We start from the raw sequence: 57521 nt of genomic DNA, 5'->3' as shown, positions 1-57521 counted from the left end.
TTGCCGAAGACCAGCGCGAGCAAGGCGTGGTACGTGTCCGGGTAGAAGTAGTTGGCCTGGTTCGGCAAATTGGCGATAGTGCCCACAGTGGACGGCCGGGCGTCGCCGTGCTCGGCGATCCAGCGGACCAGGTTGCCGTGGAACGGCGCATCCCAGCCCTGGTTGACGCTGGTGATCCCGTTGGTGCCACGCAAGAAAGTGACCGCGCCCACGCCCAGCGCGACGACGACGCCCGCCGCCATGACGAGGTGGTCGCGCAGCGGCAGCTTCTCCAGGTCCTCGCCGGTCCAGTCCGGGTGCTTGCGCGCGCGCAGCCGCTGCACCGCGAACGCCAGCCCGAAGCCGACGACGCCGAGCACCAGCGTCCACAGCACGACGTTGAGCAGCGACCAGCGGATGCCGAGGCCGCCCAGCACCGGGACGCCGAGCGCGACGATCCCGAACGTCAGCAGCGGCGCGGCCGCGGCGAGCGTCCACCCGCGCAACCGGATGGCCGCTCCGAAGACGAGCCCGGGCACCCAGAATGCGAGCAGCACCAGAAGAACGTTCATCGAATTCGAATCCAAACCTGATCGGCTTTCGCCATCCGAGGCGCACCGGGAACCGGCGGCTCGGAACTCACACTACTGCGACGCTAAGAACACGCTTCACCCGTGTCGGAGGTTCCTTCCGCGGACGAATTAGCGAGTACGAATACCAGCACGAGGGCGAGCCCGGCCATCGGCGCGGCGGCGAGCGAAACGACCGCGCGCAGCACGGTGTCGCCCGGAACGGCGAGCAGCAGCACCGAGGCGGTGACCGCGACCACTGCCCAGGTGAGCAACACCCGGTTGGCCTGGGCGCGCGCCACCAGCACGGCGGTGAGCAACTGCATCGGCACCAGCAGCACCGAGGACCACACCAGCCCGGCGACCGCCCAGCCGTCCACGTGGTACTTGGGGCCGTTGACGAACTGCACCGCCCACGGGCCGATCAGCATGCCGACCAGCGCTCCGAGCGCGGCCAGCGCGAGCGCGGCGAAGGTGCCCAGCAGCAGCACCCGGCGCAACCGGTGCCTGCCGTCGGCGGTGGCGGAAAGCCGCACCACGAACGGCACGGCGAGCGACTGCACCGGCGCGACCAGCGTCAGCGGCAGCCGGGCGATGACCAGCGCGGCGAACACCGCGCCGAGCCGCTCCCGGTCGCCGCCGGGGGCGAGCAGGCCGACCAGCGCGGGGTATCCGGTGATGACAGTCGCGGTGAGAGCCGCTCCGAGCAGCAGCATGAGCATCCGGCGGCTGGTGACCCCCCAGCCGTCGCCGTCCGCGCGGACGTCCAGCAGCCGCCACGCCTGGCGGATGAACAGCAGCCAGGCGAACGATCCGGCCGCGACCGCCAGCGCCAGCGGCACCAGCCGGTAGGCGGTGGCGATCACCAGCAAGCCCAGCACCAGCGCGCGGACCGCGGGTTCGGCGACGATCAGCCCGGCGAAGTGCTTGACCTGGTGCTGGCCGATCAGCAGACCGCGGACGCCGAACTGGCAGGCGAACGCGACCCCGCCGGCCACCACCACCAGCGCGAGTTCCCAGCTGCCGTGGAACAGCCGTTCGTTGACCGGCGGAATGAGCAGCGCCAGCCCGAACGCCGCGGCGGCCGCCGCCGAGACGGCCACCGCGCGCAGCGCGCCGCGACCGGCTACGCCGCCGGTCAGCGCGGCCGTCGCGGACTGCCGGGAGAGCTCCTGCTCCAGCGGGGACAACGCACTGCCGAGGCCCATCAGGAGGCCCCAGAAGGTGAGGAAGGTCGCGTACTGGTCCGGGGGCAGCAGCCGCGCGCAGGCGACAGTGAGGACGTAGCCGAGAATGATCGCCGCGATCAGCGAACCGCCGAGCTTGCCCGCGGTGCGATGGGTGTCCCGGACGACGCCGTTGGCCGCCGCGCCGGTGTCCGCGACGCTCATCGGCGCCGCAGCCGGGCACGCAGGGCGAGATACAGGCCGCGGAACACGCCCGAGCCGAACCCGGCCGCGAACACCGGCAGCAAGGTGCCGACCGCACGCGCCTCGGCGGTGCTGGCCCCGCACTTCTTGACCACCGCGGCGGCCGCCGCCGACCCGGCGATCCCGAGCGCGGCAGCCGTTTTCGGCTTTTTCACCGCCAGCCCGGCTCCAGCCGCGCCGAGGCCGAGCGCGCCGAACAGCGCGGTGCGCGCCGGACCCGGCGAACCGAGGTAGGAATCCACGTACGTGGTGCCGCGGAAGAACGACTGCGCCCAGAACTTCTTGAGCGAATCGCGGCCGTGGTAAGTCCCGGCGAACTGCGGGGCCAGGTGAATGCGCGCGCGTTCGGCGATCCAGCGCAGCATGCGGGTGTCGTCGCTGGCCAGCCGGACGTCGTCGAACAGCGATTCGAACGCGGCGACGGAACCCTCGAGCAGATCGCGGCGCGCGCAGAAAAATCCGGTGCCCTTCGGGTACAGGTCGAATTCCTCGATGCCGAACGACGTCAGCTTCGGATTCGCGAAGTACTTGCGCCACGAGAATGCGACCAGCCCGGCCATGAAACCGGCGTACGGATTGTGCTCGGACGCGACGTTGATGTGGCCGTTCCAGGCCGCGCGTTCGGGGTGGCCGGTCAGCTGATCGCGCAGAAAAGCGAGGCTGCCGACGTCCACGAGCACGCGGCTGTCCAGCAGCAGCAGCCATTCGCCGGACGCCTTCGCCATCCCGGCCCGGCGGGCCTCGAACCGGCCGCTGTTGGCCTGAGTCAGCACGGTGATGCCGTGCTCGTCACGCAATTGGGTGAGCCGGGCGGGCGTGCCGTCGGTGCTTCCGTCGTCCACGACGAGGATTTCCACCGGCCACCGAGCCGCCTCGGCCGAGGCGATCAGCGCGCCGACGCTGCGATCGATCCAGTCCTGTTCGTTGTAGACCGGAATCACGACGCTGAGCGACGGGAGGGGCGGATTCGCACTCACCTCGGCGAGGCTACCCTGTACCGGGCGCGGCGGAGTGCGCAGCATCCTGGCCCGCGGCGTTGACCTGCTGTTTACCCGGCTGTGGCCGGCCAGGAGATTGGGTAATCCACGGTGATTTCCTTCATTGTCGGCACCACCGCGGAACTGATCAAGATCGCGCCGGTGTACCACCGGATCGCCGAGCGCGGCGTGACCCCGAAGCTCTGGTTCACCGCACAGCACGTGGACGAGGTCGCCGACGTCCTGTCCGATCTGCGGCTCCCGGAACCGGATCTGTGGTTCGTGCCGCGTGCGCAGGCGCGCAACCTCGAATCCCCGGCGCAGGTGCCGGGCTGGGCAGCGCAGGTTATGCGCACCGCGTGGAGCCGCCGCGCCGAACTGCGCGCCCAGCTGACCGCGGACGGCCGCCCCCCGCTGGTGCTGGTGCACGGCGACACGTTCACCACGCCGTACGGGGCGTTGATCGGCAAGAAGGTTTTGCAGGCCCGCGTCGGGCACATCGAGGCGGGTACGCGATCGGGCAGCATTCTGTCGCCGCTGCCGGAGGAATTGAACCGCAAAATCGCCGGGAAGCTCGTGGACATCCACTTCTCGCCGAGCGAGCGCGAGGTGCACAACCTGCGCCACGCCCGCGGCGTCGTGGTGAACACCGAAGCGAACACGGCGATCGACTCCATGCGCCAGGTCGTCGACCAGCCGCTGGACGTGCCGGGCCTGCCGGAGAAGTTCGGCCTGGCGACCCTGCACCGGTTCGAACTGGTGTCGCGCGCGGACAAATACCGCGAGGTGCTGGAAATCCTGCGCGAGCAGAGCCGCGAGATGCCGATCCTGTACATGGCCGGCGCGCCGGAGCGGGAGAAGATCCGGGCGCTGGGCCTGGACAATCTGTTCGACGACAAGTTCATCGCGCAGCCGAAGATGCGGTACTTGAAGTTCCTGCCGCTGGTCGCGCGAGCCGAGTACGTGGTTACCGACTCCGGCGGCCTGCAGGAGGAATGCGGGTACCTGGGCCTGCCGTGCGCGGTCCACCGGGCGCGCACCGAACGGCACGTGGGGATTGGCGAGAACGTCATCCTGACCGAAATGCGCGGGGACCGGCTGCGGGAATTCCTGGCCACCTACCAGAACCGGCGCGGGGAGTCCTGGATGGACAAGTACCACCCGTCGGACATCGTGGTGAACTCGTTGGCACAGCTGGGTTACTGCTGACTCAGCCACCGATCCCAACCTGCTCCAAACGCGGGATCGCGTCGGCGTCTGACGGAGCTGTGTGCACGGCCCCCGGGCCGGGTACGCAGCTCCGTCAGACGCCGACTTAAAGGCGATCCGCACGCGACGACGAAGTCGGCGCCAAATTACAGCGCGCGTCGTCCAGAAAGCGCGCGACCCAGGGTCAGCTCGTCCGCGAACTCCAAATCCCCGCCCATCGGCAACCCCGACGCCAGCCGGGTCACCGACAGCCCGGGGAAATCGCGCAGCATCCGCACCAGGTACGTCGCCGTCGCCTCGCCCTCGGTGTTCGGGTCCGTCGCGATGATGATCTCCCGGACGTCCGCCTCGCCGATGCGTTTCAGCAGCTCTCGCATCCGCAGCTGTTCCGGGCCGATGCCGGACAGCGGGTCCAGCGCGCCGCCCAGGACGTGGTAGCGGCCCTTGAACTCGCGGGTCCGTTCGACCGCCAGTACGTCCTTCGGTTCCTCGACCACGCAGATCACCGTGAGGTCGCGGCGTTCGTCGCGGCAGATCCGGCACGTCTCCTGCTCCGAGACGTTGCCGCAGATCTCGCAGAACTGCACGCCTTCCTTGACCTTGCCCAGCACGTCCTGCAGCCGCGCGATGTCCGCGGGGTCGGCGGCGAGCAGGTGGAACGCGATGCGCTGGGCACTCTTCGGACCGACGCCGGGCAAGCGGCCCAGTTCGTCGATCAGGTCTTGGACGACACCTTCGTACAATTCTCAGCCGCCGAAGCCGAGGCTGCCGAGGTCCGGCATGCCGCCGCCGAGGCCGCCCGCCAGCGGGCCCAGCTTCTGCTCGGTGAGCTTCTGCGCGCTCGCCGACGCGTCGCGCACCGCGGCGACCACCAGGTCGGCGAGGGTTTCGACGTCGTCCGGGTCGACCACCTTCGGGTCGATGACGAGGCTTTTCAGCTGGCTGTCGCCGGACACCGTCGCGGTGACCAGCCCGCCGCCCGCGGTGCCGGTGACCTCGGTGCTGGCGAGTTCCTCCTGGGCCTCCACCAGCTTCTGCTGCATCTGCTGGGCCTGCTGCATGATCTGCGACAGGTCGAAGCCGCCGCCGCCGGGTTGCACCATGATCGCACTCGGTCCTTCCGCGTTTGGGTGTTCTCCACCAGCCTAGCCGCGTACCCGGCGCGTCCGTCCTGGCGGCACGCGTGTGCTGTGGCACCGTGGTCGCGTGCGTGCGAAGACACTCCCGCTGCTGACCGGCCTGATGCTGCTCACAGCGTGTTCCGGCGGCGGCGAGACGCCTCGCCCACCGGCCGCCGCGCCGACGTCCTCGGCGGCCTCGAGCTCGGCTCCGACGCCATCCAGCCCGGCACCGCCGCCGTCCTCGTCTTCGGGCCCGCCTTCGACCTCGGCGGTGCCGCCGGTCAGGTCGGGCAAGGTCGTGGTCCTCGATCCCGGCCACAACGGCGGCAACGCCGCGCACCCCGGCGAGATCAACCGGAAGGTGCCCGCCGGGCGCGGGCAGACGAAGCCGTGCAACACGACCGGCACGTCGACCAACGCCGGGTACCCCGAGCACGCGTTCACCTTCGCGGTCGCGCAGGAGGTCGGGAACGCGTTGGCGGCCAAGGGAATCAAGGTCGTCTACACCCGGCAGAACGATTCCGGCGTCGGCCCGTGCGTCGACGAGCGCGCGCAGATCGGCAACGCCGCGAACGCCGACGCCGTGGTCTCGATCCACGCCGACGGCTCCACCTCGCCGTCCGCGCACGGCTTCCACGTCGCGTACTCGGCACCGCCGTTGAACGCCGCGCAGGGCGAACCGTCGCTGAAACTGGCCCGCACGATGCGCGACGGAATCCGCGACGACGGCTTCGCCACCTCCACTTACATCGGCTCGGCGGGTCTTTCGCCGCGGGATGATCTGGGCGGGCTCAACCTGTCGACCCGGCCAGCCGTGCTCGTCGAATGCGGCAACATGCGCAACGCCGACGAGGCCAGCCAGATGTCGTCCGCGGCGGGCCGGGCGCACTACGCGCAGGCGATCGCGAAGGCGATCGAGGCGTACCTGGCCGGCTCCTGACGCAGGGAGCCGAAAGGGCTACTGAGCGGACAGAACACCGGACACCGTCTTTTCCCTTGATCGGTCCCGACTTACCGTCGCTGGGAACCTGTCGAGGAGGCGCCGGTGGCAACTTCACTCCGAGGACGACTGGTACGGCTGATCGCCGTGACAGCCATGGCGGGCACTCTCGTGTCAACGGGAGTCGCCGAAGCCGCTCCCCAGGCGGTGACTGCCGGTAAAGCGCGATTCGAAGTCCTGTCGCCGACGCTCATCCGGACCGAGTACGCGGGCGACACCGACTTCGTCGACGCTGGCACATTCAACGCGGTCGGTCGCGGCAGCTTCCCTAAAACCCCTTACACCGCAACTAAACGCGACGGCTGGCTGACCATCCGGACCAGCGCCGTCCAGCTGCGCTACAAGCTTGACTCAGGCGCGTTTTCCGACGACAACCTCACCGTCCAGCTGCGCACCGGCGGACAAGACGTCACCGCGCGGCCGTGGGCGGGCAAGCTGACCCCAGCCTGCACCTTCGGCACGCTCTGTGAGGCCGAGCAACTGCAGCTCAACGGGCCAGGCACGGCCACCGACCACCGCGGCTACACCGGCGACGGTTTCGCGGCGGGCTTCACCAACCCCGGCGACAGCCTGGCCTTCCGGGTCACCGCACCCGGCGATCACCAGCTGGATCTTCGCTACGCCAACGGAACCGGCGGCGACGGACAGCACACGACCCGCACCCTCAGCGTCCTCGTAGACGGCACCGACGCACACACCGTCACCCTGCCAGCCACGGCTGACTGGGACACCTGGGCCATCGCGACCGTGCCGATCACCCTGTCCGCGGGACAGCATCAGGTAACCATCAAGCGGGGCACCACCGACTCGGGCAACGTCAACATCGACAGCCTCGCCGTGGTCAACGCCGGTGCTGAGTATCCACAGCCCGTGCCACCCGGGCCGACGCCGTGTTCCTTCGGAGTCCTCTGCGAAGCCGAGCAAGGCGCACTTTCCGGCGGGGCACGTCCGGCCAGCGACCACGACGGTCACTCCGGCAAGGCCTTCCTCGCGGGCATGGAACGACCCGGCGCGACGGACGCGCTGACGATCACCGGCGTCCCCACCGACGGCACCTACGACCTGCAGCTGCGCTACGCCGACGCGACCGCTGTTTCCGGCCAGACCCAGCCAACCTCGTTGACGCTCCAAGCCGGTGACACCTCCGCCAACCTGACCCTGCCGCCGACTAGCAGCTGGAATTCGTGGCTTACCAACGCCATTCCGGTGAAACTCAAGGCTGGCACCAACACCGTCACGCTCTCCTGCCCAGACGCGAACTGCCACGTCAACCTCGATACCGTCGCTGTCACCGCCGCGCATTCGGTATTGCTCGCCCCGCACGCGCCGCTCGGCGGTTACCGACGTGGCCTCGACGGCGTGGACGGCAGCGCGGTCTCCGCGCCCGGAATCCTTTACCAGGACGGCTGGTCGCTTCTCGACGACACCGCATCGGCGCTGTACGACCCGCGCACCAAGGTCGTCACCCAGCGACCCAGCAGCGAGAGTTACCAGGACGGCTACGTCTTCGCCTACGGCCAGGACTACGGCCGTGCGCTGCAGGAATTGGCCCAGCTGACCGGACCGTCGCTGCTGCTTCCCCGCTGGGCGTACGGCGTCTGGTATTCCGAGTACTACGACCGCACGGCCGCCGACTTCCAGCAGACGATCGTGCCCAAGTTCCGTTCCCAGGGCGTGCCGCTCGACATGCTCGTCGTCGACACAGACTTCAAATCGCCGGACCGGTGGAACGGCTGGGAAATCGACCCATCCCGCTTCCCGGACCCGAAGGCGTTCTTCAAATGGGCGCACGACCAAGGCCTGCACACGTCGTTGAACATCCACCCGAGCATCCGCGTCGACGACCCGCAATTCCCCGCCGCGCAAGCGACCGCGAAGGGCAAACTGCAACCCAGTTGCGGAAAAGACTGCTACGTCTTCGACTTCGGCGACCCGGATCAGTTGCGCGCCTACTTCGACCTGCACCGGCCGATGGAACAGCAAGGCAACGACGTCTGGTGGCTCGATTGGTGTTGTGACAGCTCGAAATCCAGCCTCGCCGGCGTCACTCCGGACGCGTGGATCAACCAGCAGTACGCACAACGCGGCGGCTTCGCGTTCTCCCGCGCGTACGGCTCGCTGCAAGCCGGTGGATACAGCTCGCCGACAGCGGTGCCGACCGGACCGTGGGCGGACAAGCGCACCACACTGCATTTCACCGGAGACACCATTTCCGATTGGGCCACACTGGCTTTCGAGGTCGGCTACACCCCCGGCGAATCCGCGGCGACCGGCTTGGCTTCGGTGAGCCACGACATCGGCGGCCACACCGGAGGGTTGCAGCAACCCGGCACCGAACCGGGGAGCACGAAACTGCCCGACGATCTGTACGCACGCTGGGTGCAACTGGGCACGTTCCAGCCGATCGACCGGCTGCACTCCAACCACAGCGACCGGCTGCCCTGGCAGTACGGGGCGGCCGCGGACGCGTCAGCGACGAAATTCCTTAACCTGCGCGAGAATCTCGTGCCGTACACGTACACACTCGCGCAGCAGGCAACGGCGACGGGAATGCCGATCGTGCGGCCGCTGTACCTGCAGTATCCGGACCAGCAGGAGGCGTACGCCCAGGCTGGCGATGAATACCTGTACGGCCCGGACGTCCTCGTGGCTCCGGCGACCAGCCCGGGTGCCACGGCGACCACGAGCGTCTGGTTCCCGCCGGGCAACGACTGGACGGATTACTTCACCGGCAAGACCTACCGAGGCGGCACCACCGCGCAGATCACCACGGGCTGGGACGCGATGCCGGTGTTCGTGCGGTCGGGCGGGATCATGGTTACCCGCAGCGGAAACGTGGCCGGTGACGCGCACGATCCGCTGACCGCCGCGACCGTCACGGTGGCTGGCGGCCACAACGGCGCGTTCACCCTCTACGAGGGGCCGTCCACGACTTCCTTGCGCTACACCGAAAATCCCCACGCGGCGACGCTCGCGATCGGTGCCTCGCAGCGCGCGTGGACGGTCCGATTCACCAACGCTGCCAAGCCGTCCGCGGTGTACGTGGACGGTCGGCGCAGTGGAAGCTGGACCTGGGACGCCGCGACCCGGACCGTGACCGTGCGAACGCCACCGACGCCGCATCCACTCAACGTCGTGAGTGTTCGTGCCGGTTAGAACCGGCATAGACACTCACGACGCCTGCTCAGCGGTAGCGGGTCCGCCGCAAACTTCGGTTCCGCGCCCGCTGTTGAGCCTTGTGTCTCGTGAGTGCTTACGCCGGTTCTAACCGGCGTAAGCACTCACGAGGCGGTCAGTCCAGCGGACGCGCGCCGAGGTGGTCCGACAGCAGTTTGCGCGCGATCTGCTCCGGGTCCTCCTCCGCGGGCGGCGGTGGAGGCGGCGGGACCGGGCTGGAGTCCTCGGAGTAGATGTCGTCATCCTCGTCCGTGGGCTCCGGCGGGAGCGGGATGTCCGGTTCGCTCGTGGTGACGCGCGGGCGGCTCGGTGCTTCCGCCGCGGGCTTCGGCGGGGCCGGAGGTGCTGCCGACGGGGCCTGCGCGGCCGCGGACGGACGCGTGAACGACCGCTCCGGAGCCGGGGCCGCCGGTTGCTGCCGGGGAGCCTGCCGCGCCGGGGCGGCGGCCGGGGCCGCGCCGTGCACGCAGCGGACCTGCCATTCGCCGCCGAGCACCTCGCTCAGCCCGGCCGCGATCTTGCTCGCGTTGCCCTGGTCGCTCAGCCGCCGGGCGAGCGGTTCGGACTTGTGCGTCAGAGTCACCGCCGAGCCGTCGACTTCGGCGACCGTCGCCTGCGTGAGCATGGCTTCGAGCGCGCGCCCGCCGGTGAACTTCCGCAGTGACGCCAGCAGTTGCGGCCACTTCTCGCGCACCTTGGCCGCGTCGATCCCGCCCGCGGCCGGGGCTTCCTCCGCGGCCGGAGCAGCGGGCGCTTCCGGAGCGGGAGCAGGCGCGGCAGCAGCGGGAGCAGGCGCGGCGGCAGCAGGCTCCGCCGGTTCCGCGGGAGCCGGACGGCTGACCTCCGGCCGTGCCGGACGCGCCGGTTCCTCCGCCACCGGACGAGCCGGTGCGGCGGGAGTTTCCTGAGCCGGACGCTGCGAAGGCCGCTGGAACGATCGCACCGGAGCCTCCGCCGTACCAGCGGAAGCAACCGGGGCAGGCGCGGCTCCGCCAGAAGCAGGAGCGGCGACCGGAGCGGGCGCGCCAGCCGGACGCCGCTCCAGCCGTTCGATCCGGGCCAGCAAGGCTTTTTCCGCCTCGGTGACCGACGGCAGCAGCATCCGCGCGCAAAGCAGTTCGAGCACGAGCCGCGGCGACGTCGCGCCGCGCATCTCGAGAAGTCCACTGTGGACAATGTCGGCGTAGCGGGACAGCGTGGCCGGGCCGAGCTTCTCGGCCTGCTCGGTCATCCGCTTGAGCTCGTCGTCCGGCGCGGCGACCAGACCGCGTTCGCCCGCTTCCGGAACGGCGCGCATCAGCAGCAGGTCGCGCAGCCGGTCGAGCAGATCGGTGGCGAAGCGGCGCGGGTCGTGTCCGGCGTCGGCGAGTTTCTCGACGGTACCGAACACCTCGGCCGGGTCGTCGTTCGCGAGCCCGTCGACCACCGCGTCGATCAGCGCGGTGTCCGTGACGCCCAGCAGCGACACCGCCCGCGGATACGTGACGCCCTCCGGACCGGCCCCGGCGAGCAGCTGGTCCAGCACCGACTGGGTATCGCGAGCCGAACCGCCGCCCGCGCGGATCACCAGCGGGTACACCGCCGGTTCGACCGTCGCGCCCTCGGCGGCGACGTTGCGTTCCAGCAGTTCCCGCATCGAGCTCGGCGGGATCAGCCGGAACGGATAGTGGTGCGTCCGCGAGCGGATGGTGGTGAGCACCTTGTCCGGCTCGGTGGTGGCGAAGATGAAGATGAGGTGCTCTGGCGGTTCTTCGACGATTTTCAGCAGGGCGTTGAAGCCCTGCGTGGTGACCATGTGCGCCTCGTCGATGATGAACACGCGGTAGCGCGATTCGGCGGGTGCGAAGAACGCCTTGTCCCGCAGTTCGCGGGCGTCGTCCACGCCGCCGTGGCTGGCCGCGTCGAGTTCGGTGACGTCGACGCTGCCGGGGCCTTCCGGCGCGAGCGCGCGGCACGAGTTGCATTCGCCGCACGGATCCGGGGTCGGGCCTTGGGCGCAGTTGAGCGAGCGCGCCATGATCCGCGCGCTCGACGTTTTGCCGCAGCCGCGCGGCCCGGAGAACAGGTACGCGTGGTTGATGCGCCCGGCGGCCAGCGCCGTGCGCAGCGGTTCGGTCACATGCTCCTGGCCGACGACCTCGGCGAAGGTCGCCGGACGGTACTTCCGGTACAGCGCGAGAGCCACGTGCCCGAGACTACAGTGAGCACGGTGAGCCCCTCCCGTTCCGGTCGCGGCCGTGCGCCGAGCGGCCCTCAGCCGGGCACTTACCCGGTGCGGTTCGGGACCGCCGAACTGCTGCGCGACGCCGATCGGCCGAACGCGTGGATGCTTTCGGTGGGCGGGGTGGCGCAGTCCTACGTCGATCTGGACGATCCGACGAACCTGGAGTTCGACTACGTGCGCCGGCTCGGCGACCTGGTCGACTTCCTGCCGCCCGGTCCGCTCGACGCGCTGCATGTCGGCGGTGCGGGCTGTTCCCTGCCGCGGTACGTCGCCGCGACGCGACCAGGTTCGCGGCAGCTGGTGTTCGACGCCGACGAGCCGCTGATCAACCTGGTCCGCGAACAGCTTGACCTGCGCAGCGTCCCGAAGCTGCGCGTGCGGATCGAGGACGGCCGCGCGGGCGTGCGCAGCAGGCACGACGCGTCGGCGGACTTGATCGTGATCGACGCCTTTGAACGCGCGACGCTGGCCGGTGGTTTGGCGACCGTCGAGTTCGTCACGGACGTGGCCCGCGTGCTGCGGCCGGGCGCGACGATGCTGGCGAATATCTCCGACGGCCCTGGCCTGCCGTTCGCCCGCCGGTTCCTGGCGACGCTGGCGGAGGTGTTTCCGCACGTCGTCCTGCTGGCCGAGCCCAGCGTGCTGCGCGGGCGACGGTTCGGCAATCTCGTGCTGGCCGCCTCGCGGCTCGAACTGCCGACGACTGAGCTGACCCGGCGTGCGGCCTCGTCGCCGTATCCGGCGCGGGTAGTGCATGGCGCTGAGCTGCGGCAGCTTCGAGGGAAGGCCGCACCGGTCTTTGACGCGGAGCCGCTGCCCTCGCCGACGCCGCCGGACGACGTGCTGGGGCTGTTCTAACCGCATAAAAAAAGCGGGTTCCCCCCGTACCCGCCAGAGCCCGCTTATCCTTGCTGCCTTCCGGCCCTGGGGAAGTTCACAGGGTGGACGCCACGGGGGGTCCCCGCAGACGACTATAGCGGACTCGGTTGCCGCTCCTTCGACCCCCGCACCGCCCCGGCTTCGACGAGGTCGAGCACCTCCCGCACCGAAGCCGGGTCGCGGGCGTCGAAGGGATGCACCGGGACGCCGTCGCGCACGGTCAGCGCCCAGCGCACGTCGTGCAGCGGCCGGGTGAGCAGGCCGTCGAAGCAGTTCACCCCGACCACGAACGGCAGCCGCAGCCCTTCGACCGCGTCGAGCACCGGGTAGGCGTTCGCGATCCGCCGCGGATCGACCACGACGAGCGCGGCGTCCGCGCCCCGTACGAGGTCGGGCCAGCGGAACCAGAACCGGGGCTGTCCCGGCGCGCCGAACAGGTAGCGGCGCCGCTCGCCCTCGCCGAGCCTGCCGAAGTCGAGCGCCGCGGTGGTGTCGCCAGCGTCGGTGCGCACCGGCGCGATCTCCGACACGGCGTGCACCGCCGTCGTTTTCCCGGCTCCGGCCGGGCCAAGCACGAGGATTTTCACGGGTCAGGCGAACGCGGTGTTCTTCAACTCCTCGACGAGCGCGGGGGTCAGGACTTCGGACGCGCGGTTGGCGAACATCGCCATCTCGTAGGCGATCGTGCCGAGGCTGGCCTGTTTGTTGGCCAGCACGCCGAGCGAGCAGCCGATGCTGATGGTGCAGACCACCAGGTAGCCGCGCTCCAGTTCGACCACGACCTTGTCCGGATCGCCGAGCGGATGGCTTTCGGACACGCTCTGGGCCAGCGCGAGCATCGCCGAGCAGGTCGCCGCGAGCCGGTCGGCGTCCGCGCGGTCGAGGTCCTGCGACGCGGCGATCAGCAGCCCGTCCGCGGACACCGCGAGCGCGGCGATCGCGCCCGCGGTGTGCAGCGCGAAGCGGTTGACCAGCCAGTTGAAGTTCTGCGCGGCGGCGGGAACGGTCATGATCCTCCTTGATCGGCCTGCTGAGCGGTGACTTGCTGTGCTTTGGCGACACCGTCGGAAAACGAGTCGAAGGTGGCCCGCTCGGCGGCCGGATCGCGCAATTCGCGGCGCGGCAACGGGGTGCGGACGAGCTGCGGCAGTTTGAGCCCGGGAGCCAGCTGAGCGCCGGGGACGCGGCGGAAGACTCCGTCGCGGGATTCCGGTGGCACGACGGTGAACTGGTGCGTCGGCGACGGGTCCGCGGTGTCCTGAGCACTCGGAGCGTCCGGAGCATCCACTGTGGACTCTTCGGGCTCGTCGGGGATTTCGAGCGTTCCGGTGAGGGAGGCGAATTCCGGTTCCGCCTCTGGCCACTTCGGAGCCTCGGCCTCGTCCGATCGCGGTTCGTCGGCCTCGGGTTCCGGCGGATCGGTGAACCACTGGAACCCGGCCGGGGTCGGCGCGGACAACGCGGCGATCGCGGGCGCGGGCAGCAGCACGGGCCGCGGATCCGGCACCTGGCCCGGTTCGAAAAGCCCCGGCCCCCGCCGGAAATCCACGTCGCGGGTGAACAACGCCTGCGGCACCGAAACCTTCGCCGTCACGCCACCGTCCGGAGTGGACTCCAGCTCGACGCGCAGCGAATGCCGCTGCGCGAGCCGCCCGACCACGGCCAGGCCGAGCTGCTGCCCGAACGACGCGTCGACCGGTTCGGCGAGCCGGTGGTTTTCCTGCGCCAGCCGCTCCGCGGACAGCCCGACGCCGTGATCGGCGATGCTCACCAGCAGATCGCCGGACGGCTGGAACTCGGTCGAAATCTCGACCAGGGACTCCGGCGGCGAGAACGCGGCGGCATTCTCCAGCAGTTCGGCGAACAACAGCACCAGATCGATCCCCAGCGACGGCGCGAGCAGCGCCTCCGCCGGTTCGCCGAGCCGGATCCGGGATTCGTCGTCGATTTCCGCCGCGGCCGAACGCAAAGCGGTGGCCAGTTCGATCGGACCGCCGACCCGGGTTTCGTCGCGATTACCCGTCACCACCAGCAAATCGTCGGCAGTGCGGCGCAACCGGAGCGCGGCGTGCTGCACGCGATTCAGCCCGGCGAGCAACACCGGATCGTCGGTGCCGCGAGTCATTTCCTCGACCACCGTGCGCTGGCCAGACATCAGGTTCTGCGTGCGCTTGGCCGCTCCGACCAGCAGCTGAACCGCGGCGCGGCGCGCATTCGCCTGCCCGGTGACCGCTTCCGCCGCGGCGGCGCGGAGCCGGTTGAACGCCTCGGCCAGCTCAGCCAGTTCACCACCGGTTTCCGCCGTGAGCGCGGGCAGCGACGACTGCGGCGGACCCGATCCCGGTTCGGCGGCCTGAACCAGTTCAGCGGCGGCGAGGTCGGCGGTCGAGCGTGCCTGTCCGCTCAACCGCCGCAACGGCCGGACGACGGAGCGCGCGGCCAGCACGGACAACGCGGCAACCAGTCCGAAAAGGACAATCGCGGCACCGCCGAGGAAAACCGCCGTCCGGGTCGCGCTGGACGCTTGCGCGGAGGCGGCGTCGGCGATCGCCCCGGTGATCCGGGTTTCCACCGCGCCGAGCTCATCGGCGAGCTGAGTACCGGCAGTGACCACATCGGACACGAATTGCCGGTCTTGGCGCGGCGCGGCGGCGAGCCGGTCGAACTGCTGGGCCATCGACCCCGTTTCGACCGCGGCGACCTGTGCCGCGTCCGCTTTCCCGGCCAGCCGGGCGAACTGTTCTCCGTAGACGGCAGCCCGCTGATCTGCGCGATCGGCACCGGTGGACGCGATCAGCGCGGTCGCCCGGGCCGCTCGCTGCTCGTCCGCGCGCAGCAGGGCGTCGAGTGCCCGAGCGCCGGAACTGTCCGAAGTGGCCAGTCCCAGCGCGTCGATCACTCCAACGGACATGGAATCGTATCCAGAAGCGACATCGGCTACGGAAACCTGACGATTGAGCGCGTTCTGCCGCAGTTTCGCTAGGGCTCCACCTTGGTTGACCAGGCTGTCCGCGACGCCGTGCGCGGCACTGTCCACCACCTGTTGCTGCTGGACGAGCGCCGTGTTGGTGGCCGAGGGGTCGGCGACGAAAGCCGCCGTGAGCAGGCTTTCCCGCTGCAACTGCCCGACCAGGCCGCCCGCCCGCTGCGCCCGCGCCACGGTGTCCGAAGTGGCCGCTGCTCTCGACGCGGCGGTGACCTGCGTGACCACGAGCGGAACCGCCGTCGCGAGGACCAGGACCAGCGGGGCCACGATCAGCACGGTCACTCGCGCCCGCACAGTGCGGATCCCGAGGCGGTCGAGCAGCCGCGCAGCGGAGTCCTGCGACTGGGCCGAGCCGTCGCGCATCCACGTCACCTTTCCGTTCCCGAGGAGTCCCGACGAGACCGAGGCGTGAAGTGCACCGAACGGGGACACCCGCAGGACGCTACTACTCTCGGTAGTACTCGTCGCGGTACGCACATGGTCGGACACCCCACGTCTGCGCAGAGCTTAGCGAGGCCGCGGTGAGCTAGACAATGCCCTCTTGCCCCGTGTCGCGCCCTGTCACGCTGGGGTTTTCCCGGCAAGCGGCACGCGCGGGCGGGCCGGCGAGGGGAGAATGACCGATATGCGCATCGCACCCTCCGCAGCCGACGTCGCCGCGGCCCATCTCCGCCTCCGACCACACGTCCGGTGGACACCTCTGTTACGCACCGAAATCGACGGCCGTCCGCTCGTGCTCAAGCTGGAGCAGCTCCAGCGGTCCGGTTCGTTCAAACTCCGCGGCGCGGTAAACGCCCTGCTCACCGGGCCTAAGCCGAAGCGGGTGGTCACGGCGTCCGGCGGCAATCACGGCCTCGGCGTCGCGACCGCCGCGCAGATGGTGGGCGTTCCCGCTGTCGTCTACGTCCCGGAAACCGTGCCCGAAGCGAAGGCCGCCGGCATCGAAGCGGCTGGCGCGAAGCTCATCCGGCACGGCACGACGTACGGCGAAGCCGCGACGGCCGCGCTGGCCGCCACCGACGAACCCGGCACCCGCTACCTGCACGCGTACGACGACGCCGACGTGATCGCCGGGCAAGGAACCGCCACCGCGGAAATCGTCGCCGACGCACCAGACGTCGATGCCATTGCCGTCGCCGTGGGCGGCGGTGGGCTGGCGTCCGGCACGACGCTGGCCGCGGACGGCCGTCAGGTGTTCGCGGTGGAACCGGAGCACTGCCAAGCCCTGCACGCCGCCCTCGAAGCGGGCGAGCCAGTGGACGTCACCGTCGACTCGGTCGCCGCCTCAGCGCTCGGCGCGACCCGCGTCGGCGAGCTGGCGTTTGGCATCCTCAGCTCGCCGAACGTCACGTCCGTGCTGGTTTCCGACGCCGAACTCCTCGCCGCGCGCGACTTGCTGTGGCGGGACTTCCGGCTCGTCGTCGAGCCAGGAGCCGCTGCGCCGCTGGCCGCGTGGCTGGCCGGGCGGGTTCCGGCCGAGCTGCCGTGTTTTGTCTTGTGCGGAGCCAATACCTCAGTCACTTTTGCGTGAGGTCGTACACCGTCGCGCCACCGACCGTGCTGGGGCGGAAGTGCTGCTGGACCCAGGCAGTGATCTCCCCCGACGTGCCGCGGCTGCCACCCGGGCCGCCGCGGCCGTTGCGCGCGCCGACGACGAAGTAGTGGATCTCGCCGCTCGCCACGTACTGCTGGAATTGCGTGAGAGTCGGTGCGGGGTCGCTACCGCTGAACCCGCCCACCGCGAGCACCGGTTTACCGCTGTTCAACGCCAGTCCAGCGGCTTGCATGGCACCGGTTTCCGCGGCGGCCCACTTCGTCGTCGTGGTCTCCAGCAATCGATTCAGCTCCACATTGGACTGATTTGGCATGCTGAAACTGCTGCGTCCCTTGTGCGGGCTTCGCGGCCCGGACGTCGGACTTCCGCCGGTGTGCGCCGTCGAGGCGGTGGCCACGGCGAAGGACGCCATCCCCAGCAGCGCGGCCACGAGTGCCAGCACGGCGACGGCTCGGCGCGCAGTCCCGATCACCAGCGCGACCACGCCTAGGACACCGAGCACCAGCACGGTGTACCGCACCCACGGCTGCCAGTTCGGTGTCCGATCCAGGAGAACGAAACTCCACGCGACGATCGCCGCCAGCATCACCGCGAGCACCGCTCGCGGGGCCGGATAAGCGCGGCCGCGCCAGAGTTCGGTCGCGGAAATCGCTACCGTAGCGGCGATTCCCGGCGCGAGTGCGACCGTGTAGTACGGGTGGATGATCCCGCTCATGTAGCTGAACACCAGGGCGCTGACTACCGTCCAAGCGCCCCACAGCACCAGTGCGGCCCGGGTGCGGTCAGTGCGCGGCGCGCGCCGGGTGAACCACAATCCGGCCACGAGCCCGATCAACGCCGCGGGCAACAGCCAGGAGGCCTCGCCGCCGAACTGCTCGGTGAACAAGCGAGTCAAGCCCGCTTGGCCGCCGAAGCCGTGCCCGGCACCGGAAACCTCAGGCAGTTTCGGTCGTGCGTCCCCGCCGTGTGACTGACCGAAGATCCGGCCGAGCCCGTTGTACCCGAAGGCCAACTCCAGCACGCTGTTGTTCGTCGACCCGCTGATGTACGGCCGGTCGGCAACCGGCCACAACGCCACCGCGAGCACCCACCAGCCCGCGGAAACGACGACCGCCCCGGCGGCGGCGAGCAATTGCCACACTCGGCGGCCCAGTGAAGTCGGTGCCGCGATCGCGTAGGCGAGTACAAAGGCAGGCAACACCAGGAAGGCCTGCAGCATTTTGTCGAGAAACCCGAAGCCGATCGCGACGCCCGCCAGCAGCAGCCACTTCGTACTGGCGTTTTCCAGTGCCCGCACCAGAAAGTATCCACCCGCGACGAGCAGCAGAACCAGGAACGCGTCCGGGTTGTTGAACCGGAACATCAACGCGGCCACCGGGGTGAGCGCGAGCAATGCCCCGGCCAGCAATCCGGCGACCGGACCGGAAAGCCGCCGCACCGCCAGATACAGCAGGCCGACCGAGCCCACGCCCGCCAACGCGTCCGGTACCAGCATGCTCCAGCTGGAGAAACCGAAGATCCGCCCGGACAATCCCATCGCCCACAGGGAAAGCGGCGGTTTGTCGACGGTGACCACATTGCCCGGGTCGAGCGAGCCGAAGAACCACGCCTTCCAGTCCCACGTGCCCGCTTGCACGGCCATCGCGTAGAAATCGTTGCCCCAGCCGGAAAACGCGACATTGGTGAGATACAGCGCGGCAGTGCCGAGCAGCAGCACCGCGACCGCGGGGCGCACCCAGCGTGGCGCGACGGCAGTCGTCATGTCCGTCATTCTCACGGCTCGTGCTGTGCGCGGGCTGTGAAACGCTCACGATGCGGTGTTGCCACCGTCACGCAATTGCGGGAACGAAGCGACGAATTCAGTACGGCCCGGCCCGCTGGTCACCATCACCCGCCCGGAATGCGCGGCCACCACCGCGGCGACAATCGCCAACCCCAGCCCGGTGCTCCCGGCAGCCCGCGAACGTGAATTGTCTCCGCGAGCGAACCGCTCGAACACCTCGGGCAGGATGTCCGGCGGAATTCCCGGCCCATCGTCCACAACGGACAAAGTGACCCAGCCGTCCCGGGTGGACAGTGCGGTGGTCACCGTGGTGCCCGCGGGCGTGTGCGTGCGAGCATTGCCGAGAAGGTTCAGCACCACCTGGTGCAGTTGCCCGGAATCGCCCAGCACCGCGATCGGCTCGCCGGGAAGTTCCAGCAGCCATTTGTGTTCCGGACCGGCGACGTGCGAATCGGCGACCGCGTCCGCGACCAGCCGGGACAAATCGACCGGCTCGTGCACCACCGGACGTCCGGAGTCGAGCCGGGCGAGCAGCAGCAAATCCTCCACGAGCGTCGTCATCCGCGCCGATTCGGATTCGACCCGGCTCATCGCGAACGCGATGTCCGGCGGCACCTGCTCGCTGCCGCGCCGGGTCAATTCGGCGTATCCGCGGATCGCGGCGAGCGGCGTGCGCAATTCGTGGCTCGCGTCCGCGACGAACTGCCGCACCCGGCTTTCGCTGGCCTGCCGGGCGGCGAGCGCCTCGGCGATGTGACCCAGCATCCGGTTGATCGCCGCACCGACCTTGCCGACCTCGGTTCGCGGGTCAGTGTCCACTTCGGGCACTCGCTCGGACAGCGCGACCTCGCCGCGGTCCAGCGGCAGTTCGGACACCCGGGAGGCGGTGGCGGCGAGCCGGTCCAGCGGGGCCATGGTCCGCCGGATCGTGACCGCGCCGGCGAATCCGGCGACGAGAATGCCGCCGAGCGCGACTCCGCCGAAGATGAAACCCAGCCGCCACAACGTTTCCGTGACCCGGGTCATCGGCAGCCCGATCACGGTGAACTCGCCACGCGGCGAATACGTCGCGACCACCCGGTACTTGCCGAGGTTCCCGGGAAGTTCGACGGTGCGGCGCTGACCGTTCGGCGCGAGCACGAGCAGGACCCGGTCCTGTTCCGGGGTCAGCGGGACCAGGCCGAGCGGCCCGATCACCTGCCCGTTGACCGTTCCGTCGTGCACGACCAGGCTCAGCGTCCCCTCCGGCTGGCCGAGCACGCGCAACGGGTCCGGCGGCAGTTTGCCGGTGCCGTTGATGGGCGGACGCGGCACGCCGTGCCGGAACCCGCGATCGCTCGCCGCCGACAGCTGCCCGTCGAGCTGCGCGACGAGAAAGCTGTTCAACGCCAATTCGGTGACCACTCCGACCACCAGGCAGACCAGCGCGAGCAGCGCCGCCAGCTGCACGATCAGCCTGCGGCGCAGCGACCACGGGCGGCGGCGCTCAGCCCGCAGCGGGTTTGAGGACATATCCGGCGCCGCGCATGGTGTGGATCATCGGTTCCCGATCGGCGTCGATTTTCTTGCGGAGGTAGGAAATGTACAGTTCGACGATATTGGCCTGGCCGCCGAAATCGTAGCTCCACACGCGGTCGAGGATCTGCGCCTTCGACAGCACCCGGCGAGGATTGCGCATCAGGTACCGCAGCAGTTCGAACTCGGTCGCGGTGAGCGGCACCAGGTCGCCGCCGCGGTGCACCTCGCGGCTGTCCTCGTCCAGCGTGAGGTCGCCGACCACCAGCTGCGAGCCCGTCGCGCCGGAAACACCGCCCGCCCGACGCAGCAACGCGCGCAACCGCAACGCCACTTCCTCCAGGCTGAACGGCTTGGTCACGTAATCGTCGCCGCCCGCGGTGAGCCCGGCGATGCGGTCCTCTACCGCGTCTTTCGCGGTCAGGAAGAGAACCGGCAGATACGGCGTCTCGGCGCGCATTCGGCGCAGCACCTCGAGCCCGTCGAAATCGGGCAGCATCACGTCGAGCACCACGGCATCCGGCCGGAACTCGCGGCCGACGCGCACCGCCTCGGCTCCGGTGCCCGCGCTGCGCACCTCCCAGCCCTCCATGCGCAGGGCCATGGACACGAGTTCGGCCAGCGTCGACTCGTCGTCGACGACCAGCACGCGGACCGGGCTGCCGTCCGCGCGGCGCAGTTCGGCCTTGCCCCGGCCGGCGGACGCGGCGTTCATACTGCTCATGGTGCCATCTTCGGGCCTCGTCTTCAGGTCGAGCTGTGCCCCGGCTGTGTGTTTCCTGTGCGGCGCGTGCCGCCGGGGGTGCACAGGTGTCCCCCACGTCTGCCACAGCCTCCGCACAGGGGGTGCCCCGACGCTCGGGGAAGACAAGCTCGAACGTTCCGGAGGAGACCATGACAACCGATCCAGCACAGGGTGCGACCTGGGGAGAGCAGCCTGCTCCTGCTTCCGGTGGCGGCCCGGGTAAGACGTGGTCCGGGCGGAAAACGGCGATCGCGGCGGGTGTCGCGGTGGTGATCGCGGTGGGCGGTGGGCTGGCGATTTGGGCGGGGACCAGTGGTAGCAGCGCGACTGCGCAGCAGCAGGGGCCGGGTGGGTTCGGTGGGCCGGGTGGGCCTGGTGGCCGCGGGGGCTTTGGTGGGATGGCTGTGCTGCGGGACGCGTTGCATGGCGACTTCGTGGTGACGGATGCGGGTGGGGGGTATGTGACGGAACGGCTGCAGACCGGGACGATTACTGAGCTCAGTGCTACTTCGGTGACGCTGACTAGTAAGGACGGGTACAAGCAGACGTACGTGCTGGATTCGGCTACGGAGAAGTCTGGGTCGCCGAAATCTGGGGACAACGTGACGGTGGTTGCGAAGGTTCAGGGGGGTACGGCTACTGCGACTTCGTTGGGGGAGGCGCAGTCGTTTGGACAGCCTCGGCGGCGCGGGTAGGTCGGGTTGCGTGGGGCACCCCGAAGCTTGATTGTGCTGACGGTTCTGGGGTGGTTGTCAAGGCGGGAAAGATGCCTTGACAACCCCCCCCGAACCGCAGGGAGGCTTCGTATCGGGGTGCAGGGCCAGGGCTGGGTGCCTCGATCGGTGGGTGCTTTCAGTGGCGGTTTTCGGGCGGGGCTTGCGCCCCGAATGTGGCATCGGGGGCGTTAGATGCACTCAATGCCGCATCGGGTGCGTGGGATGCGCTCGATGTGGCATTGGGGCTGGGGCGCATTCTGGGCTGGGCGGGTCGCGCGGGGAAACCCTGAGACACTTCCCCAAGGTCCTTCCCTAGCGAGGAGATGGCGTGAAGCGGTGGATCACACTGGCGTGCGGGGTGGTGCTGGTGCTGGTTGGCGCGGTGTGGGTGCTGCAGGGCGTCGGCGTGCTGACCGGCAGTTTCATGACTGGGCAGAAGCTCTGGTTCCTGATCGGGCTGGTCGCGTTCCTGGTCGGCGTGGTCCTCGTCGCGGCCACCACGTTCCGGAAACGCGCGCGCTGACTTACCGGGTGAAGACCTCGAAGACCGGGTAGCCCGGCGCGATTTCCAGCAGCTTCTCTTCCGGCGCCTTCGCGTCCACGCCTTCGAAGAACGTGCCGACCTCGAACGCCCAGCGCTTGAGGTACGAGCGCAGCACGGCGGGCTTCTCTTCGTCGGACAGCTCGCGGTAGGTGAAGGTCTCGGTCCGTCGTCCGACCGACAGCTGGCCTTCGCCCGCCGCGCGCAGGTTTCGCACCCACTGGGTTTCCCCGCGTGCGGCCACCAGGTACTGCTTGTCCTCGAACGGCAGCAGGTTCACCGGCACCTCGCGCAGTTCGCCGGACTTCCGGCCGCGGACGCCCAGTACCCGGCTGCCCCACACGCTGAGGCCGTGCCTGGTGAGCCATCGGACGACGCCGTTGAACGCCGCGGCCGACTTGCCCGGTTCGAGGTAGCGGGTGCTGGTCATGGGATCCTCCTCGGGTTTCGAGAGCGGTGCTCTCTGTTGTGAACAGTGAACACCTGCAGACCGTCTCGCGTCAAGAGCAGTGCTCTCGGTTTTGCGCAGCGCTCTCATCCGAGGCACACTGATCCCATGACTGCCGCCCCCCGGACCGCCCGCGAACGAGTCCGCGCCGAGCTCACCCGCGAGATCAAGGACGAGGCCCGTCGTCAGCTGGCCGAGGTTGGCGCGCACGGCCTTTCCCTGCGTGCGGTCGCCCGTGAGCTGGGGATGGTCTCGTCGGCGCTGTACCGGTACTTCCCCAGCCGAGATCACCTGCTCACCGCGCTGATCGTGGACGCGTACAACGCCGTCGGCGAGGCCGCCGAGCAGGCCGACCCGCACACCGGCGATCCGCGCACGCGCTGGCGAGCCGTCTGGCGCGCGACCCGCGATTGGGCCCGCGCGAATCCGCACGAGTACGCGCTCATCTACGGCTCGCCCATCCCGGGTTACCAAGCTCCCCAAGACACTGTCGGCCCCGCCGGACGAGTGGCTTTCGCGCTGGTCGCGGTGCTGCGCGACGCGCACCCGCACGAGCCAGCGGTCACCGCGCCGATGTCGGACGACCTGCGCGCGCAGGCTGAGCAGCTCACCAAAGTGTTGGACATCGACGCGCCGGCCGAGGTCGTCATGCGTGCCATCGCCGCCTGGACCCAGCTGTTCGGCACGCTCAATTTCGAGCTGTTCGGCCAGTACGTCGGCAGTGTCGACCCGGCTGACGCGTACTTCGAGCACCTCATCGGGCAGATGGCGGACTTCGTCGGGCTGTAGTCCGGGGTAAGTTCGCCGTGGCGCCAAAGCGAAAGGCAGGTTCGACGTGACGGGATGGGCCGGACGGGTCGGCAGGATCCGCGTGATCGGCACCGGGGTGATGGGACGCGGCATCGTCCAGCTCGCCGCGACCGGCGGGGCCACCGTGGAACTCGCGGACGTGCGGCCGGAAGCGGTCACCGCGGCGATCGACCACGTCGGCGCGATGATCGACCGGCTGGTCGCCAAGAACAAGCTGACCGAAGAGGCCGGCCGCGCGGCGAAGGAACGCCTCGTTCCGGTCGACGGCCCGCTCGCCCCCGCCGACGACGTGGACCTGGTCATCGAAGCCGTCCGCGAAGACCTCGAAACGAAGCAGACGCTCTTCGCCGGCCTGGAGAAAATCTGCGGCCCCGACACGGTTTTCGCCACCAACACCAGCTCGTTGTCGGTCACCGAAATCGCCGCCGGGCTCACTGATCCCGCGCGCATGGTCGGCCTGCACTTCTTCAACCCCGTCCCGCTCATGCGGCTGGTCGAGGTGATCCCCGGCGCCCGCACCGCCGACTGGCTGCCGGGCGAAGCCCTCGAACTCGTCCGCGGCTGGGGTCACGAACCCGTGCTGGCGAAGGACGCTCCCGGCTTCCTCGTCAACCACGCGGGCCGCGGCCTGAACACCGAAGCGCTGCAAATCCTTTCCGAGTCGCTGGCCGAACCAGCCGAGATCGACCGCATCGCGCGCGACGTCCTCGGCCTCAAACTCGGCCCGTTCGAACTGCTGGACCTCACCGGCCTGGACGTCTCGCACGCAGTACTGGAAAGCATCTGGAGCGGTTTCCACGCCGAACCGCGCCTGCGCCCGTCGTGGCTGACCCGCCCGCGCGTCGCCGCCGGGCTCTTCGGCCGCAAAACCGGCGAGGGCTTCTACCGCTACCCCGACGGGAAACAAGAACTTCCCCCGGAGCCAACGGCCCCGCCCGCCCCGACCACGCCGGTCTACGCCGCCGACGAACGCCTAGGCCGTCTCCTGTCCGCGGCAGGCGTCGATGTCGTCCCGGATGCCTACCCGGACACGGTGCTGCTGGTGACCTTGCGCGGGGAGTCCACTGTGGAGGCCGCGCGGCAATTGGAATTGCCCGCCTCGCGCGTCGTCGGAGTCGATGCGCTCGGCTACGAATCGCGCTACACGATGTCTGTCCACTCTGGACTGGACCCGCACTACGGCCGCGCCGCCTGGGGTGCACTGGCCGCGACCGGAACCCCGGTAACGGTCGTCCGCGACGGTGCCGCGCCCATCGCGCAACGCCTGCTGGCGTCCATCATCAACACCGCCTGCTACCTCGCCGACCAGGGTCTCGCCGCCCCCGCCGACATCGACACCGCGGTGCGCCTCGGCCTCGGCTACCCGCGGGGCCCGCTGGAATGGGGCGACCTGGTCGGTCCGGAGAAGGTCCTGCGAATCCTGAACGGTTTGCTGCGTGCCACAGGTGATCCGCGGTATCGCCCCAGCGGATGGTTGACCGAACGGGTCGCGTTGGGCTTGCCGCTCACTTCCGTTGGTACGCGCCCGGCTGATCTGGCCTGAGTTTTAGCGGTCGGGCGCGCCGACCCAGCGACGGTAGGCGTCCGCGTCGACATTGCTCCCGCAGACGATGGTGACCACATGCCGTCCGGCGAAGCGGGCCCGATTCTCGAGAATCGCCGCGACGCCGAGCGCGGCCGAGGGTTCGACGACGAGCCCGGCGCGATCGAGAAGGATCCGCATGCCGGTGATGATCGACGCCTCCTGAACCAGGACGGCGTCGTCGGCGACCAAGAGAAGGTCGTTCAGGACAGCCGGGATCGGATGCCGGCCGGCGACGCCGTCGGCGATGGTGTCGGTCGAGTCTGTCGTGACGACGCGCCGCTGCCGCCAGGAGTGGGTCATGGCCGGTGCGCCCAGCGGCTGAACGCAGATCACCTCGGCGCCGGGTACGCACTCCTTGAGCACATGCCCGACGCCGGTGGCCATCGCGCCTCCGCCCAAAGCGATCAGGACGACGTCGAACGCGGTGTCGACCAGTTCGAGGCCGATGGTGGCCGCGCCCTCGCAAGTCTCGAGGTCGAGGCTGTCTTCGACCAGCCGGATCCCGTCGCGGCGCGCGATGACCGCCGCTCGTTCGCGGGCTGTGTCGAAGTCGCCGTCCACCAGTTCCACCCTGGCGTCCAGCGCGCGGATGCGGTCAAGCTTGGCCGCCGGAGCGAAGCGCGATGCCACGACGGTGACGTCGAGTCCTCGGCTGCGACCGGACCAGGCCAGGGCTTGGCCAAAGTTTCCCGCGCTCGCGCAGACGACAGCGCAGGCGCTGCTGTCGGCGAGCGAACTGGCGACCAATTCGGTGCCGCGCGCTTTGAAACTGCGTACCGGGTTCGCCGTCTCGAGCTTGATGCTCACCGCGCAGCCGAGGTCGCGCTCCAGCGCCTCGCAGCGGTAAAGGGGAGTGTCGAGAAAGGCGGGGTCGATCCGCTGGCGAGCGGCCCGGATCCGGGCGGTGTCAAGTCGTGTCATCGGCTAAGGAATCACCACCGATAACCCGTCGCAGCACCGTTTCGGTAAATAATGTACCCGCCCTGGAAATCACTGCGAGCGCCGCCGCTGACCGGATACTCATCCGAAGTAGGCAACCCCAGATACCCTCGCTCCCAGCCAAGCGCGGCCCACCGCTTGCGAATCTCCCCCTGCACCATATGCGCCCCGGTGCCCGAGCTCCAGTAGATCGACCCGCCACCGGTGAAGTGGATGTACCGGGCGATCCCGTTAGGAGTAACCGATTCGTCGGTTGCCGGGTAGCCGAATCCCCGTTCCCAGCCCAATGAGGCCCACTTGTCCCGAAGCGCCCCGCTGATCTGATGCGCCCCCGTAGACGGCGTCCAGTAGATAGACCCGCCCGCGGTGAAGTGGTTGTACCGGCCCACTCCATCCGGCGTCGCGGATTCATCCGTAGTCGGGTATCCGAGCCCCCGCTCCCAGCCCAGCGAAGCCCATTTATCCCGAATAGCCCCGCCGATCTGATGCGCACCACCGGTCGGCGTCCAATAAACCGATCCGCCAGTAAAGTGGTTGTACCGGCCAACCCCGTCTGGAGTACCGGACTCGTCGGTAGTCGGATACCCGACCCCGCGCTCCCACCCGAGAGCAGCCCACTTGGCCCGAATCTGCCCCTGAACGGAATGCGCCCCGGTAGAAGACGTCCAGTAAATCGAAGCGGCCTGACTGCCCGGCGTGCCAAGCAGATGGTTGTACCGTCCCACGCCATCCGGCGTCCGGCTCTCATCGGTCACTGGCGGCCCGTAAACCTGATGTCCGCCCATCGCGAGATACCGAGCAAGAATCTGCCCGCCGATCTCATGCACCCCGATAGCCGCGGACCAATACAACCGGCCATTCGCGTAAACCCGATACCGCACCGGTCCGTCGACAACCTCAGGCCCGCTCGCGGCACCCAGCAAACTCCGCAATCCGGGCTCAGCCGCGTATCGCTGATCGATCGCCGTCACGTAGTTGGCAGTCAGCGTCATGTCACCAGCGCCGACGGTGATCGACCACGAAGAGCTAGCCGGGCCGCCCTGCCAACCGGTGAACTTCGAAGCCCCGTCGGTGCCCACCAACGCCGCTGTAACGTCAAACTTCGCACCCTCGGTGACCATCGCGCTGCTGACGCCGCCCTCGCTCGGGATGCTCAACGCGGCCGGCTGCGTCCCCACCAACGTCAATCGATGCTGGCGCGGATACGCGACATACGTCTTACTGGCCTGAACTCCCGCGCTATCCGTGACAGTCGCGGTGAATTCCATCCGAGAGTCGGTGTGATCCGTAAACGGCACCGTCAGAGTCGGCCCGGTCGCTCCGTCGCCGGGATGCACATGGCAAGCGCCAAGATCCGGACAATGCCGAATCAACGATGTCCAGGTGACCGGCAGACCGCCATCCTCGACGTCAGTCGCGGTGGCGGACAACGAAACCGGCTCACCGACGGCGAAAGTCTTGTCCGGCGCGGACAAAGTCAGGACTGGCGAGTGATTTCCCGGTGCGACAGCGACCTTCGCGGTGCCGGTGGCCCCGAGCGGATCCGAGACAGTCAACGTCGCGGTAAACGACGCACCGTCCCCATACTGATGGCTGGCCTGAACACCGGTACCAGTGCTGCCGTCCCCGAAGTCCCAGGAATACGTGAGCTGATCACCGTCCGCGTCAGTGGAACCGCTGGCGTCAAAGGAAACCGTGCGAGTATCCGGATCTGTCGTCGACGTTGCCTTGGCCACCGGAGGTGCGTTGTTCGTCGAGTAACTCAATCGCCGCAGGACGCCGGAGTTGAGGTCAGTGAAGACGATGTCCCCGTTGGGCGCGGCGGAAATCCGGGTCACCCCGCCGACATTCTGGAATGGCGCGGGACTCGTGGGCGCCTGGGTGAGCTTTCCCTGCGCGTCATACCGCAACGTCCAGATCTTCTGCCCCGCGTAATCACCGAAGAAGTAAGCACCCTGGTACGCGGCGGGATATGTAGTGCCCCCATACACGATCCCGCCCGTGACGCTGTTGCCCTGCGAAGGATCAGTCCCGTGCTGGTAATCCCACAACGGTGGCGTGTTCACCACCGAAGCACAACGCGCGTCAGCCGAATAGCCCGGCGTCAGGTGGTTTCCTTCGTAGCAAGGCCAAGCGAGGTTCGCGCCCGGCTGCACGACGTCCAGTTCTTCCCAGGTGTACCAGCCGACGTCGCCGACCACCGGCAGCCCGCTTTTCGGATCGAGGCTGAACCGGAACGGGTTGCGGAATCCGCTCGCGAACACCTTGCTCCGAGCGGAGTCCGGCGCGGCGGCGTTGTAGTACGGATTGCCCGGCACGCCCTTGCCGTCCGCGGTGAGATGCAAGATCTTGCCGAACGGCGAACCGAGGTCCTGTGCGGCGAAAGCGATCGGGTTGGTCTTGCCCGCGTCGCCGTTGTCGCCGACGGAGTACCAGAGCGTGCCGTCCGGAGCGGGGTAAACCGTGTCGAGGCCGTGGATGTAATACGGGCTGCCGGGGAGGTCGAAAATCACCTTCTCACCGGTCAGTCCGGACGGATGGCCCGCGCCGTCGAGCTGCACGGTGAACTTGGCGGCGCGCAGCGTGTACTGGCCGTTGCCCAGCGACACCGAGCGGTTGAGGTAGATCTGATGCGAGGAGGCGTAGTCCGGCGCGAGCGCGATGCTCGTGAGGCCCATGTCGCCCTGAGTCTCGACCGGGAACGTCGCGATCCGTTGCGGGGCGCCGCCGCCCGCGGCCGGGACCCAGTTGACGACCCCGGACTTGCCGAGCGCCAGCACGCTGTCATCAGGCAGCCAGGCGAAGTCGGTGAACTCGTACTGCCCGAGCCCGGTGGGCAGGTCCCGCACGACGAACCCCGGCGGCAGCGCCGGGGTGTCGGCTGCTGCCGCCGGGGCGGCCGCGGTGATCGCGGCGGGAACGGCGACGACCGCGAGTGCGGCCGCGAGCAGGGAACGGAGCGTGCGCCAGGCCATCCAGGCCCCCTTTCTGAGCGTTCGGTAATCGCTCAAAAGGGGGAGAGAGTTGCCTCAATCGGGTGATATTTATTCGACCGTGACACTCTGGGTCAGGCCACGACCTGGACCACGTCGCCGATGTGCAGGGTGTTGAAGAACCGCAGCGACGACGACGCCGACAGGTGGATGCAGCCGTGCGAGTACACCTTCAGGCTGCCGGTGTGGAACGCGTCGCCCGGGTAGAAGAAGACCGAGTTCGCCATCGGCGCGTTGTCGAACTCCTTGCTCAGGTGCAGCTTCTCCTTGGACAGCACGTGGAACGTGCCGGTCGGGGTCGCGTGCCCCTTACGTCCGGGCAGCATCGAGACGGGGCCGTAAACCACCTTGCCGTCCTGCAGCAGCCAGGCCTGGTGCGCGGAAATGTCCACGCAGGCGCTGGTGCCCGAAGCGGCGGCGGCCGCCGCGCACGGGACGTCGGCGGTGTCCTCCTCCGGGTCCGCCTTCGGCTTGGGCGCGGGCTTCGGGGTGGGCTTCGGAGTCGGCTTCGCGCTGGTGCTCTCCGGGCTGCTGCTGGTCGCCGGGGCAGAACTGCTGGCCGGCGCGCTGGAAGACGAGGTGGGCACGCTCGCCGCCACGGGCACCGCACCGCCTCCGCCGGAAGCCGACCCGGCCGTGCCGCCGGAGCACGCCACGAGCCCGAAAGCCGCGGCCAGCGCCGCCATCCCCACCAGAACCCTCTTCACGATCCGGTACCCCCGCGTTCGGTCGGGTCACCATCAGCAGGACCCGTATCACCCGAATAGACGACCATCCCCCCGATGCGGTTGCCCGGCAATGGTCACGATCCGGCTTCTCCACCCTCGGGTTGATCCGCGAATCCACCCGGCCCCAGCCCGTGCGCCGACGAAAACCGCACCGGTTCCGGCGAGGCTGGAAGCACGCCGGGCAGCCTCCCGGCACCCGCCGCCGGCCGGGCGAAGCCGACCATCGCACCGAAGGAGCACCGTGAACCTCGGCCCGCTCACCATCGTTCTCTACGTCGCGATCGCCGCGCTCGTCCTCTACCGGGTCGTCTACCGGCAGTGGCGCGGCACGCTGCTCAGCCGCAAGCGTTTGCTCACGCTGCCGTTCATCCTGACCGCGATCGGCGTGTTCTCCGCCGCCACTGCGCTGCAAAGCGCGACCGCGACCGAATACGCGCTGCTCGCTGGTGACGTCGTGGTCCTCGGTCTGCTCGGCGTCGCGCGCAGCTCCTCGTCGGTCCTCAGTGCTCGCGAAGGCACGACGTTCGTGAAGGGCACTCCGCTCACGTTGGTGCTGTGGTTCGCCACCATCGGCGTACGCGTCGGCTTCTCGTTCCTCGGAGCCGCGCTCGGTGTCAGCAACACCGTGACGTCTTCGACGATCATGCTCACGATCGGCATCAGCATCGGCGTACAGAACGCCTACACCTACCACCGCATCCAGAAGCTCGGCCTGCCGCTCTCGGAGCAGACGCCGACGCAAATCAACGCTGGCCGCTAAGCCCCACCATGCGCGCGTACATCCGCGAAGGACTCAGCACGGTCGCCGGGTGCAGGAATCCCGGCAACGGCGGCAAGTCCCGCGCGAAAGGCACGAGATGCGCGTACAGCACTTCCGCGCCAGACGGTCGCATCGAAGGATCCTTCGCGAGCGTCGCAGCGAGAAGCGCGTTTAGCTCCCGAGGTACGCCGGGAACGACTGGCGCAGGTTCCTTCACCTGCTTGTCGAACACGGCGTACGCCGTCGGTCCAGTGAAGACCGGACGGCCAGTGAGCATCTCGTGCAGTACGCAACCGAGCGCGTACAGGTCGCTTCGCGGCTCCGCGTGTCCACGCTGGATCTGCTCGGGAGCCATGTACGACGGTGTACCCAGCAGCTGTCCCGCACGCGTGAAGCGAGCAGTGTCGGCTTCGCGCAACACAGCGAGCCCGAAGTCCATCACCTTCACACTGCCGTCCGGGCAGAGCATCAGGTTGGCCGGTTTGAGGTCACGGTGACAGACCGCGCGAGCGTGCGCCGCCGACAGCACCGCGGCCGCTTGCGCCGCGATCGCCGCCGCCCACGGCACCGGCAGCGGACCGTGCTCGGCGAGCAGATCGTCCAGTGTCACGCCCTCGACGAACTGCATGACCTGGAACAAGCGGTCGTCATGGGTACCGAAGTCGTACAGCGTGGGCGCGCCGGGATGGTCGAGCGTGGCGAGGATCCGCGCTTCGCGGGCGAAGCGTTCTTCCAGTTCTTCGTCGCCGCCGGGGAGCCGCAGCAGTTTGATCGCGACCTGCCGGCCGAGCCGCCGGTCGAGCCCGCGGTGCACCGCGCCCATGCCGCCACGTCCCAGCGGCAGGTCGTCGACCTCGTAGCGGTCCGCGATGAGCATGGGCCCCCTCACAGCGCTCACCCGCCACCGGGCTTCAGCCGTCCTTCGGCGAGTGCGGCAAAGCCTAGCCGCACCAGGTCGCGGCCGATTTCCGCGGTTTGCCGCAATGCCCGGTCGAAGTCCGCGAGCGCGCGGAACGCGACGCCGTAGGCACGCTGCGTTTCGAGCGGATGCCGCGGCACCTTGAGCCGGCGCGCGTCGATCCGGGTCGACGCGCTGTGCACCGGGAAGTCCGCGGCGCGCAGGCATCCGGCGAGGAACTGCGCGTCGAGCAGCTCCGGATCCACGCGATAGCGGGAAAGCGCGGGCCCGAGCCGCACCGGTGCTCCACTGTGGACGATCACCGCGCCGGTGACCGACGCGACCACATCGCCCTCCTGCGCGAACACCGCCGCCGGATCGGGCGCGGCGTGCCCGGTCGGCGGGCCGCCGAGCAAGACATCGTCAGTGGTCAGCACGGGTTCGTCGCCGTCGGCGGTACGCGGGGGCGCGTGCGTGATCCGCAGCGCGCCCGCCTTCACCAGCTCGCCGACGGTCGTGTGCACCAGTTCGCCGGAAGCCGGTTCCAGCGCGGGCAGCTCGATGCCGATCTTCCCGAAAAGCTGTTGCGCGGCAAGGAAAGCCGCACCCGAATCGCTTCCGCCAGGTCGGCTCGACGGGGTGAGATCGACGTCGTCGTCGAGCACGTCGATGATGCGTTCACCGATGTCTGGATCGGCCAGAAAGGCCTGCCACACCTTCTCGACCTCAGCCGCGGTGGTGTCGGCGATCAGCACCGTCGCCGGCGCGCGCTGCTCCGGCTCCGGTCGCGTGAGCAGCCACAGATCGGTACCGGCCGCGATCGTGCACACCGCGCGCAATGCACCCGCACGCAGCAGATTGGCCCGGATGCGCTTGCCGCTCCGCCGTCCAGCGGCGGCTCCCGGCATCAACACCGCCACCGCGCCACCAGGTTTCACGTGCGCCAGACAGTGCTGCACCCACGCCAGCTCCGACTCGCCACGCGGCGGCAAGCCGTACTCCCAGCGTGCGTCGCCGACGAGTTCCTCGTGCCCCCAGCCGCGCTCGTTGAACGGCGGATCGCACAGCACGACGTCAGCCAGCCGACCGGCGAAAGCGTCCGCGCGCAACGCATCCGCGGCGTGCACCTCGGCGTCCGCGCCGTGCAGCCGCAGCCGGATGCCAGCGATCCGCGCGGTGTCGGGGTCGACGTCCTGCCCCCGCGCCTGGGTCGCCGAGGCGGCCAGCAGCAGCGAACCGAACCCGCACGCCGGGTCCAGCACGGTGGCCCCCTTCGCGCCGGTCAGCCGCACCATCAGGTCGGCGTACGCGGTCGGCGTGGTGGAAAGCCGACGGGCGTGCGCCTCGAAGAACCGGTCGCAGAGCTGCTCGAACGTCTCCGCCGCGCCTTCGGTCAAGGCGAGCTGGGAGATCAACGCCACCAGTTCCGGGTCGCCGGGTCCCTCGGCATCGCCAGCGAGATACTCGCCGACCGCGGCCAGCCGTGCGCCAAGGTCGAGGTCGTCGCCGAGCGCACGCAGCCGTTGCCACGCTTCGTCGATCGGCGTCAGCTCGAACGGACGACCGCGGCCGCGCAGCCACGCCTGCACCTCCGGAAGCGAAAACAACGGGCTGGATGCCGTGCCGCCTACCGGCTTGGGAAAATCGTCGTGGCGCCGCCGCCAGTTGCTCACCGCCGCCCGGCGCACGCCCGCCAGGCGCGCGATGTCGGCCGCACTCACCGCCGCGTCGTCTGCCATGCCGAGCACGATAGCCGACGACAGCGGTTTCCATCGTTTTGCTTGTTAACTCAGTCAACCAATGGTTTCATGGGGGCATGGCCACCGAGCAGACCCGGTTCACCCTGCGGTACTCCGCGGGCTCGGACCAAGGGCGACGACGCCCCAACAACGAGGACTCCGTGTACGCCAGCGGGCGACTGCTCGTGGTGGCCGACGGCATCGGCGGCCAGCCGCACGGCGAAGTGGCTAGCTCGACCGCCGTCAGCGTGCTGGCGTCGCTGGACGCGGAACTGCGCACCCTCGACCTCACCGCGCACAACCTGTCGAACCTGCTCTCCGACGGCGTCCGCCGGGTCGCCGAACAGCTCGCCCAGGTGGCCGAGGAAACCCCCGCGACGCACGGCATGGGCACCACGCTCACCACCCTGCTCTTCGACGGCACCCACTTCGCCGCGGCCCACGTCGGCGACTCCCGCGGCTACCTCCTGCGCGACGGCGAACTGCAACGCATCACGCGCGACCACACCCTGGCCCAAGCCCTGGTCGAAGACGGCACCATCAGCGCCGCCGACGCCGACGACCACCCGCGCGGCTCGATGCTGATGAAGGCACTCCTGAGCACCGGCTCGGCCGAACCCGACGTCTGGGAATTCACTCCGCAAGCAGGCGACCGCTACCTGCTCTGCTCCGACGGCCTCACCGCGGGCGCCAGCGAACCGGCCATCCAGGACGTCCTCTCCCAGGGCACCCCCGAGGAAATCGTCCCGAGGCTCATCGCGCTGGCCAACGAGGGCGGCGGCCCGGACAACATCACCATCGTGGTCGCCGACGTCATCCCGGCCTGAGCCGATCCGCGCAGGTCGGACCACCTGCGGAGGGCGTGAGGGGCATCCGGTATTCTTCCCCACGGAGGATTGGCCGAGCGGCCTAAGGCGCACGCTTGGAAAGCGTGTTGGGTTCACGCCCTCGCAGGTTCGAATCCTGTATCCTCCGCCGCAGTAACCACGAAGGTCCCGTCCGCAGTGCGGACGGGACCTTCGTCGTTTCACCGAGTGCGCGATCAGCAAAGCCGCCGCGACTCGCGGTTTCCGTTCCGAAGGCCGCCTCGCGCAGCGCGTCTCCGTGCGGGAGTTTCGCCGCCGCCTCCAAGGTTTCCCGGAATCCGAGGGCATCGCCGAACGGTAGACCGCCGCGCCGATGCTGCCCAGCAGCGCGATTCCCCTCGCACCGAGGCACCGTCCGAGTTTCGACGCCTACCCGCGGCTCGGGAGCGCGATACGGGCGATGGCCGATCCGCGGGACCTCGACGAACTGTTCGCGTCCGGGCTTTCCGGTGTCCTAAACGGGATCGCGGCCAATTTGGCGCGCCAGAGAATCCCCTGACGGCGCACAATCCCACCCCTCGGACGCTGGCAGACTTCCTCCATGGACCACAGCACCGCTCGCGAATTCGCCGACCACTGGGCAAAAGCTTGGAACGCCCACGATCTCGACGCACTGCTGACCCACTTCGCCGACGACGTGATGTTCCGGTCCCCGGTAGCGATCCAGGTCATCGGCGGCGACGGCGTGATCCGCGGCAAGGAGGCGCTGCGCGCGTACTGGGCCGAGGGGCTGCGCCGGATTCCCGATCTCCGCTTCGAGGTGCTCGGCGTCTACGTCGGGCTGGACGCGCTCGTCATCAACTACCGCAACCAGAAGGGCGGGCTGGTCAACGAGGTCCTGGTCTTCGACGGCCCGCTCGTCGTCGAGGGCTATGGCACCTACCTCGGCGACGATCCGAATCCGGCCGGCGCGCGCTGACCCGGGGGTCCGCCCGTCGCTGTCCGCAACCGCGGCAGGGGCTGGGATCGGCCGAACGGTCCTACCCGCTAGGCTTCGCCGCAGACTTGATCGCCGCTGTCCGGAGAGGTTCGCCGGTGTCACGAATACCGTTTTGACCTAGGCGTTGGCCGTCGCGCGCAGCTCGAAAACCCGCAGGTCAGAGACCGAAAACGCGGGTCGCGGATCCCGCGTGCGCACCCGTGAAGCCAACGCCTGACAGGCCCCGGACTGCCGATCGCGTCCGGGGCTTTGTCGATTCTCCCGTTCCCACTTACTTACCGAAAACACTTGATCACGCTAAGTTTGTACGTGGTCGTTCCAGCCCCTGACGTACCGAGGAGTCCGCCCCCATGGCCGGAGTGGAAGAGATCCGCGCTGGTATCGCGCTCGCGAACGAGAAGGCGACCGCGAGCATCGCCGCGCTGCAGCAGGCAGCGCAGGCACTTGAAGAAGCACAGCTGTCGCTGTCCCAAGCCACCCAGGGCAGCAGCCAGCACGAGGTGAACCAGGCGCACAGCCTGCTCGCCGAGGCGCTGCAAGGGATCACCGGCATGCAGACCACGATCCAGGCCGGGATCTCGTCGGCTGATTCCTACTCGGCACGGCTTTAACGCCGATGTCGGGGCTCGCCGAAATCCACCAGTTGCTCACTTCCGCGCGAGCGGGAGTCGGCGACGGACGGGCGCACGCCGAGCGGGCGAGGATCCTGCTCGGCGACGCGCGGCGCGCACTCGTCGACGCGCAGGCCAAGGCAGATCCGTGGCTGCCGGGGCAATTCGCGCAGGCCGACGAGGCGCTCGAGCATCTCCTCACCCGTTTAGCCGCCGCCGACGATTTAGTGGGCGGATACCAGTCACGCCTGTAGGGATGAGATGGCCAGCAAGGCAGCCGAGCAACGCAACCGTGTGCAAACCGCCCTCGACCGGGTCCGGCACCAGATCGGGCTCGTGCTCGGGGCAGCGGCCGGCGCGCGCGAAATGGCCGAGGCCGAGGTGGCGCGGCTGGCCCTGGAACAGGAGATCGTCCGGGTCGGCATGGACCACGCCACGCCGGAGCAGCAGACGGAGTGGGCCCGGCATCCGGCGGCGCACGAGGTGTTCGCCGCGCTCGGCGGGACCCGCGCCGCCTTCTACACCGACTGGAGCGCCGGTCCCGGCGAGCTGCGCGACCTCGTCGCCGCGCACGCGCCGGGCCCGGCCGGACGGCCGCCGAGCGAATGGCTCGGGCGCGTCGGCACGAATCCCGGAGTCACCGCTCCCGGGCTGTGGCGGGTCGGTTCGGCCACCGCGGCCGGGCGGGACATCGCGCGCACGTTCGACGTCGCGGTGCCGTTGCTGGACGAATCGCACCTGGCCATCACGTCCGCGCCGAAAACGCGGCCGGTGGTGGACGGGATCGTGCAGGGCCTGCTGATGCGAGTGCTGTCGGCGTTCGAGCCCGGCGCGGTGAAAATCCACTTGTGGGACGTCGGGCAGCTCACCGCGATCCTGCCGGACCTGTACCCGCTCAGCCGAACGAGCGCGCTGTCGCTGTACGACCCGACGCGGCTGGAGGATCTGCTCGACGAACTCGCCGGGCACATCCGCCGGATCCACGCCACCGGCATGCAGGCTGGCCACACCTCGTTGCGGGAACTGAGAAAAGCCACCAACCAGCGCTTGGAGCCGTACCGGATCGCGGTGCTGTACGGCAACGGCGAAACCCTCGACGCGGAACGCGCGCGCGACCTCAAACGCGTGGCCAGCGGCGCGCTGGCGGCCGGGATCTGCCTGATCCTGGTGGACGTGCCCACCGCGGTGAGCGCGTCCATCGAAACCCTCAGCCTGCTCGACGAACGCCGCGCGGTCAGCAGCATGACCGGCACCGACCTGGTCGTGGACCTGGACCCGCCGATGCCGTCCGGGCAGGTTATCCGCGCGGCGAACCGCATCGCCGAAGCGCTGATCGCCAAACAGGGCGGTCCGCGTTCGTTCGCCGACCTGATGCCCGCTGAGATCGGGCAGGAGAGTTCCGCGCGGGAGCTGCGCGCGCCGATCGGGTTCCACGAGGGCGAAGCCGTCGAGGTGGTGATCGGCGACGCGAGCCCGCACGCGCTCATCGGCGGTCCGAGCGGTTCGGGGAAAACGAACTTCCTCTACGCGTTGCTGGGCAGCCTCGCCGCCCGCTACCCGCCGGACGAGCTGGCGCTGTACCTGCTGGACTTCAAGGAAGGCGTCTCGTTCGCCGGTCTCGCTCCCGGCCGCAAGGACTCCAGCTGGCTGCCGCACGCGAAACTGGTCGGCGTCAACGTCAACACCGACCGCGAATTCGGGTTGGCGCTGCTGCGCTTCCTCGCCGACGAATTGCGCCGCCGTTCCGCCGCGGCCAAGGAGCACGAGGTCACCAACCTGGCCGACCTGCGCGAGCAGGACCCGGGCGGCCACTGGCCGAGAATCGTCGCGGTGATCGACGAATTCCAGTACCTCTTCGCCGGACGCGACCAGGTGACCGCGCAAGCGACGCAACTGCTGGAAGACATCGCGCGCCGCGGCCGTTCGCAGGGCATTCACCTCGTCCTGGCCAGCCAAGACGTCGCGGGCATCGAAGCTTTCTGGGGCAAGCCCGCGGTCTTCGAGCAGTGCACCCTGCGGATCGCGATGCCCAAGGCGCGCCGAGTACTCGCCGAGACGAACAACGCGGCCGTTTCCGCCCCCAAGTGGCACGCGGTGATCAACCACGATTCCGGTGTCGCGCACGGCAACCAGCTCGCGCACGTGCCGGACGCGAGCACTCGCAACGTTTTCGTGAACCTGCAGCAGAAACTGTGGGAACTCTACGCTGGCCGGTTCGCCCGGCCCCGCTTGTTCGACGGCGCGCATTCGCCGGTGCTGGAACAGTTCCCGGCGTTCATGGAACTCAAGCCGAGCCCCCAGCCGCGCGCGATCGTCGGCCAGTCGATCGATGTCACCGAGGCCGCCTGCGGCGTCGAACTGCCCCGGGTGCCCGGCCGTAACGTCGCCGTGCTCGGCGGGGCGACCGCGGAGGCTTTGTCCATTATGGACTCCGCGGCTCGCTCGCTTGCCAAGCAGCTCAAGGAAGGCGAGGTCGAGTTCCTGCTCCACTGTCCGATCGAAGCGAGCTCGTCGGCCGTCCTGGATCTCAAGGACCGGCTAGTCGCCGAGGGACATCTCGCCACGCTGACGGACAATCTTTCGACGGAACTGGAGTCCATCGCCGAATCACTCGCCACGACGATGCCCCGCATTCTGATGCTGTACGGCGTCGACGCCGCGCTGCCGTCGCTGGAAGCCAAAGCCGTCGGACAGCTGAAAAGCGGCCTAGACCATCTGCGCACGCTGCTGAAAAACGGCCCTTCGCACGGCGTGCACACCATCGGCTGGTGGCGCAGCGTCGCACGACTCAAGGACACTCTCGGCTTCGGCGGCACGGACGACATCGGCACCTGGGCCGCACTGGACGTCCAGGGCAACGACCTGTCGCCGTTCGCCGCGGGCCAGGTCGTGCACTGGTCACCGCGCCCGGGCCGGGCCTTGTTCTTCGACCGCACCACGCACGGGGCACCGGAAGTCATCATCCCGTTCCAGCGCCCAGAAACCGAGCCGACCGCGGGAGGCACGCCGTGACTGAGGGAGCCACCAGCCCCGCCATGCGCTACAAGGAAATCGTCGGCCTGGCCCGGGGTTCGGCGGACAGCCTGCGCGCGTGGGAACTGGCCCGGGCAGACGAAATCGAACGCCAACTGGCTGACGCGCACGCGGCGGTCGCTGCCGCGCAGGATCGCGAGGAGAAGACCCGGGAGCGCGCCAACCGGTGGTGGAAAATGGCACTGCACAATGTGTCGCGGCTGAGTTTTGTGGAGATTCTGGACGATCCGCAGCCGGTGAGCACGGCTCGGCCGCAGTATTTGGATCGGTATTTGGAAGAGGTCAAGCCGAGTTATCAGGAACTGGTCCAGGCGGTGCTGGGGCTGGGGTGGCGGGCGAAACGCTGATGAGTCGCAGGTCCACCTAGACGAGTGAAAATAGACCTTCACAACAACGGGACGAGCGCAGTCGCAACCGTCGCCAGGGCTCTCACCTGCGGTTATAACTCTCCGTATTGATCCACCAGCCGTTCCTTCGTCCTAACGCTCGGGCATACTTCAGCTGTGACGCAAGAGACAGAAGGGGCCCCAGGAGGGGGCTCACGGCAGCGAGCCGAAATTATCCAGGTCACGCCCGCCATGGCCCAGGCCTGGCTGGACGACAGGCCCACCAACCGGACCATTTCCCCCAAACGCGTGAAGCGCTACGCGGGATTGATAGAGCAGAACCGTTTTCTTCTCAACGGAGAAACGGTGAAGTTTGACGAGGAAGGCGGTCTCATCGACGGCCAGCATAGGCTGGCTGCGATTGCCCTCTCCGGCATGACAATCGAGACCTATGTCGCACGTAACGTGCCACGCCAGGCCATAGCCACGATCGACACTGGGCGCAACAGGTCACTAGGTGACCAATTGCGAGTCGCGTATTTGCACCCGAACAGTGGGCCACTAAGCATGATCATGCGCCTCATTTTCGAGTGGAATGAAAATGGCTGGATCTCCCATCAAGCCCTGCGGCAAATCGACGCAGACGAAGCCAATGCTTACCTCCAAGAAAATCCCGACGTTATTGCCCTGCCAGATCTAGTCAGAACCTTTGATTCAACACTGATCAATGCAGTAATGGCTCGCAATCATTTCTCTTTTCTTTTATGGCTTTTTACTCGAGTTGATCGGGAAGATGCGCTGCGCTACATGAGTTGCCTCATCAACGGCGTGGCAGACTATCCGAAAGATGCTTCGCTACTACTGCGAAACCAACTCCTTCGGATGCGCAGCGACAAGTACCGGCGCGTAAAACGCAATATCGTGATCGGCTTGGTCATCCAAAACTGGAACAAGTGGCGGACCAAGCAAGAAATTAAGCTAGTTCGCGTTCCTCCAGCAAACCAGCCCTGGGATGCAAACACCTTTCCGAAGCCACACTGAGTCAGGTGCGGACTGTCCCGAGGAAACCACAACGCGGACAGTCCGCCGCATTCGGTTACCCTTATTGAGGATGTGCCATGCAAGCTGACAAAGGAATAGGTGTACTTGCATCCGATTCAGCAGGGCAGTCATCGATTTCCTCCCTGAAAACGAAACTCGACCGCACGCTCCGTCAGCACCCTGCCAACGCCGAGGAAGTGCAGACTGCCATAGAAACACTTCTGCCAGAAGTATTCGTCAACCACCATCTCCTGGACCGAGTTCCGTGGCTTTTCTCCGATCGGACCGGATATATAGAATGGAAGGTGGCATTAGCAGACGACCTCGACGTCGATCCACTTAATATCATTCTCGTCGGCAGCTCAGCATTGGGGTACAGCCTCTCTCCGCAGAAGAATCTCTCTGCGTTTCACGACGACTCGGACATTGATGTAGCGGTCATCAGTACGCACCATTTTGACACCGCATGGCGAGAACTGAGGGCACTCGGGCCAGCAGACCGACTCCATCCAAGCATACCAGTTTCTGAGTATCTGAGACGGCATCGTGAAAGCTTGATCTTCGACGGAGCCATAGCGACGGACAAAGTACTGCAATTTATTTCTTTCGGGCACACTTGGACCACTGGTCTTGCGCACGCATCGAACCGACACCCCGTTAACGGTAGGGAAGTTAGCTGTCGGATATACCGAGATATCGATTCATTGCGAACCTATCACGTCAACAACACGAGACGCCTCAGGGAACATTTCGCCAGCGCTCGAATTTCAGGGAACGAATCATGACAGATTACTATTTCAATCAATCTCCACAACGTTTCCTTGAAGTAGCCCATCACACCGTTTCCTGGTTCTGGCAGCGCCTCAATAGCAATGAGCTCGACATGCGCCCTCCATTTCAAAGAAATCTAGTATGGCGAGAGCAGCAAAAAGCTTACCTTATCGATTCCATAATTCGCGGCTTTCCCGTTCCGGAGATCTATCTTCAAACCAACGTGAATAGCAACGGCGAGGAAACTCACGTCGTCGTCGACGGCCAGCAGCGAATCCGTTCCTGCCTTGAGTTTATCTCCAATAAATTTCCACTCGGGGAAGAATCTGAACATCTAAACGGATTCAGATTCGATCAGCTTTCCGCTGAGCATCGGCAGCGGATATTCGAGTACAAGTTCGTGGTTAGAGCGTTGCCTGACCTGGCCAACGAAAAAATCAGGGAAATATTCGGCAGGATCAACCGAAATAACATTGCCCTCAACCGGCAAGAGCTACGTCATGCCACCTACTGGGGCGACTTCATTACCTGCATGGAAGAGCTCAGCAAGAAGGAGTTCTGGGTAAACTCGGGATTATTCAGCAGCAATGATATCCGTCGCATGAATGACGTAGAATTTGTTAGCGAGCTGACAATCGGCACGCTTTTCGGCCCCCAGAATAAGAAGACAGCTCTGGACGGGTACTACGCATCCTTTGAAGAGGAGTTTCCAGACCGAACCCTGATAGAAAGTATCTTCTCCACAGTATTAGGCGAGCTAGAACACCTCCTCACCTGGCCAGGAAAGATGCGATGGCATCGGAAGGTGGACTTTTACTCGCTTTTCTTAGCACTCGCCGGCAGGAGGGAAGAACTACCGTTCGACCGAGACGAGCGCGCATTGGTATCCACTCGATTGCGGGACTTTTCCGACACAGTCAATGGGCTGGTTTCGCTGGGCGACTTGAACCTGTCACGAACGTCGGAAATAGATCAGAGCGCAGTAGCTTACGCGCGAAGCGTTCGAAATTCCAGCGACTTGGGAAGCCGTCGAACAAGAATGATCGCGATCGACGCATACTTACGCGGAACAAAAATGTCCTTCGAACCTTCACCTCAGCGAGGACGGGACCCCCTGCGTTCGCTGCCAACAACTGAGCTGTTGTTGTCCTCAGCAGACATCCCAGAGACACCATCAATTCGTGCCGCACCTGGCGCGGAGTTGAACTAGAAATAGCGAGGGGTTTCCCCAGATTTCCGAGGAAACCCCTCGCAGCACATCAACTACGCAGTCCGGTGCAACAACCGGTCGAACTGATCCAGCACGTCATTCGCGAAGTCCGCGAACGGATTCCCCGCCGAAGGCCGGAATCGCACCACCTGTGGGTCATGGTCGCTAGCCTGGTCGGCGAACTCGGCATTGACATGCACCACGTCATAATCCACCCCACGCGGGGCGGCCGACGCCAGAATGTGGTCCAGCACCTGCGACTGACCCTCATACACGTAGCTGTACCGCTCAGCCGGCGGCAGCGTCGTGATCAGGTCCTTCACCAACCCGCCCGAAGTCAGCTTCGCCAGCGCGGGCGAGAACTGGTAATCGTTCAAGTCACCAGCGACCACCAGGTTAGCCCGCGGGTCCGCGTTGAGCAGCTGCGCCACAAACCCCTGCAGGACAGTCGCCTGCTTCTGCCGCTGCACCTCGGAGCTGCGCGTCGGCGGCTGGTAACGCCCATGCGTCGGCTGGTCGCCGCCCTTTGAGTTGAAGTGGTTCGCGAGCACGAACACCGTCCGGCCGCGGAACACGAACTCTCCGGCCAGCGGCTTGCGGCTGTCCTCCCACGCCTCGTTGCCTGGGTCGACCCGGCCCGGCGACTGCGTCAGATGTGCCTTGCCATGGTCGGAAACCACGCCCACCGAAGATGTCGGGCTACCACCCGGACGATCCACAAAGGACACCCGAGCAGGGTTGAACAGGAAGCCGACCCGGATGTTCCCGCCCGGCTGTCCGCCGTCCTCGTCGTTCACCGGGTTGATCTGCCGCCACTGGTACTGCGGGCCACCCGCGGCGACGATCGCGTCGGTGAACTTCTTCAATGTCGCGTCGGCGTCAATAGTGCCGTCGTCGGTAGCACCGCTGTTGTCCTGAATTTCTTCCAGCGTAACAATGTCCGGCGTCGCGAGGTTGTCGACGATGCCGTGCGCGAGCTGGGCGTACTTAGTGTCCGAATCGGACGGTGCGAGGTTCTCGACGTTGTACGTCGCCACCGAAAGCTCGCCCGGACGCTGCTTGCGCGTGGTTTCCCGCTGCAGCTTGTTGTCCTTGGCCGCACCCAGCTTCGACGCGAGCAGCGTGTACCCGCCGAAGTTGCTGTACTCCACCGGACCCGAGGTGACGCCGGTAAGAACGTCGCCAGTGTTCACCTTCGGAGCCGCCTGCTGCGAGGACGGGATGATCGACTGAACCTTCAACACACCAGTGTTGATCTTGTCGTACCCAAGGTAAACCGTGCCGCCGCGCGGAGTCGGGTTCTGCTGCGGCTTCGTGGTCACGTACAGCTCGCCGTACTTGTTGCTCGGGCCGACGACGCGCGCGTCGGAAATCTGCACGATCTCGCTTTCGTGCGATTCCCAGAAGTCCAGCGCGTACTTCGACGGCTCAAGCGGCAGCGGCTCGATGTTGCCGCCCGCGTTGGGGGCCAGCACATCCGGCACCTGGTCCGGCGTCAGCACGGTCGGGGCGGGCAGCGGATTGCCCGAGGAGTCGACCGTCCACTGTGCACTGGTCAGTTCGGTCAGCGACTGATAGTTCGAGGTCGCGGGCGCGTCCGGGTAGTACTCCTTGACCTTGCCCTGCGCGGTGACCGCGTCGCCGACCGCCACCGCCGGGGTGGTCGATCCGGTGAACACGAACAGGCCTTCGCTGGTGCGCGGGTCGCTGTCCGGGTGCGGGTCGGTCATCCAGAACCCGCGCGCCGAGCCGAAGCTCCGCACCGCGGTGACGATGCCGGTGACGTCCTCGACCTGCTTGTCCTTGAACGGCGAAATCCGCGTCGTGCCCTGGATGTCGTGGATCTTCGCCGGAACACCCGGCTCGCCGGGCTGGGTGCCGGTGGTCTCGCCCTTGGTGTTGGTGGGCGTCGGGTCGCCGACGGCGAAGTCCGCGCTGTTGTTGTCGGTGTCGGCGAGCGTCGCCGCACGCGCCACCGAAGTCGTGTTGGACGGCGCCGCGGCCGGTTCCCCTTCGCGGACAACAGCGTCGCCGAAGCCGACCAGATCCTTGACCCGGCTGTCCGCCGCGCAGTCGGCGGCGGTCTTGCAGGTCAGCGGCGCACTGTCGGACACGAGCGCGACGGTGCCGGCGGTCGCGGACATCGCGATGCTTCCAGTCGCGTCCGGCGTCGGCAGCGCGACCGTGCCACCGTTGCCCTTCCCCTCCGCGACGAGGTAGCGGCCCTTCGGCGCGACCGACCCGGTAAGCGGCGTGACCTGCCATTTGCTCGACGCGCTCGCCGAAGCGGGCAGGTACTGGACGCTGTAACCGTCGAGCGCGACCGGCGCGCCACCGTGGTTGGCCAGCTCGATGAAGTCGTTGGTCAGCGTCGCGCCGGAATTGCCGCCGCCGCCGTAGACCTCGGCGATCAGGGCGTCCGCGCTCGGCGTCGCCGAAGCCGGAGCGGCCAGTCCGCCAAGCGCGAGAGCAGCGGCGGAGACGGCAACCGCGCCTCTGGTCAGTCTTGCCCCACCGGCGCTGCGGCCCCCGGCGGGACGACGGGATATGGTCACCCTGAGTCCCCTCTGCATGTCAACGGTCGAGGCATCGTCCCCCGAACAAGCGAAGCGGAGGAAGACGAAAGGGCAACGATTCGTAACGAGCTGGAGGGATTTCCTCCTTTGGACGGGTTGACGCAATGATCACGCTCGTACTCGGCGGAGACGTCAACCTGCAGGGCCGCGCGAACCCGGAAACCGCGTTCGACCCGTTGACCTCGCTGCTCACCGGTGCTGATGTGCGGTTCGTGAATCTCGAAGGACCGCTGTCCGGCTCGACCGGCATGGACATCCCGCACAAGCCGAACTGGCGGCACTCGCCGCCGGAGATGGTCGCCGCGCTGACCGCCGCCGAGATCGACGTGGTGTCGGTGGCCAACAACGTCACCTACCCGCCCGCCGCGGCGATGGCGAGCCTCGCCGTGCTGGACCGCGCCGGGATCGCGCATTGCGGCGCGGGCGCGAACCTCGCCGAAGCACACGCGCCGGCGATCCTCGAACGCCCTGGCGGCCGGATCGCGTTCCTCGCCTACACCTCGCTGTGCTGGCCCGTCGGGCAGGAAGCGACGGAAGACTCGCCGGGTGTCGCGGTGGCCGGCGCTTACACCTCGTACCAACCGGATCCCCGCGTCCTGGACGTCCCCGGCAGGCCGCCGATCGTGCACACCACGCCGATCCGCCGCGACCTGGAACTGCTGGTCGCCGACGTCCGCCGGGCCCACGCCGAGGCCGACCACGTCGTGGTGTCGATGCACTGGGGCCTTCCCGGCGACGAGCTGACCGAATACCAGGTGACCTACGCGCGCGCGATCATCGACGCCGGTGCCGACCTGGTCGTCGGCCACGGACCGCACACCGTGCAACCGGTCGAGGTCTACCGGGGCCGCCCGATCCTCTACAGCCTGGGCAACCTCGTCTTCGACTGGCCGGCCATGCGCGACCGGCACCGCGACGGCCTCCTCGCCGGCTGCGTCGTCGGCGAGGAGATGCGGGTCGAATTAGTGCCAATCCGCCGCGACGAAGACAACGAGTGCGTACCGTTGACAGGGGCGGACGCCGACGAAGCGCTGCGGCGGTTTGTCGAGCTGTCCGCGCGGCGCGGCACCACCGTGACGGTCAGTGATGGCTTCGCGACCGTTGAAGGACTTCGCGGCTAGTCCGCCGATCTTGCCGTCACCCGGACGGCGCATCTGCCTTAAATGCAGCTCAAGCCCGGGGTCGACTGGTACCGGCCGGGAGTACCTTACCGATGAGCACGAAAACTGTGGCACAGACCACTTTCGAGCTCACGGGTAGCACCCCGCGGGGGAGGCGACACGGTCACGTGGGGGTTGACCGTCGTCGAGTGCGCGGGTGCCACCACCCGGGAAAACAGCCGCGGGCGCGGGACTTTCCGCTTCGCCCGCGACCGCGGCTCCACGGATCTGCCCCGGGGAAGCCTCGCGAGTGGCGAGGCGCCGCCTTGACCGCGCGGGGGAGCGCGGAAGGGGAGGAAGGCGGGCTGCCTCGCCACTCGTGAGCACTACCTGCTGAACATCCGGGCTCCCCGAGAGAACTGACCCGGGGCGCGGTCGCCGAGAGAGCTCCGGAATCCCGATGCTCAGTACGGCCGGTCCCCGACGATCGCCACCCGCTCGGCGATCCGGACGTGCGGGTGATAGTCGTTCACCGCGTAGTGCTGGGTCGCCCGGTTGTCCCAGAACGCCACCGAATCCGGTTCCCAGCGGAACCGCACCTGGAACTCCGGCGTGTGCGCCTGGAGGAACAAATACCGCAGCAGCCGGTCGCTTTCGGCGCGGTCGAGGCCGACGATGTGCGTGGTGAACGCCTGGTTCACGAACAACGTCCGCCGTCCGGTCTCCGGATGGGTCCGCACCACCGGGTGTTCGACCGGCGGGTACGCGTCCTGCCATTGAACCAGCAGGTCCGGATCGGTGAACCGGTCGAAACCGGGGACGAAATCGTGCACCGCGGTGAGGCCGTCGATCCGCTCGCGGACGTCGGCGGGCAGGTTGTCGTAGGCGGCGGCCATGTCGGCCCACATCGTGTCGCCGCCGACCGGCGGGACCTCGACCAGCCGCAGCACCGAGCCGAGCGCCGGATTCGGCCGCCAGGTGACGTCGGTGTGCCAGATGTTCTCGTACCCGGGCATCCCGGCGGTGCGGGTGAACCGCACGACCTCGTCGGAATCGCCCCGCGGGATGAACGGGTTGGTTTCCAGCTCACCCCAGTTCGCGGCGAACTCACGCTGCTGCCGCGAGGTGATGTGCTGGTCGCGGAAGAACAGCACCTTCCACTCCAGGAGCGCGCGGTTCAGCTCCGCGCGCAGCCGCGGCGGCACCGGCGCGCCGAGGTCCACTCCGGAGATTTCCGCGCCAATCACCCGTCCGAGGGGACGCAGGGTGAAAAGCTCGTAGGGACGTTCTTCAACGCCGTCCGGGAGGCGGCGCAGGACGCGCGGGCCTTCGAGGATTCCGTCGTCCGGCGTGCTGGCCGAGCGCAGGCGGGCAGGCAGGTCTACCGACATGGGGGTACTCCCGAAGAAGAGGTGAATTCGGCTGTGGCAACGGAAAAGACAGCGGGAAATCGCCTACGCGGGAGGGGAGCCGAGACGACCGCGACGCCTCAGGAGGGCGGCGACGCCCTCACCGTCCGTCCGCGCCGGGGCACGGCCGGCCTGCGGCACTCCCCGGTTCTCTGGCATGACTCCAATTCATGCCAGACGGGGATCGGCTGGTCAAGGATCCCCACGATGTGGAATCGTCGCACGCCCGGCCGAGTGACCCGGCGAACCTCGATGGGGTTAGATCTCTGCAGAGGGTGGCGGGCCGCGGTTCGCGCTCTCCCGGAAGCGGAGGTCCCGATGGCAGGTTCGACGAGCGAGCGGCTCAACGCCGCCGCGGACGCGCTCGATCGAGCGGCTGCCGACGCGGACCGCGCGGCGGGCCGGTTCGCCGAAGCCCGTCTCGAATCGACGCCGTGGGGTATTTCCGCGCCAGCGCGGGAAATCGCGGCCCGGTGGGAGGCCGCGCTCGCCGCGCGGGACGTCGACGCGCGCATCCTCGGCGACGCGACGTCCGATCTCGCCGGTCAGCTGCGGATGGCCGCCCGCGGCCACCAGCACCGCCCGACGATCGCGACGGCGCTGCTGAGTTGATGCCGTTCCTCCACCCGGCGCTGGACAACGCGGCCGCCGGGCTTGCTTCATTGAGTGCCGCGGCCGCCGCGATCGGCGCACCGGATCCGATCGCCGCGTTGCGCCAGATCGACTGTTCCCCGCAGACGATCCGCGAATCCGCGCGCACGCTCTCCAGCGGCCGCGACGTTTTGGTGATGGCCCGGCTGGAGTTCGAACGCGGGGCGCACAGCGCGGAACGCAAATGGGGCGGCGAACCGGCCGCGCGTTTCCGGGGCAGCGCGGACGAACTGGACGCGCACTACCGGCAGGCCGCCGAAGCCGCCGCACGCACCGCGTCGGTCGGCCTGGACCTGGCGGATTTGCTTGACCGGCTGGCAGATCAGACCGCGGCGCGGGTCATGCTGATCGCGGAAGGCGTGTCCCCGGCGGCCGTCGCGCTGCTGGGCGGCGACCGCTCCGGGGAGCCAGCGGTGCGCGAGGCGTGCGGAACGATCGCGGAAGCGGTCGCTCGCGGCGTCGCGACCATAGGAGAGGCAACGACTTTCCTCGACGCTTTCGGAACCCCGGTGCTGCAGGAAGAGGATTAGCGAGTCGCGGTCACGAATCCACCACGCGTGTTGTCGAGCGGCTCGCGTCCGTACCGGACGGAAAGTTCCGCGACTGTAACGGTTTCCGGCCGCCAGCCGTGCGCCGTGAGCCACTCCGGAGCGTCCCGGCCGAGACCGCCACGCCAAAGGGTGGTGACTTCGGCACGAGATTCGCGTGCCAGCTCCAGCAACCCGTCCTGCTCGCCGTCCGGCCGATGCTCGAACGAAACCCGGCTACCCGGCGCGGACAGCTCGGTTACGACCGTGAGCAGCCGCTCCGCCTCTTCCCGGCTGAGGTAGACGAGCAACCCCTCAGCGAGCCACACCGTCGGCCGCTCCGGGTCGAATCCCGCCTCTTTCAGCGCGGCACCCCAGTCCTCCCGCAAATCCGCCGCTACCGCCACACGCTCGCACCGCGGCCGCGCCCCTTGCTCGGCCAGCACCGATTCCTTGAACGCAAGCACGTCCGGCAGATCAATCTCGAACACCCGCGCCCCGTCCGGCCAGTCGAGCCGAAACGCCCGCGCGTCGAGCCCAGCCGCGAGCAGCACCGTCTGCGCCCCACCGGCAACGAAGTCGTCGAAAAACCGGGTGCGCACCGCCACCTGCTGCGCGAACACCATCCCGAGCCGACGATCCCTCTCACGCCCCTCGAAGATCGCCCGCCCAGCATGAAAGAACGCCCCCGCGTACGGATCCTCGAACAATCGATCCGGCCGCCCGCTCTCCAACGCCCGAAGCCCAGCAACCCCCACCGCAGTCTTACCCACCGGCGGCAACTCGTCCCTCATAAACCCAAACTACTGCGCCCAGCGACCCCCTTCGAGCCGACCAAACACAGCAAACCGCCCGTAACCCCACGAGATTCACCCAAGAACTTCCCGCCACCCACCACGCCCAGGCGACCCACTGCCTCGGGGGTCCGGGGGGGCGAAGCCCCTCCGGGCGGGCCTGGGGGTTGCACCCCCAGAAACACGGCGGGCGAGCCACGTCGACGCTTTCCGTCGACATAGCTCGCCCACTCGCACGCGGTGGCGGTGGGATTTGAACCCACGGACGGGATTAACCGTCACACGATTTCGAGTCGTGCTCCTTCGGCCGCTCGGACACGCCACCGCCGAGAACAATACCGGACCGTCTTCGCGGCTTGCGGCGGGGTCTACTCGACCCCGAGCCGACGGTCGGCGAAGTACGTCTCGAGCAGCGCGGCGCACTCGGTTTCGAGCACCCCGCCGTGGACTTCCGGCCGGTGGTTGAGGCGGCGGTCGCGCACGACGTCCCACAGCGACGACACCGCGCCCGTCTTGGGCTCCCAGGCCCCGAACACCAGCCGCTCGACGCGGGCGAGCACGAGCGCGCCAGCGCACATCGTGCACGGCTCCAGGGTGACCGCGAGCGTGCAGCCTTCGAGCCGCCAGCCGTCGCCGAACTCCCGGGCCGCCGCGCGCAGGGCGAGGATCTCCGCGTGCGCGGTGGGGTCGGCCATTTCGACACGCGCGTTGCGGGCCGCGGCCAGCGGGTGCCCGTCGGGGTCGAAGACGACCGCGCCGATGGGCACGTCGGCACCGGGAGCGCGGGCCGCTTCCAGCGCGGCCCGCACGGCCTCGGTGTCGTCCGGGCGTCTCAGAGCTGGTCCAGCAGTTTCGAGAACTCGGCCTCGAAGCCGCACCGCTGGGCGATCATCTGGAGCTGTTCGTCCGGGTAGAGGTCGACCTCGCCGACGATCACCTCCAGTTCGCCGCCGGGCAGGCCGAGGTCGGCCAGTATTTCGAGATCGCCCTCAGGCCAGACCGCGTCGTCGTCCTCGTCGGGAGGGTCGACGCGCAGCACGTCGAGGACGTCGGCCGCGATGTCGTAGTCGAGCGCCGCCGCGGCGTCCGACAGCAGCAGCGACGGTCCCCTCGGGCTCGGCCGGACGATCACGAAAAACTCGTCGTCGACGGCCAGCAGGCCGAACGCCGCTCCGGTCGACCGGAGCTTGCCCAGCTCGGTGATCGCCGCATCCAGTTCTGAGAGCGCCGAGGAATCGAGCGCACTGCACCGCCACCGACCGTCTTCACGGACCACAGCTATCGCGAAGCCCGTGACCGGCTCTTGCACCGCCATGCGCACACCGTATTCCGCCTCGCTGGCGAACGCACGCACGGTGCGCCCGAAGCGTGCGAGGTGCCACTATCGAGCCATGAGCGGACCCACCGACCTCCCCACCTTGCCCGGCAATCGCCACGCCGGGCTGCTCGACGCCGCCCGGCAGCTGCAGGACCGCACTGTCGAGCTTCGCCGCGCTGTGCACCGGCACCCTGAACAGGGCTTGCAGCTGCCGCGCACCCAGGCGGCGATCCGCGCCGCGCTGGCCGACCTGCCGATCGAACTCACCGACGGCCGCTCCACGACGTCGCTCACCGGCGTGCTGCGCGGGGCCCGTCCCGGACCGGCCGTGCTGCTGCGCGCCGACATGGACGCGTTGCCGCTGACCGAGGACACCGGCCTGGAGTTCTCGTCCGAGATCGACGGTTCGATGCACGCCTGCGGACACGACACGCACGTCGCGATGCTCGCCTCCGCGGCGCGGCTGCTGGCGGCGCGCGTCGACGACCTGGCTGGCTCGGTGGTGTTCATGTTCCAGCCGGGCGAAGAGGGCCTCCACGGCGCGCGGCACATGATCCACGAGGGAGTGCTGGACGCGGCGGGCACGCGCGTCACGCGAGCGTTCGGCATCCACACGATCGCCAACAGCCCGAGCGGCGTCCTGCAGGTGCGCGGTGGGCCGATGATGGCGTCGGCCGACACGTTCAGCGTCGAGGTCACCGGCCGCGGCGGGCACGGTTCGGCCCCGCAGGACGCCATCGACCCGGTCCCGGCCGCGGCGGCGATGGTCGGCGCGCTGCAGACGATGGTCACGCGCCGGATCAGCGTCTTCGACCCGGCGGTGGTCTCGGTGACCCGCATCCAGGCGGGAACGACGACGAACATCATCCCCGAGACCGCGGTGCTCGAGGGGACCATTCGCACGCTGTCGGAGTCGACGCGTTCGTTCGTCCGCGAGGAATTGCCGAAGGTCTGCGAGGCGGTCGGAGCGGCACACGGCTGTCGCGTGTCGGCTGGAGTCGACCCGGGCTACCCGACGACGGTCAACGACCCAGCGGTGGCGGCCGAGGTGTTGTCGCTGGGAGCCGAGGTGCTGGGGGCGGACAACGTCGAGGAGCTGACCACGCCGATCATGGGCGCGGAGGACTTCTCGTATGTGCTGCAACGAGTTCCGGGCGCGTTCGCGTTCATCGGAGCGCGCGAGCCGGGAGCGGATCCGGCGACTACCGAGGACAACCACTCGAACCGGGTGAAGTTCCACGAACCGGCGATGGCCGCCGGGGTGGCGATGTACGCGGCGTTCGCGCTGGACGCCCTGCGCTGAGTTCCGGCACGCCCTGGTGCAGGGCGTGCCGACTCACTCGGCGCCCTTGATTTAGGACGCCTATCCCAAAGATCAGGACGCTTGTCCTGGTCAGTCTCGTGTTACCCTCCGATCGTTGAGACATCATATATCAGATCGGATCTGCTCGTGGCGTTCGAGAAACAGCGACAGCGGCTCGCCGGCGTGGTGGCGATCCCCGTGACCCCCTTCACCGCGGCCGGAGACGTGGACGCCGAGACGTACGAGCGGCTCGTCGAACGGCTCGTGCTGAGCGGCGTCGAGGTCGTGACGCCGAACGGCAACACCGGCGAGTTCTACGCGCTCGACGAGCAAGAAACGCGGCAATGTCTCGAACTCGCCGCGAAGGCCGCGCGCGAGGCGAGCGTCCTCGCTGGCGTCGGCCATGACGTGCGTACAGCCGTGAAGGCCGCGAAGCACGCGCGCGCTTCTGGCGCGGACATGGTGATGATCCATCAGCCCGTGCACCCGTACGTATCGCGCGCGGGCTGGATCGACTACCACCGCGCTATCGCGAACGAAGTGCCCGAACTCGGGGTTGTCCTGTACGTGCGCAACCCCGCCATCGAGGGTTCAGACCTGGCACAGCTGGCCGACGCCGCACCGAACGTGCTCGGCGTGAAGTACGCGGTGCCGGACCCGGTGCGCTTCCGCACCGTCGCGCGCGACGCGGGGTACGAGCGCTTCGTATGGATCGCCGGTCTCGCCGAACTGTCCGCCCCTGGGTACTTCGCGGTCGGCGCGACGGGCTTCACCTCCGGTCTGGTGAACGTCGCGCCGCAGATCTCGCTCGACCTGTTCCGTCACCTGCGCAACCACGATTTCGCCGGAGCGATGGAGATTTGGGACCGCATCCGCCCGTTCGAGGAGATGCGCGCCGCGCAGGGCAACGCCAACAACGTCAGCGTGGTCAAGGACGCGCTCTCGCAACTCGGCCTGTGCCGCCCGGACGTGCGGCCGCCGAGCAGGCTGCTGACCGCCGCCGAACGGGACCAGCTGTTCGGAATCCTGTCCACGTGGGGGCTTTCCTAACCCGTCAGCGCAGCTCAACCAGGGTGTGGCGGACGTTACTCGCGCGTTAAGGACGCGTCAGCACGACCGCCAGGGCCGTCAGGGGCCCGTTTCCGGGACGTTCCGATCGGATGTCGGCGCAGTGTGCTGACGAGGTTCGCCGCGATCGACATCGACCGGAGGTAACCGTGACGCTCAGCGAGCTGCTCCCGAGTCTCGGCTGCGAGGCCGCCGACCATCTAGAACCGGGACTCTGGCCGCAAGGCACGAAGCTCGGCGAAGGCGGTGAGCTGCTCTTCGCCGGCGCGCCGGTCAGCCACCTGGCCGCGCGCTTCGGTACGCCTGCCTATCTCATCGACGAGGAACAGGTGCGCGAAACGGCCGGCGCGTACCGCCGTGCGCTGCCGGAGGCCGACGTCGCCTTCGCAAGCAAGGCGCTCTGCACGCGAGCAGTGTTGCGTTGGGTCGCCGAAGAAGGACTGTCGCTCGACACGTGCTCGGCCGGAGAAATCGCCGTCGCGCGCGCTGTCGGTTTTCCCGCGGAGCGCATTCTGTTGCACGGCAACGCGAAGACGCTGGAAGATCTGAAAGCCGCGCTGCAGTACGGCGTCGGCCGCATCGTCCTCGACTCTCTCGACGAAATCGAGCAACTCGGCGCTCTCGCGCACGGGGCGCAACGGGTCCTCATCCGCGTCACGCCCGGCGTCAACGGCGACACGCACGCGGCAATCACAACAGGCACCGAAGGACAGAAGTTCGGCTTCTCGCTGCGCCCTGACGTACGCGACAACGTCGACCGCGCTGTCGCGGCAGTGCTTTCGCAGCCGAGCCTGCAATTAACCGGTCTCCACTGCCACATCGGCTCGCAAGTGTCCCGTGTGGACCGTTACGAAGAAGCCGCGCGACGGATGGTCGAAGTGCTCGTCCACATCCGCGACCACTACGGAATCACGTTGCGCGACTTGGATCTCGGCGGCGGGCACGCGATACCGTACGCCGAGCGCGAAGCATCCTTCGACCTCGACGGGTACGCACGACGACTCCGTGTCGCGCTTGGCTACGAATGCTCGTCGCATGACTTCCCCTTGCCACGCCTGACTATCGAGCCTGGCCGAGCGATCGTCGGCCCGGCAGGGATCACCGTTTACCGCGTGTGCGCGGTGAAGCGAGGCGCGCGCACTTTTGTCGCTGTCGACGGCGGCATGAGTGACAACCCGCGCCCCGCCCTGTACGGCGCGCGTTACACCGCGCGTCTCGTCGGCCGTCGCACGAAAGCCGCGCGTACGCCGATGACGGTTGTCGGACGGCACTGCGAGTCCGGCGACATCCTTGCGGATGTGTCTCTACCCGGCGACATTCACGTCGGCGACTTGCTGGCCGTACCGTGCACCGGCGCGTACCACCACTCGCTGGCGTCGAACTACAACCTCGTCGGCCGCCCGCCGTTGGTCGGCGTCCGCGACGGTCACGCGACGCTCCTCGTACGCCGCGAGACCGAAGAGGACCTGCTTCGCCGCTGCTAACTTTCGATGGTCTGACCGTCGCGGGCAACGGCGCCGCGCGTCAGACGTCGCCCGGCGAAGAAGTCACGGCAGGCGCGTTGCACGGCGAACATCAACGGGAAGCCGACGAGGATCGCCACGACACCAATCACCGCGACGCCGCCTATGCCGAACACAGTGGTCTCTCCGGCGTCAGGCTTCGCGTACGCGATCGCCGCGAGCACCAGGACGGCCAAGAAGAACACGCCGCCCACGAAGGGCAGTACGCCGCGAAGCAGGAAGTTGCGCACGCTCGACAACAGTGTCCGGCGAAAAACCCACACGCACGCAAGCGCCGTCACCGTGAACTCGATCGCGATCGTGAGCCCGACGGCGTCGACCGAATCCGTGAGCACGTTCCGGCTCCACAACGCGAGCAGGACGTACAAGGCGAGCGACACCAACCCAAACGTCCAGGTGGTCACCGACGGCGTCTGGTACTTCGGATGCACCCGGCCGAACACCTTGGGCAGCGCGCCGTGGCTGGCCATCGACAACGTCGTGCGCGCGGCGGGCATGATCGTCGCCTGGCTGGTGGCCGCGCCGCTGGTCAGCACCGACACGATCAGCAGCACCCCCATGACCTTGCCGAACCCGGACGTTCCGAACACCGCGCCGCCCAGCCCGGCGAGCACGTCCTCGGCGTTCGCCTCGTTGGCCAACCCGATGCCGTGCTCGCCGACGCCCGCGAAGGCCAGCGCGGCGACGGTCACCAGCAGGTAGTTGAGCACCAGCAGCACAGTGGACAGGATCGCCGCCCGGCCCGGCGCGTGCCGCGGGTCAGCCGATTCCTCGTTCACCGAAAGCGAACTCTCCCAGCCCCAGTAGATGAAAACCGCGAGCAGCACCGCCGACACCGCCGCCCCGACGCTGACCCCGCTCGGCCACAGCCAGTCCCACCGCGGCGTGGTCGCCTGCGGCCCCGCCGTGCCGCCGTAGACGCGCGCGAGCGCTACGACGGAAAAGATCGCCAATACGGCGAGTTCGATGCCGAGGAGAATCCACTGCGCCCGTGCGGACACCTCGATGCCGCGGTAGCACAGCCAGCACAGCGCGAGCAGCCACGCGCCTCCGATCGCAGTCGTCACCGCGCGGTTGTCGGCCAGGTCGTCTAGACCAAACAGCAGCAGCGTGTACCGGCCGGTCAGCGCGGACTGGCTGCTCATCACGAGCAGCTGCTCCACCAGGACGACCCACCCGGTCATCCAGCCGACCCGGCTGCCGAACGCGCGGGTCGCCCAGGTGAAGTTGGTGCCGCAATCCGGTTCGGCCGCGTTGAGCTCCCGGAAGGCGAAGGCGACGAACAGCACCGGTACGAACGACAGCAGCACGAACGCGGCGGCCTTGAACCCCGTCCCGGCGAGCACGATGAACCCGAGCGTCGCGGCGATCGAATAGGCCGGAGCCGTCGACGACATCCCGATCACCGTCGAAGACACCATGCCGAGCGCGTTCGAACGGAGCCCTTTGGCCGGCACCACGGGCGCGGCGACGGCTTCGGTCATTGGAATATTCCTCCTCGGGATAGGCGGTCCGCGACCGTACCCGGTGTTTGCCCGCACCAGAACGGCGGCGTGCGCGAACGCACATGTCCGCCATCTGGAGAAGAAAACGGGAAAGGGTCTCCTGCTCTCGCGCTCCTGCCGATACGCTGCGCGTCTGACGAATCACATGCCGAAACACAGGGAGGGACGGCATGGGTGACGAAAACCGTACGAAAATCGAGGAACCGCGTGCTCCGAGAGCGCTAGACGGGACCGACCGGACGCTCATCACGCTGTTACAGGAAGACGGCAGGGCGTCGTTCACCGCACTGGCCAAGGCGGTGGGTCTTTCGGAGGGCGCGGTGCGGCAGCGAGTACAACGGCTGCTGCGAGAGGAAATGGTGCAGATAGTCGCCGTGACCTCGCCGGAACACGTCGACCTGACCCGAAGGGCCATGGTCGGCATCACGGTGGACGGAGACGCCCGCGAAGTGGCCCAGCAACTGGCCAAGGTCGCCGACGTACACCAGGTAGCACTCTGCTCAGGCCGCTTCGACCTGCTGACAGAACTGCTGTGCCGCGACGACGACCACCTGCTGTCCGTACTCGGCGACGAGGTACGGCCCATCGCGGGCGTCGTCTCGACGGAGCTGTTCGTGTACCTGAAGCTCGCGAAACAGGACTATTCGTGGGGAAGGCTCACCGACTGACCCACGGGTGAGGTCCGCGGCTGGATGGCTGACCAGCGTGCTCCGGACTGGGTTCTCGGTGGGGTTCCCGGTCTGAGGTGCTGGCCAGGCTTTCGGCGCGGCCGAGACGGGCCGGTCGCTGGGCTGGGCCGTTGAGCTGGGCTTGCGGTCCTGGATCTGGGGTCTGGGTCTAGGGCTGACGTGCCTGGCTTGGGTCCTCGGACAACGCCCTGGGCACTGGGCCCTGGGCGCGGTACCCGGGCCAACGCGGCCGGTCCGGATCGGGCCGGTACTCCGGCTGCGTCGGCCTGGCTCGGGCTGGTCTTTGGGCTGGTTCGGGCTGGTCCTTGGGCTGGATCGGGCTGGACACGGGCTGTTTCGCGAGCTGACCCCCGAGCTGGGCCGGGCTAGGCACGGGCTGTTTTGCAAGCTGGCCTCCGGGCTGGGCCGGACTAGGCGCAGGCTGTTTTGAGCTGGTCTCTGGGCTAGATCAGGCTAGGCACGGGCTGTTTCGCAAGCTGATCACTGGGCTGGATCGAGCTGTTTCGCGAGCTGGTTCCGGGGCTGGATCGGGCTGGGCACGGGCAGTTTTGAGCTGGTCTCTGGGCTAGGTCAGGCTGGGCACGGGCTGTTTCGCAAGCTGGTCTCCGGGCTGGGTCGGGCTGGTTTCCGGGCTGGCCACGGGCAGTTTCGAGCTGGCCTCCGGGCTGGACCAGCTGGCCTGGGCTGGGTCGGCTGGTCCCGGGTTGAGTCGAGCTGGCCTCCGGGCTGGTTCGACTGGTTCGCGGTCTGGACCACTGGTTCCGCAGCCATGCCCCTCGGCCCGCCGCTCCCGGCAGGTCCCTGGATCGGCTGGTCCGCGGGCAGAACCGGCCGGTTCCCCGGACTACGGCTCCCGGCCCGGGGGGGGGGGGGGGGGGGGGGGGGGGGGGGGGGGGGGGGGGGGGGGGGGGGGGGGGGGGGGGGGGGGGGGGGGGGGGGGGGGGGGGGGGGGGG

The 57521-nt window shown here is 68.2% G+C and carries 49 protein-coding genes, 2 tRNA genes and 1 other RNA gene (1 of these 52 running past the window's edge); 26 read left to right on the top strand and 26 right to left on the bottom strand.

Annotated features, from left to right (window positions below):
* The 3 genes from ACZ63D_RS30790 to ACZ63D_RS30780 form a co-directional block, all read right to left on the bottom strand.
* Positions 1–551 carry the 5' portion of a DUF6541 family protein gene (locus ACZ63D_RS30790; RefSeq protein ID WP_465357868.1) on the bottom strand. Its footprint begins 1396 nt before the window's first position, so the window shows 551 of its 1947 coding nt (coding positions 1–551); the start codon lies at positions 549–551; the stop codon falls past the left edge of the window.
* 83 nt (positions 552–634) lie between these two features.
* On the bottom strand, positions 635–1939 hold the full coding sequence (locus ACZ63D_RS30785; RefSeq protein ID WP_465357867.1) for a hypothetical protein: 1305 nt from the start codon (positions 1937–1939) through the stop codon (positions 635–637).
* Positions 1936–2955 (bottom strand): glycosyltransferase family 2 protein, encoded by a 1020-nt coding sequence (locus ACZ63D_RS30780; protein ID WP_465357866.1) that lies wholly within the window; start codon positions 2953–2955, stop codon positions 1936–1938. Before ACZ63D_RS30780 ends, ACZ63D_RS30785 begins: the two co-directional genes overlap by 4 nt.
* A 111-nt stretch (positions 2956–3066) precedes the next feature.
* Here ACZ63D_RS30780 and ACZ63D_RS30775 point away from each other — a divergent pair, with 111 nt between their 5' ends.
* Positions 3067–4164 (top strand): UDP-N-acetylglucosamine 2-epimerase, encoded by a 1098-nt coding sequence (locus tag ACZ63D_RS30775; RefSeq protein ID WP_465357865.1) that lies wholly within the window; start codon positions 3067–3069, stop codon positions 4162–4164.
* 146 nt (positions 4165–4310) lie between these two features.
* Here ACZ63D_RS30775 and recR read toward each other — a convergent pair whose 3' ends face one another.
* Together recR and ACZ63D_RS30765 are read right to left on the bottom strand one after the other, a co-directional pair.
* Complete coding sequence (gene recR / locus ACZ63D_RS30770) at positions 4311–4907, bottom strand: recombination mediator RecR (RefSeq protein WP_037808499.1); 597 nt, start codon at positions 4905–4907, stop codon at positions 4311–4313.
* 3 nt (positions 4908–4910) lie between these two features.
* Complete coding sequence (locus tag ACZ63D_RS30765; RefSeq protein ID WP_009084583.1) at positions 4911–5267, bottom strand: YbaB/EbfC family nucleoid-associated protein; 357 nt, start codon at positions 5265–5267, stop codon at positions 4911–4913.
* Positions 5268–5406: 139 nt separating this feature from the next.
* Here ACZ63D_RS30765 and ACZ63D_RS30760 point away from each other — a divergent pair, with 139 nt between their 5' ends.
* Both ACZ63D_RS30760 and ACZ63D_RS30755 read left to right on the top strand, forming a co-directional pair.
* Positions 5407–6225: an N-acetylmuramoyl-L-alanine amidase gene (locus tag ACZ63D_RS30760; protein WP_465358174.1), complete on the top strand. Its 819-nt coding sequence runs from the start codon at positions 5407–5409 to the stop codon at positions 6223–6225.
* A 105-nt stretch (positions 6226–6330) separates the two neighbouring features.
* Positions 6331–9441 (top strand): TIM-barrel domain-containing protein, encoded by a 3111-nt coding sequence (locus ACZ63D_RS30755; RefSeq protein WP_465357864.1) that lies wholly within the window; start codon positions 6331–6333, stop codon positions 9439–9441.
* 136 nt (positions 9442–9577) lie between these two features.
* Here ACZ63D_RS30755 and ACZ63D_RS30750 read toward each other — a convergent pair whose 3' ends face one another.
* Complete coding sequence (locus tag ACZ63D_RS30750; RefSeq protein ID WP_465357863.1) at positions 9578–11647, bottom strand: DNA polymerase III subunit gamma and tau; 2070 nt, start codon at positions 11645–11647, stop codon at positions 9578–9580.
* Between the two features lie 24 nt (positions 11648–11671).
* Between ACZ63D_RS30750 and ACZ63D_RS30745 the strand changes: the two genes are divergently transcribed.
* Positions 11672–12544 carry a spermidine synthase gene (locus ACZ63D_RS30745; protein WP_465357862.1) on the top strand — a complete coding sequence of 291 codons (873 nt, stop codon included), beginning with the start codon at positions 11672–11674 and terminating at the stop codon, positions 12542–12544.
* 8 nt (positions 12545–12552) lie between these two features.
* On the opposite strand, the gene ffs is transcribed toward ACZ63D_RS30745, so the two are convergent.
* From ffs to ACZ63D_RS30725, 4 genes are all read right to left on the bottom strand, one after another.
* Positions 12553–12652: signal recognition particle sRNA small type (gene ffs, locus ACZ63D_RS30740), an RNA gene on the bottom strand.
* 5 nt (positions 12653–12657) lie between these two features.
* Positions 12658–13152: a GTP-binding protein gene (locus ACZ63D_RS30735; protein WP_465357861.1), complete on the bottom strand. Its 495-nt coding sequence runs from the start codon at positions 13150–13152 to the stop codon at positions 12658–12660.
* A gap of 3 nt (positions 13153–13155) precedes the next feature.
* Positions 13156–13575, bottom strand: coding sequence for a roadblock/LC7 domain-containing protein (locus ACZ63D_RS30730; RefSeq protein WP_009084595.1), 420 nt, complete (start codon positions 13573–13575; stop codon positions 13156–13158).
* Complete coding sequence (locus ACZ63D_RS30725) at positions 13572–15914, bottom strand: sensor histidine kinase (RefSeq protein WP_465357860.1); 2343 nt, start codon at positions 15912–15914, stop codon at positions 13572–13574. The genes ACZ63D_RS30730 and ACZ63D_RS30725 overlap by 4 nt, the downstream gene beginning before the upstream one ends.
* Positions 15915–16176: 262 nt before the next feature.
* Here ACZ63D_RS30725 and ACZ63D_RS30720 point away from each other — a divergent pair, with 262 nt between their 5' ends.
* On the top strand, positions 16177–17082 hold the full coding sequence (locus tag ACZ63D_RS30720) for a serine/threonine dehydratase (RefSeq protein ID WP_465357859.1): 906 nt from the start codon (positions 16177–16179) through the stop codon (positions 17080–17082).
* On the opposite strand, the gene ACZ63D_RS30715 is transcribed toward ACZ63D_RS30720, so the two are convergent.
* Genes ACZ63D_RS30715 through ACZ63D_RS30705 form a run of 3 tightly spaced genes read right to left on the bottom strand, consistent with a single transcriptional unit; the run spans position 17069 to position 21128 of the window.
* On the bottom strand, positions 17069–18868 hold the full coding sequence (locus ACZ63D_RS30715) for a glycosyltransferase family 39 protein (protein WP_465357858.1): 1800 nt from the start codon (positions 18866–18868) through the stop codon (positions 17069–17071). The genes ACZ63D_RS30720 and ACZ63D_RS30715 overlap by 14 nt on opposite strands.
* Before the next feature lie 45 nt (positions 18869–18913).
* Positions 18914–20401: a sensor histidine kinase gene (locus ACZ63D_RS30710; protein ID WP_465357857.1), complete on the bottom strand. Its 1488-nt coding sequence runs from the start codon at positions 20399–20401 to the stop codon at positions 18914–18916.
* Positions 20376–21128 (bottom strand): response regulator transcription factor, encoded by a 753-nt coding sequence (locus ACZ63D_RS30705; protein WP_465357856.1) that lies wholly within the window; start codon positions 21126–21128, stop codon positions 20376–20378. Before ACZ63D_RS30705 ends, ACZ63D_RS30710 begins: the two co-directional genes overlap by 26 nt.
* 170 nt (positions 21129–21298) lie before the next feature.
* Here ACZ63D_RS30705 and ACZ63D_RS30700 point away from each other — a divergent pair, with 170 nt between their 5' ends.
* On the top strand, positions 21299–21844 hold the full coding sequence (locus ACZ63D_RS30700) for a hypothetical protein (RefSeq protein WP_465357855.1): 546 nt from the start codon (positions 21299–21301) through the stop codon (positions 21842–21844).
* A 349-nt stretch (positions 21845–22193) separates the two neighbouring features.
* Complete coding sequence (locus ACZ63D_RS30695) at positions 22194–22388, top strand: hypothetical protein (RefSeq protein ID WP_465357854.1); 195 nt, start codon at positions 22194–22196, stop codon at positions 22386–22388.
* Between the two features lies 1 nt (position 22389).
* Here ACZ63D_RS30695 and ACZ63D_RS30690 read toward each other — a convergent pair whose 3' ends face one another.
* Positions 22390–22836, bottom strand: a complete 447-nt coding sequence (locus ACZ63D_RS30690) for a nitroreductase family deazaflavin-dependent oxidoreductase (protein ID WP_465357853.1) — start codon at positions 22834–22836, stop codon at positions 22390–22392.
* Positions 22837–22962: 126 nt separating this feature from the next.
* On the opposite strand from ACZ63D_RS30690, the gene ACZ63D_RS30685 reads away from it, so the two are divergent.
* Positions 22963–23643 carry a TetR/AcrR family transcriptional regulator gene (locus ACZ63D_RS30685; protein WP_465357852.1) on the top strand — a complete coding sequence of 227 codons (681 nt, stop codon included), beginning with the start codon at positions 22963–22965 and terminating at the stop codon, positions 23641–23643.
* A 46-nt stretch (positions 23644–23689) separates the two neighbouring features.
* Positions 23690–25207, top strand: coding sequence for a 3-hydroxyacyl-CoA dehydrogenase (locus tag ACZ63D_RS30680; protein WP_465357851.1), 1518 nt, complete (start codon positions 23690–23692; stop codon positions 25205–25207).
* Between the two features lie 3 nt (positions 25208–25210).
* Here the strand turns inward: ACZ63D_RS30680 and ACZ63D_RS30675 are convergent, their stop codons facing one another.
* From ACZ63D_RS30675 to ACZ63D_RS30665, 3 genes are all read right to left on the bottom strand, one after another.
* Positions 25211–26170 carry a threonine ammonia-lyase gene (locus ACZ63D_RS30675; protein WP_465357850.1) on the bottom strand — a complete coding sequence of 320 codons (960 nt, stop codon included), beginning with the start codon at positions 26168–26170 and terminating at the stop codon, positions 25211–25213.
* An 11-nt stretch (positions 26171–26181) separates the two neighbouring features.
* On the bottom strand, positions 26182–29163 hold the full coding sequence (locus ACZ63D_RS30670; RefSeq protein ID WP_465357849.1) for a PQQ-dependent sugar dehydrogenase: 2982 nt from the start codon (positions 29161–29163) through the stop codon (positions 26182–26184).
* Between the two features lie 92 nt (positions 29164–29255).
* Positions 29256–29888: a L,D-transpeptidase gene (locus ACZ63D_RS30665; RefSeq protein ID WP_465357848.1), complete on the bottom strand. Its 633-nt coding sequence runs from the start codon at positions 29886–29888 to the stop codon at positions 29256–29258.
* Between the two features lie 262 nt (positions 29889–30150).
* Between ACZ63D_RS30665 and ACZ63D_RS30660 the strand changes: the two genes are divergently transcribed.
* On the top strand, positions 30151–30669 hold the full coding sequence (locus ACZ63D_RS30660) for a hypothetical protein (RefSeq protein ID WP_465357847.1): 519 nt from the start codon (positions 30151–30153) through the stop codon (positions 30667–30669).
* Here the strand turns inward: ACZ63D_RS30660 and ACZ63D_RS30655 are convergent.
* Positions 30653–31546 carry a serine/threonine-protein kinase gene (locus tag ACZ63D_RS30655; RefSeq protein WP_465357846.1) on the bottom strand — a complete coding sequence of 298 codons (894 nt, stop codon included), beginning with the start codon at positions 31544–31546 and terminating at the stop codon, positions 30653–30655. The genes ACZ63D_RS30660 and ACZ63D_RS30655 overlap by 17 nt on opposite strands.
* Positions 31547–31563: 17 nt before the next feature.
* Positions 31564–33306 (bottom strand): HsdM family class I SAM-dependent methyltransferase, encoded by a 1743-nt coding sequence (locus ACZ63D_RS30650; RefSeq protein WP_465357845.1) that lies wholly within the window; start codon positions 33304–33306, stop codon positions 31564–31566.
* Positions 33307–33383: 77 nt separating this feature from the next.
* Here ACZ63D_RS30650 and ACZ63D_RS30645 point away from each other — a divergent pair, with 77 nt between their 5' ends.
* The 9 genes from ACZ63D_RS30645 to ACZ63D_RS30605 all read left to right on the top strand — a co-directional run bounded on the left by ACZ63D_RS30645 (position 33384) and on the right by ACZ63D_RS30605 (position 42104).
* A complete protein-coding gene (locus ACZ63D_RS30645) occupies positions 33384–34133 on the top strand; it encodes a PP2C family protein-serine/threonine phosphatase (RefSeq protein WP_465357844.1) in 750 nt (249 codons plus the stop codon).
* Positions 34134–34196: 63 nt separating this feature from the next.
* Positions 34197–34281: transfer RNA gene (locus ACZ63D_RS30640), tRNA-Ser, on the top strand.
* Positions 34282–34713: 432 nt separating this feature from the next.
* Positions 34714–35091: a nuclear transport factor 2 family protein gene (locus tag ACZ63D_RS30635; protein WP_465357843.1), complete on the top strand. Its 378-nt coding sequence runs from the start codon at positions 34714–34716 to the stop codon at positions 35089–35091.
* Between the two features lie 371 nt (positions 35092–35462).
* Positions 35463–35723 (top strand): hypothetical protein, encoded by a 261-nt coding sequence (locus ACZ63D_RS30630; protein WP_465357842.1) that lies wholly within the window; start codon positions 35463–35465, stop codon positions 35721–35723.
* A gap of 5 nt (positions 35724–35728) precedes the next feature.
* Positions 35729–35977 carry a hypothetical protein gene (locus ACZ63D_RS30625; protein ID WP_465357841.1) on the top strand — a complete coding sequence of 83 codons (249 nt, stop codon included), beginning with the start codon at positions 35729–35731 and terminating at the stop codon, positions 35975–35977.
* Positions 35978–35984: 7 nt separating this feature from the next.
* Complete coding sequence (locus ACZ63D_RS30620; protein WP_465357840.1) at positions 35985–38735, top strand: FtsK/SpoIIIE domain-containing protein; 2751 nt, start codon at positions 35985–35987, stop codon at positions 38733–38735.
* Positions 38732–39103: a hypothetical protein gene (locus ACZ63D_RS30615; RefSeq protein WP_465357839.1), complete on the top strand. Its 372-nt coding sequence runs from the start codon at positions 38732–38734 to the stop codon at positions 39101–39103. The genes ACZ63D_RS30620 and ACZ63D_RS30615 overlap by 4 nt, the downstream gene beginning before the upstream one ends.
* A gap of 156 nt (positions 39104–39259) precedes the next feature.
* The gene (locus ACZ63D_RS30610) at positions 39260–40123 is read left to right on the top strand and encodes a hypothetical protein (protein ID WP_465357838.1); all 864 of its coding nucleotides are present in this window, start codon (positions 39260–39262) and stop codon (positions 40121–40123) included.
* Positions 40124–40904: 781 nt separating this feature from the next.
* Positions 40905–42104 (top strand): DUF262 domain-containing protein, encoded by a 1200-nt coding sequence (locus tag ACZ63D_RS30605; protein ID WP_465357837.1) that lies wholly within the window; start codon positions 40905–40907, stop codon positions 42102–42104.
* Positions 42105–42157: 53 nt separating this feature from the next.
* Here ACZ63D_RS30605 and ACZ63D_RS30600 read toward each other — a convergent pair whose 3' ends face one another.
* Positions 42158–44659, bottom strand: a complete 2502-nt coding sequence (locus ACZ63D_RS30600; RefSeq protein ID WP_465357836.1) for an endonuclease/exonuclease/phosphatase family protein — start codon at positions 44657–44659, stop codon at positions 42158–42160.
* A 125-nt stretch (positions 44660–44784) separates the two neighbouring features.
* Between ACZ63D_RS30600 and ACZ63D_RS30595 the strand changes: the two genes are divergently transcribed.
* A complete protein-coding gene (locus ACZ63D_RS30595) occupies positions 44785–45801 on the top strand; it encodes a CapA family protein (RefSeq protein ID WP_465357835.1) in 1017 nt (338 codons plus the stop codon).
* A gap of 443 nt (positions 45802–46244) precedes the next feature.
* Here ACZ63D_RS30595 and ACZ63D_RS30590 read toward each other — a convergent pair whose 3' ends face one another.
* Positions 46245–47171 (bottom strand): TauD/TfdA dioxygenase family protein, encoded by a 927-nt coding sequence (locus ACZ63D_RS30590; protein WP_465357834.1) that lies wholly within the window; start codon positions 47169–47171, stop codon positions 46245–46247.
* A 336-nt stretch (positions 47172–47507) separates the two neighbouring features.
* On the opposite strand from ACZ63D_RS30590, the gene ACZ63D_RS30585 reads away from it, so the two are divergent.
* Both ACZ63D_RS30585 and ACZ63D_RS30580 read left to right on the top strand, forming a co-directional pair.
* On the top strand, positions 47508–47801 hold the full coding sequence (locus ACZ63D_RS30585) for a hypothetical protein (RefSeq protein ID WP_465357833.1): 294 nt from the start codon (positions 47508–47510) through the stop codon (positions 47799–47801).
* Positions 47801–48370, top strand: a complete 570-nt coding sequence (locus ACZ63D_RS30580) for a hypothetical protein (RefSeq protein WP_465357832.1) — start codon at positions 47801–47803, stop codon at positions 48368–48370. Before ACZ63D_RS30585 ends, ACZ63D_RS30580 begins: the two co-directional genes overlap by 1 nt.
* Here ACZ63D_RS30580 and ACZ63D_RS30575 read toward each other — a convergent pair.
* From ACZ63D_RS30575 to ACZ63D_RS30560, 4 genes are all read right to left on the bottom strand, one after another.
* Positions 48367–49161, bottom strand: coding sequence for an SAM-dependent methyltransferase (locus tag ACZ63D_RS30575; RefSeq protein WP_465357831.1), 795 nt, complete (start codon positions 49159–49161; stop codon positions 48367–48369). The two genes, ACZ63D_RS30580 and ACZ63D_RS30575, sit on opposite strands and share 4 nt — an antisense overlap.
* Positions 49162–49399: 238 nt before the next feature.
* Positions 49400–49486: transfer RNA gene (locus ACZ63D_RS30570), tRNA-Ser, on the bottom strand.
* A gap of 43 nt (positions 49487–49529) precedes the next feature.
* Positions 49530–49970, bottom strand: a complete 441-nt coding sequence (locus ACZ63D_RS30565; RefSeq protein ID WP_465357830.1) for a nucleoside deaminase — start codon at positions 49968–49970, stop codon at positions 49530–49532.
* Positions 49971–49993: 23 nt separating this feature from the next.
* Positions 49994–50476 carry a tRNA adenosine deaminase-associated protein gene (locus ACZ63D_RS30560; RefSeq protein WP_465357829.1) on the bottom strand — a complete coding sequence of 161 codons (483 nt, stop codon included), beginning with the start codon at positions 50474–50476 and terminating at the stop codon, positions 49994–49996.
* A gap of 76 nt (positions 50477–50552) precedes the next feature.
* Here ACZ63D_RS30560 and ACZ63D_RS30555 point away from each other — a divergent pair, with 76 nt between their 5' ends.
* The 3 genes from ACZ63D_RS30555 (at position 50553) to lysA (ending at position 54334) form a co-directional block, all read left to right on the top strand.
* Entirely contained in the window at positions 50553–51782 is a 1230-nt protein-coding gene (locus ACZ63D_RS30555) for a M20 metallopeptidase family protein (RefSeq protein WP_465357828.1), read from the top strand.
* 147 nt (positions 51783–51929) lie between these two features.
* Positions 51930–52832 (top strand): dihydrodipicolinate synthase family protein, encoded by a 903-nt coding sequence (locus ACZ63D_RS30550; protein ID WP_465357827.1) that lies wholly within the window; start codon positions 51930–51932, stop codon positions 52830–52832.
* 167 nt (positions 52833–52999) lie between these two features.
* The gene (gene lysA, locus ACZ63D_RS30545; RefSeq protein ID WP_465357826.1) at positions 53000–54334 is read left to right on the top strand and encodes a diaminopimelate decarboxylase; all 1335 of its coding nucleotides are present in this window, start codon (positions 53000–53002) and stop codon (positions 54332–54334) included.
* Here lysA and ACZ63D_RS30540 read toward each other — a convergent pair.
* A complete protein-coding gene (locus tag ACZ63D_RS30540) occupies positions 54331–55857 on the bottom strand; it encodes an APC family permease (RefSeq protein ID WP_465357825.1) in 1527 nt (508 codons plus the stop codon). The two genes, lysA and ACZ63D_RS30540, sit on opposite strands and share 4 nt — an antisense overlap.
* A gap of 191 nt (positions 55858–56048) precedes the next feature.
* On the opposite strand from ACZ63D_RS30540, the gene ACZ63D_RS30535 reads away from it, so the two are divergent.
* Positions 56049–56546: an Lrp/AsnC family transcriptional regulator gene (locus ACZ63D_RS30535; RefSeq protein WP_465357824.1), complete on the top strand. Its 498-nt coding sequence runs from the start codon at positions 56049–56051 to the stop codon at positions 56544–56546.
* Positions 56547–57521: the final 975 nt, after the last annotated feature.

This window comes from Amycolatopsis sp. NPDC104775, assembly GCF_055583325.1.
The sequence above is the reverse complement of the archived record's forward strand: the minus strand, read 5'-3'. Positions and strand labels throughout refer to the sequence as shown.

Excerpts from the sequence above, each read along its gene's own strand:
- ACZ63D_RS30535 (WP_465357824.1), top strand. The coding sequence starts at position 56,049 with ATGGGTGACGAAAACCGTACGAAAATCGAGGAACCGCGTGCTCCGAGA.
- ACZ63D_RS30705 (WP_465357856.1), bottom strand. The coding sequence starts at position 21,128 with ATGAGCAGTATGAACGCCGCGTCCGCCGGCCGGGGCAAGGCCGAACTG.
- ACZ63D_RS30595 (WP_465357835.1), top strand. The coding sequence starts at position 44,785 with ATGATCACGCTCGTACTCGGCGGAGACGTCAACCTGCAGGGCCGCGCG.
- ACZ63D_RS30555 (WP_465357828.1), top strand. The coding sequence starts at position 50,553 with ATGAGCGGACCCACCGACCTCCCCACCTTGCCCGGCAATCGCCACGCC.
- ACZ63D_RS30720 (WP_465357859.1), top strand. The coding sequence starts at position 16,177 with ATGCGCATCGCACCCTCCGCAGCCGACGTCGCCGCGGCCCATCTCCGC.
- ACZ63D_RS30585 (WP_465357833.1), top strand. The coding sequence starts at position 47,508 with ATGGCAGGTTCGACGAGCGAGCGGCTCAACGCCGCCGCGGACGCGCTC.
- ACZ63D_RS30710 (WP_465357857.1), bottom strand. The coding sequence starts at position 20,401 with ATGTCCTCAAACCCGCTGCGGGCTGAGCGCCGCCGCCCGTGGTCGCTG.
- ACZ63D_RS30560 (WP_465357829.1), bottom strand. The coding sequence starts at position 50,476 with ATGGCGGTGCAAGAGCCGGTCACGGGCTTCGCGATAGCTGTGGTCCGT.
- ACZ63D_RS30635 (WP_465357843.1), top strand. The coding sequence starts at position 34,714 with ATGGACCACAGCACCGCTCGCGAATTCGCCGACCACTGGGCAAAAGCT.
- ACZ63D_RS30700 (WP_465357855.1), top strand. The coding sequence starts at position 21,299 with ATGACAACCGATCCAGCACAGGGTGCGACCTGGGGAGAGCAGCCTGCT.
- ACZ63D_RS30655 (WP_465357846.1), bottom strand. The coding sequence starts at position 31,546 with ATGCTCATCGCGGACCGCTACGAGGTCGACGACCTGCCGCTGGGACGT.
- ACZ63D_RS30580 (WP_465357832.1), top strand. The coding sequence starts at position 47,801 with ATGCCGTTCCTCCACCCGGCGCTGGACAACGCGGCCGCCGGGCTTGCT.
- ACZ63D_RS30715 (WP_465357858.1), bottom strand. The coding sequence starts at position 18,868 with ATGACGACTGCCGTCGCGCCACGCTGGGTGCGCCCCGCGGTCGCGGTG.
- ACZ63D_RS30685 (WP_465357852.1), top strand. The coding sequence starts at position 22,963 with ATGACTGCCGCCCCCCGGACCGCCCGCGAACGAGTCCGCGCCGAGCTC.
- ACZ63D_RS30730 (WP_009084595.1), bottom strand. The coding sequence starts at position 13,575 with ATGACCGTTCCCGCCGCCGCGCAGAACTTCAACTGGCTGGTCAACCGC.
- ACZ63D_RS30785 (WP_465357867.1), bottom strand. The coding sequence starts at position 1,939 with ATGAGCGTCGCGGACACCGGCGCGGCGGCCAACGGCGTCGTCCGGGAC.
- ACZ63D_RS30605 (WP_465357837.1), top strand. The coding sequence starts at position 40,905 with ATGACAGATTACTATTTCAATCAATCTCCACAACGTTTCCTTGAAGTA.
- ACZ63D_RS30540 (WP_465357825.1), bottom strand. The coding sequence starts at position 55,857 with ATGACCGAAGCCGTCGCCGCGCCCGTGGTGCCGGCCAAAGGGCTCCGT.
- ACZ63D_RS30670 (WP_465357849.1), bottom strand. The coding sequence starts at position 29,163 with ATGGCCTGGCGCACGCTCCGTTCCCTGCTCGCGGCCGCACTCGCGGTC.
- ACZ63D_RS30575 (WP_465357831.1), bottom strand. The coding sequence starts at position 49,161 with ATGAGGGACGAGTTGCCGCCGGTGGGTAAGACTGCGGTGGGGGTTGCT.
- ACZ63D_RS30760 (WP_465358174.1), top strand. The coding sequence starts at position 5,407 with ATGCTGCTCACAGCGTGTTCCGGCGGCGGCGAGACGCCTCGCCCACCG.
- ACZ63D_RS30725 (WP_465357860.1), bottom strand. The coding sequence starts at position 15,914 with ATGCGCGACGGCTCGGCCCAGTCGCAGGACTCCGCTGCGCGGCTGCTC.
- ACZ63D_RS30690 (WP_465357853.1), bottom strand. The coding sequence starts at position 22,836 with ATGACCAGCACCCGCTACCTCGAACCGGGCAAGTCGGCCGCGGCGTTC.
- ACZ63D_RS30620 (WP_465357840.1), top strand. The coding sequence starts at position 35,985 with ATGGCCAGCAAGGCAGCCGAGCAACGCAACCGTGTGCAAACCGCCCTC.
- ACZ63D_RS30650 (WP_465357845.1), bottom strand. The coding sequence starts at position 33,306 with ATGGCAGACGACGCGGCGGTGAGTGCGGCCGACATCGCGCGCCTGGCG.
- ACZ63D_RS30675 (WP_465357850.1), bottom strand. The coding sequence starts at position 26,170 with ATGACACGACTTGACACCGCCCGGATCCGGGCCGCTCGCCAGCGGATC.
- ACZ63D_RS30630 (WP_465357842.1), top strand. The coding sequence starts at position 35,463 with ATGGCCGGAGTGGAAGAGATCCGCGCTGGTATCGCGCTCGCGAACGAG.
- ACZ63D_RS30625 (WP_465357841.1), top strand. The coding sequence starts at position 35,729 with ATGTCGGGGCTCGCCGAAATCCACCAGTTGCTCACTTCCGCGCGAGCG.
- ACZ63D_RS30590 (WP_465357834.1), bottom strand. The coding sequence starts at position 47,171 with ATGTCGGTAGACCTGCCTGCCCGCCTGCGCTCGGCCAGCACGCCGGAC.
- ACZ63D_RS30765 (WP_009084583.1), bottom strand. The coding sequence starts at position 5,267 with ATGGTGCAACCCGGCGGCGGCGGCTTCGACCTGTCGCAGATCATGCAG.
- ACZ63D_RS30645 (WP_465357844.1), top strand. The coding sequence starts at position 33,384 with ATGGCCACCGAGCAGACCCGGTTCACCCTGCGGTACTCCGCGGGCTCG.